This window comes from Tepidiphilus olei, from assembly GCF_006980705.1.
GTDB classification, from domain to species: Bacteria; Pseudomonadota; Gammaproteobacteria; order Burkholderiales; family Rhodocyclaceae; genus Tepidiphilus; species Tepidiphilus olei.
Map to the genome: position 1 here is coordinate 1 of NZ_SBHO01000003.1, position 56034 is coordinate 56034.

Sequence of the window (56034 nt, forward strand, 5' to 3'; positions counted from 1 at the left end):
AGAGGTGGTGGAGGTCGGCGTAGGCGGCGAGGTGGCGGTAGAGGTGGTAGAGGCGCTGGCGGCCGCCGCTCGTGGGGGGCCAGGCGGGGAAGGTGTTGAGGATGAGGCCGCGGGGGCGGCGGCGGGGGCGGGGGGGGAGGGGGGCGGTGAGGGGGGTGACGACGGCGGGCCAGTCGATGGGGCGGGCGCGTTCGAGGGCGGCCTGGCCCATGGCGGCGGTGCGTTCGGGGTCGGCGACGAGCCGGCGGATGGCGCGGGCGAGCGCCGGGACGGTGGGTTCGACGACGAGGCCGGTGTGGCCGTGCTCGATGAATTCGGTGGGGCCGCCGGCATCGGTGACGGTGAGGACGGGTTTGCCGGAGCGCATGGCTTCGAGGGTGATGAGGCCCATGTCTTCGTCTTCGGGAATGAAGGGGACGAAGAGGGCGCGGGCGTAGTGGGCGATGATGTCGTCGTCGGTGAGGCGGCCGAGGAAGCGGATGCGGGGGTCGTCGCCGGCGAGCCGGCGCAGGCGGTCTTCTTCGGGGCCGGTGCCGGCGATTTCGAGGGGGACGGGGACGTCGGCTTCGCGGTAGGCGGTGATGAGGAGGTCGAGCCGCTTGGCGCGCACGAGGCGGCTGACGGTGAAGATGGTCTCGCCGGGGCCGTGTTCGTAGCGGGGGAGGTCGGAGGGGTGGGGGAGGATGGTGATGGGCACGCCGGGGGGGAAGTAGTCGGGGCGTTGGGCGACGGTGCGGGAGATGGCGTGGTAGGCGCGGATTTCGCGCGGGGCGAGGGCGATGCGGTCGAGCGTGTGCACGATTTCGCGCAGGAAGGGGCCGGGGAGGGCGAGGAGTTCGGGTGGGAGGTCGAGGTGGCGCAGCTCGTCGAGCGCGCCGAAGAGGTCGGGGAGCGCGGCGCGGTCGAGCTGGGGGGCGCGCAGGAGCCGGAGGATGCGGCGCACGGGGGCGGGGGCGTCGGTTTTGGTAAGTTGGCGCGGGAGGGTGGCGGGGTAGGTGTCGTAGAGGCCGCGCAGGGTGTGCTGAAGGTAGAGGATGTGTTCGGGGTGGTGGACCATCCAGGCGGGGTATTTGGTGGTGATGATGCGGTCGAAGTGGGTTAGGTCGAGTTGGGCGAAGCGCCGGTAGCTGTCGAGGATTTCCCAGAAGTTGCGCTCGGGGCTGGGGAGCTTGATGAGTTCGCACAGGTGGGGGGTGAGGCGGTGGATGGCGTTTTGTAGTCCCCACCAGAGTTTTTCGGCGCCGCCGATGACGAAGGGGACGGGGGAGGGGGCGACGAGGGCGATGCGCATAATCGTGGATTCCGGAAGTGCAGGGTTAGACGGAGAGCAGTCGGTCGATGACGCGGGTCCAGCTGATGCCGAGGGTTTCCCAGTGGGCGCGGCCGGCGCGTCCCATGGCGGCGGCTTGGGGCCGGTGGGCGTAGAGCCAGTCGATGCGCTCGGCGAGCAGGGTGGGCTCGGGCGGGCAGATGAAGCCGGTGTCTTCGTGGCGTACGAATTCGAGGGGACCGCCGGAGTCGGTGCAGGTGAGTACGGGTTTGGCGGCGAGCATGGCTTCGAGCGTGACGTAGCCGAGGTCTTCGTCGAAGGGGACGAAGGCGACGGCGAGGGCGTGGGCGTAGAGGGTGCGCTTGAGGCGTTCGTCGATACGGCCGAGCAGGCGCACGCGGTGCTGCAGGCCGTGGCGTTCGATGAGGCGGCGGTAGGTGTCGGCCTGGCCGCCGTCGCCACTCAGGAGCAGGGCGATGGGGGAGCGGACGTGGCGCATGGCTTCGATGAGGAGGTCTTGGCGCTTGAGCCGCTCAAGGCGGCTGGGGGCGTAAAGGTATGCTTCGGCTGGGGCGGTGTAGAAGTGTTCTGCGCCAGGCGGGGGGTGGTAGAGGGGTTCGGCGTCGAGCCCGTTGTAGTGGCGCAGGCGTTCGGCGACGCGGCGGGAGTTGGCGAAGCGGGCATGGGCGCGGGCGAGGGCGGCGGTGTCGTAGGCGTGGATGGCGGTGCGCAGGCGCTGGAGCTCGGGAGGGGGATCGGCGGGGTAGAGTTCGTAGACGGCGCGGTGTTGGTGCATGAGCCAGACGACGTGGTGGGGGTGGGTGATGCCGTAGCCGGGGAATTGTAGGCTGATGAGGCGGTCGATGCGTTGGCCGTTGGGGGCGGTGAGGTCGAGCCCGGCGGTGAAGGCCATGAGGCGTTCGATGGCGGCGGGGGGGTCGAAGGTGAAGGGTAGGCGCAGGGCTTCGACCTGGTGGCCGCGGGCGCGCAGGGCGGCGAGGAGGCCGGCGAGATGGGCTTCGGCGCCGCCTTGGAGGAAGGGGGCGTGGTTGGCGGTGACGAGGAGGTTCATGCGTCGAGGGGGCGTTGGGCAATGAGGGCGTAGTCTTGGGGGCCGCAGAGGTGGCCGTTGACGCGCTCGGTGAGGGGGTCGTTGCCGGGGACCTTGGCGCTTTCGGGGTAGGGGTGCAGGCGTAGGATGTCGATGCGGGTGAAGCCGTGGTAGTGGGCGAGGAAGCGGAGGAAAGTGGGGGTGACGGGGTTGCGGTGGGTGGGGTCGTGGTAGAAGGTGTGGCTGCCGACGAGGAGGTTTTCGGGGTTGGGGGTCTCGGCGATGAGGAGCCCGCCGGGGGCGAGGGTGCGGGCGATTTCGGCGAAGAGGCGGTAGAGGGTGGGGAAGGGGAGGTGTTCGACGAGGTGGAAGGCGGTGACGGCGCCGAGGCTGGCGTCGGGCTGGGCGGCGAGGGCGGCCAGCGCATCCTGGCAGGCGACGTCGAGCCCTTGGGCGCGGGCGCGTTCGAGCATGAGGGGGTTGAGGTCGATGCCGCGGGCGGCGTAGCCGGCTTCGGTGAGAAGGGCGAGCCATTCGCCGCGGCCGCAGCCGAGGTCGAGCACGGGGAGCCCTTGGGCGGCGGGGCTGTGGGCGAGGTGTTCGAGGTAGAGGCGCTGGGTGGCGCGGATCTCGGCTTCGCTGCCGCGGCAGGCGTCTTCGAAGGCGAGGTAGAAGGCGTTGAGCTGGTCCTGCCCGGGCTCGGGAGGGGGCGGGGCGGTGGGGCGCTCGAGCAGGGGGGCGTGCTCCAGCCGGGCGAGACGGTGGCGCAGGGCGGCGGTGTGGCGCTCGAGCTGTTCGGTGTGGTGGATCGATTGGGCTTCGAGGTGCTGGAGCTGTTCGGTGTGGCGGATCGATTGGGCGTCGAGGTGCTGGAGCTGCTCGGTATGGCGGATCGATTGGGCTTCGAGATGGTCGAGCCGGGCACGGGTGCGGTCGAGATGGCCGTGCAGGAGTGCTTCGAGTCCGTCGGTGCGGTGCTTTTGGGCTTCGAGGAGCGATAAGAGGGAGGCGAGAGGTTCACTGCAGCGGGTTTCCCATCGACGTAGCCAGCGCGAGGGGAGGGCGGCGAGGTAAAAAGGGGCGAGCGCGGCGTGTTGCAGGGAGGAGGGAAGGCGGCGGTAGATCGCTCCGATCGCCCCGCCGCGGCCTGCCAAGAGCGCTGCACGGAGGCGGGAGGGGCGGTAGCGACGGGTGGCGAGGGACCAGCGGCACAGGAGGGCGCGCCAGCTGAGGCCGGGGAGGCGGGCGCCGCGAGCTCGGCCTTCGGGGGAGTGGGCGAGCGCATAGAGGATTTCGCTACGGGCGTGCCCTTGAGCGAGGAGGTTTTGGTAGGTGGCTTGGCCCGAGGAGTCAGGGTCGCGCCCGAGCAGTTGGCGGTAGGCAGCGGGGAGGAAATCGGCAGGGGGGAGGGCGAGCAGGGCGACTGGGGAGAGGGGGAGTGCGGGTACGGGCTCGGGGGGAGTGGTGTCGAGGGGGAGCGGGTCGGGGAGGTCGTCGGCAGGCAGCGCCGCGGCTTCGCGGCGCAGGCGCTCGAGCAGGGCGTCGAGATCCAGGGGGGCGGTCATGAGGAGCGGTATGATGAATCGTTTCTGGGGAAGGGGGTATGGTAGTGAAGGGGGTGGGGGTTGTCAATCGCGCCACGGAGGGGGGGGTTATAATACGGGATTTTGGATGCGGAGGCATGGGTGCCGATGTGGCGGGCTTTGTGGGCGTACCGGGGGTTCGTGTGGGGGAGTGTGCGGCGGGAGTTCGACGCGCGCTATCGGCATTCGTTGTTGGGAGCGAGCTGGGCGGTATTGCAGCCGCTGGCGATGATCGTAATCTATACAGTGGTGTTTTCGCGGGTGATGCACTCGCGGCTGCCGGGCGTGAGCGGGGACTTTGCCTATAGCATCTACTTGTGCGCGGGGGTGCTGACCTGGGGGTTGTTCGCGGAGATTACGGGGCGGGCGCAGAACGTGTTCCTAGAGCAGGCGAATCTGCTCAAGAAGGTGAGCTTTCCGCGCTTGTGCCTGCCGGTGATCGTGGTGGCGAGCGCGGTGGTGAATTTTGTCATCATCTTCGGGCTTTTTACGGCTTTCCTGATACTGGTGGGGGCATTCCCGGGGTGGGCTTTCGTGGCGCTGCTGCCGGTGCTGGCGGTGGAGGTACTGCTGGCGGTGGGTCTGGGAGTGACGCTGGGGGTGTTGAACGTGTTTTTCCGCGACGTGGGGCCTTTTTATGCGGTGGTGTTGCAGTTCTGGTTCTGGCTCACGCCGATCGTGTATCCGGCTTCCATTTTGCCGCAGTGGGTGCAGCCGTGGATGTGCTGGAATCCGATGGCGCAGCTGGTGGGGGCGTATCAGCGCATTCTGGTGGAGGGGGCTTGGCCAGAATGGAAAGGGGTGGGGGCGGTGGCCTTGCTGGCTATCGTGTTGTGCCTGCTGGGCTGGCGCTTGTTCCGGGTGCACGCGGGCGAAATGGTGGATGAGCTGTGATGGCGGCGATCGAGGTGGTGGGGCTTGGCAAGGCCTACAAGAAGTATCCGAACCCGTGGGCGCGCTTGGCGGAGTGGGTGGACCCCTGGAGCCGGCCACGGCATCGTTTGCATTGGGTGCTGGAGGAGGTGAGTTTCACCGTGCAGCCGGGTGAGGCGGTGGGGCTCGTGGGGCTGAATGGGGCGGGCAAGAGCACGCTCTTGAAGCTGATCGCGGGGGTGGCCGAGCCGACGCGGGGGGTGGTGCGTTTGCAGGGGCGGGTGGCGGCACTGCTGGAGCTGGGGCTGGGGTTCCATCCCGACTTCACGGGGCGGCAGAACGCGCTGCTGGCGGGGCAGCTGCTGGGGTTGTCGGCGGAGCAGGTGCGGGCGCTCTTGCCGCAGATCGAGGCGTTCGCGGAGATCGGAGAGTATTTCGACGAGCCGGTGCGGGTGTATTCGAGCGGGATGCAGGTGCGCTTGGCCTTTGCGGTGGCGACCGTCGTGCGGCCGGACGTGCTGATCGTGGATGAGGCGTTGTCGGTGGGGGATGCGTATTTTCAGCACAAGAGCTTCGACCGGATCCTGGAATTTCGTGCGCAAGGGACGACCTTGCTGTTCGTGAGTCACGACAAGGCTTCGATTTTGCGTTTGTGCGACCGGGCGATTCTGCTCGAAGGTGGGCGGGTGGCCATGGAGGGGGCGCCGGAGTCGGTGATGGATTTCTACAACGCGCGCATCGCGGATCGGGGAACCGGGGTGGTGCAGGAGCCTTTGGCCGATGGGCGGGTGCGCACGCGTTCGGGCTCGGGCGAGGCGAAGATCGAGGCGGTGCGTTTGCTCGACGAGGCGGGGCGGGCTCTGGCGGTGGTGCGGGTGGGGCAGGCGGTGCGGCTTGAGGTGGAGATCGCGTGCCAGGAGGCGGTTCCCGAGCTGGTAGCGGGGTTCATGATCCGGGATCGGATGGGGCTGCCGGTGTTTGGGACCAATACCTTTCATCTGGGGGCCGTGCGGCGCGATCTGGCGCCCGGAGCGCGGTTGCGGGTGTGCTTTGCGCTGGAGGCGAACGTGGGGGTGGGGAGCTATTCGGTGACGGTGGCCTTGCATCGGGGGGATACGCACGTGAGCGGGAATTATGATTGGTGGGACCATGCGGTGGTCTTCGAGGTGGTCAATGCCGATCGGCCGACTTTCGTGGGGACGGCGTGCTTGCCGGTGGCGGTGCGTTGGGAGGAGGGGTGAGCGGCGTGCGCATCGGCGTGGATGGCCGTTCGCTGCGCGCGCCGTTGGCGGGAATCGGGCGCTATACGCTCGGGCTGGTGCGGGCCTTGGCGGACGAGGGGGTGGAGCTGCGGGTGTATGTGCCGGGGCCGCAATGGGGGGCGGCGGCCGTGGCGAGGGCTGCGGTGGACATGGGGCAGGCGCGGAGGCGGGCGGGGCGCTTGGCCTGGTGGGCGTGGGAATTGCCGCGGCGGGCGGCGCGCGATGGAGTGGAGGTGTTTTGGGGGCCGGGGCATCGTTTGCCGCCGGGCTTGCCGGCGGGGATGGCGCGGGTGGTGACGGTGCATGATCTGGTGTGGCGCCATGCGCCGGAGACGATGGCGCGCGTGAACCGGTGGCTGGATTGGTGGGGGATGCCGGCGGCGGTGCGGGCGGCGGATCGGGTGGCGGTGGTGTCGGAGCATACGGCGCGGGACGTGGTGGCGGCTTTTCCGGAGGCGGCGGGGAAGGTTCGGGTGGTGTCTCCGGGGGTGGCGCCGGCGCCGGTGTGGCCGCTGCCGGCGGAACTGGCGGCGCAGGGGCTGCGTCCGGGGGGCTATGTGCTGTTCGTGGGGACCTTGGAGCCGCGCAAGAATCTGCGGCGGTTGCTCGAGGCGTATGCACGGCTGCCCGAAGCGCTGCGGGCGGAGTTTCCTTTGGTGATCGCGGGCGGGGCCGGTTGGGGCGGGGTGGCGGTGCAGCGCTGGGCCGAGGAGCTGGGCGTGGCGCCGGGGGTGCGGGTGCTGGGGTACGTGCCGGACGAGGCGCTGGAGGCGCTGCAGGCGCAGGCGGCGGTGTTGGCGATGCCCTCGCTCTACGAGGGTTTCGGGCTGCCGCTGCTGGAGGCGATGCGCTTCGGGGTGCCGGTGTTGACGGCGAACGTGGCTTCGATGCCGGAGGTGGCGGGCGAGGCGGGGGTGTTGGTCGATCCGCACGACGTGGGGTCGATCGCGGCGGGGTTGGGGCGATTACTGGGGGATGCGGGGCTGCGCGCGCGGCTGGGGGCGGCGGGGCGGGTGCGGGCGCAGGCGTTTACCTGGGAGGCGGCGGCGCGTGCGATGGTGCGGGTGTTCGAGGAGGCGCGGGCGGCGCGCCGGGGCTCGGGGGCGTGAGCGTGCGGGTGTTGCAGGTGTATCGCACCTATTATCCGGATACCCGCGGCGGGATCGAGGAGGTGATGCGCCAGATCGCGCTGGCGGTGCGCCCGCAGGGGGTGGAGACGACGCTCTTTACGCTCTCGCCGCGGCCGCGGCCGGCGGTGCTGGAGCGGCCCGAAGGGCGAGTGGTGCGGGCGCGCTCGTGGGCGGCGCCGGCCTCGTGCGATCTGGGGGGCGTGGCGGCGCTGCGGCAGTTCGCGCGGCTGGCGGCGCAGGCCGACTTGATCCATCTGCATTTCCCTTGGCCGTTTGCCGACGTGCTGCTGGCGGCGGTGCGCCCCAGGGCGCCGGTGGTGGTGACGTACCATTCGGATGTGGTGCGCCAGCAGTTGCTGGCGCGGTTTTATGCGCCTTTGATGTGGCGCACGTTTGCGCGGGCGCGAGCGGTGGTGGCGACGTCGCCGCCCTATGCGGCCACGAGCGCCGTGTTGCAGGACGAGCGCGTGCGGGACAAAGTGCGGGTGATTCCTTTGGGGATGGACGAGGCGAGCCTGGCGCAGGGGGATGAGGGGATCCTGGATCGCTTGGGTTTGCGGCCGGAGGAGCCTTTTGCGCTCTTCGTGGGCGGGCTGCGCTATTACAAGGGGCTGGAGACGCTGCTCGAGGCGGCGCGGGGCTTGCCGGGGCGAGTGGTGATCGCCGGGGAGGGGCCGGAGGGTGCGACCCTACGCGCGCGTGCGGAAGCGCTGGGGTTGGAGAACGTGGTGTTTGCGGGGCGGGTGAGCGATGCGGAAAAGGCGGCGCTGCTGCGGGCGTGCCGCCTGGTGGTGCTGCCCTCGCCGCTGCGCTCGGAGGCGTTCGGCATGGTGCTGGTGGAGGGGGCGATGTGCGGCAAGCCGTTGGTGAGCTGCGAGATCGGCACGGGGACGACGTTCGTGAATGTGGCCGGGGAGACGGGGCTGGTGGCGCCGCCCGGCAACGCGGCGGCGCTGCATGCGGCGCTCGCGCGGCTGCTCCGGGACGAGGGTTTGGCGCAACGCTTGGGGCAGGGGGCACGGCGGCGCTACGAGGAGATTTTCTCGGGTGAGGCGCTGGGGGCGGCGTATGCTGCCTTGTACGCCGAGGTCGTGCGCCCGCGACAGGATGTGGGGCGTGAAGGGAGACCGTGAGGGGAGGATTGACGGAGTCGATCGTTCGGGGGATAATTTCATATATGAAGATTTTAAACGTTCCGCTTTCGCTCTCCGCGCCCCAGGCGGCCTTCCTCACTGAGCTGCAGCGGGTGTTCGCCGAGGCGTGCAACCTGGTGGCGGCGATGGGGCGCGAGGCGGGGGTGACGGCGCGGGTGGCGCTGCATCATCTGTGCTATGCCACGGTGCGCGAGCGCTTTCCGGCGCTGGGTTCGCAGCTGGCGTGCAACGCGATCTACGCGGCGGCGCGGGCCTTTCGCAAGGCGCAGGAGGTGCAGGCGCGGCTCGCGCCGCAGGCGAAGGGGGTGCCGATCGTGCGCTTCGCGCCGACGGCGCCCGTTTTTTTCGACCGCCATACCTTGAGTTTGCGCGGGGAGCGGGTGTCGATGTTCACGCTCGACGGGCGCTTGCACTTCGATCTGTCGATTTCGCCCGAAGGGCTGGCGGCGCTGCGCGCGGCCACGGTGAAGGAGGCAGTGCTGCAGGGGCGGGAGGGGCGGTTCGTGCTCTCGTTCTATCTGGAGGAGAAGGCGCCGGAGCTGCCGGCGGAAATGGTGGCGCAGCGCTCGGGGGTGATGGTGGATTCTTTGGCGCCGGCCGATGTGGTGGCCGGGTGAGTGGTTTTCGTGCGTGGGATCGGTGATGGCAAATAGAAAAGGAAAGCCGCAGTTCGAGGAATTGCGGGCGTTGTTGGGCTCGATGAAGCAGTATTTCTGGGGGATCGGGGCGTTTTCCTTCGTGATCAACCTGCTGCAGCTCACGGCGCCGCTGTACATGCTGCAGGTCTACGATCGGGTGCTCAATAGCCGCAACGAGATGACCTTGCTGATGCTCACCCTGCTGGTGGTGGCGCTTTTCCTGGTGATGGCGGCGATCGAGTTCGTGCGCTCGCGCGTGCTGGTGCGCGTGGGGGCGGCGATGGAGGCGAAGCTGAACGACCGGGTGTTCGATTCGGCCTTCGAGGCGACGCTGCGCCGCGGGGGGAACGCGCGCCAGGCGCTCACGGATCTGACGCAGCTGCGCCAGTTCATGACGGGGAACGGCCCGTTCGTGTTCTTCGACGCGCCGTGGTTTCCGATCTATCTGGCGGTGTGTTTCATCTTGCATCCGGTGATCGGGTGGTTCTCGGTGGGGGCGGCGCTCATCCTGGTGGTGCTGACGGTGGTCACGGAAGTGGCGACGCAGAAGCCCCTGGCGGAGGCGAACAAGTACGCCAACGAGGCGACGAACTTCGCCCATAACAACCTCGCCAACGCCGAGGTGGTGGAGGCGTTGGGGATGCTGCCGGCGTTGCGCGATCGTTGGAAGAAGAAGCACGTGCAGCATCTGGTGCTGCAGGCGGTGGCGAGCGACCGGGCGGGTTTGATCTCTTCGGTGACGAAGTTCATCCGCATCACTTCACAATCCTTGATCCTGGGGTTGGGGGCGTGGCTGGCGATCCGTAACCAGCTCTCGCCCGGGGGGATGATCGTGGGTTCGATCCTGATGGGGCGGGCGCTCGCGCCGATCGATCAGCTGATCGCGAACTGGAAAGGGTTCGTGCAGGCGCGTCTGGCCTATGAGCGGCTGGGGCAGCTGCTGGCGGCTTTCCCGGCGCGGCCGCCGCGCATGTCGCTGCCCGCGCCCAAAGGCGAAGTGGTGGTGGAGGGGGTGGTGCTCACGCCGCCGGGCGGAACGGTGCCGGTGTTGCGGGGGGTGAGTTTCGCCATTCCCGCGGGCAGCATCGTGGGGGTGATCGGGCCCAGCGGCTCGGGGAAATCTTCGCTCGCGCGGGCGCTCGTGGGGGTGTGGACGCCGCAGGTGGGGAAAGTACGGCTCGACGGGGCGGACGTCTCCTCCTGGGACAAGGCGGAGCTGGGGCCGTATTTGGGGTATCTGCCGCAGGACATCGAGCTCTTCGATGGGACGATCGCAGAGAACATCGCGCGCTTCGGCGCGATCGAGGCGCCGCTGGTGGTAGCGGCGGCGCAGGCGGCCGGGGTGCACGAGATGATCCTGCGTTTTCCGCAGGGCTACGACACGCCCATTGGCCCTGGGGGGGCGGTGCTCTCGGGCGGGCAGCGCCAGCGGGTGGCGCTGGCGCGGGCTTTGTATGGCGACGTGCGCTTGATCGTGCTCGACGAGCCGAACTCGAACCTGGACGACGTGGGCGAGGCGGCGCTGGTGCAGGCGCTGCTGCGGCTCAAGGCGCAGGGCAAGACGGTGGTGGTGATCACGCACCGCACCAGCGTGCTCGCGGCGGTGGATCGGCTGCTGGTGATGCGCGATGGGGCGGTGCAGGCGTATGGGCCGCGCGACGAGGTGCTGGCGGCGCTGCAGCGCGCGGCGCAGCAGGCGCAGGCGGCGCAAGCCCAAGGCGGACAGGCGGTGGCCCCGGCGTAAAGTACGGGAATTTCTTCACGAATGGATGCAGGATCAGGGATGAGTGGTGATGAGTGACGAGAAGTTGTTGACGGGGCCGGCGGGCAGGGATCTGACGATCGACGGGGCGATCTCGCCGGTGGCAGTGGCCGAGGAGCATTTGCCGCACGAGGCGAAGCGCTTTTTGCGCGTGGGCGTGTGGATTCTGGTGCTCTTGGTGGGGGGGTTCTTCGCCTGGGCGGCTTTTGCGCCGCTCGATGCCGGGGTGCCGGCGCAGGGGGTGACCATCGTCGAATCCAAGCGCAAGACGGTGGCGCATCTCACCGGCGGGATCGTGAAGGAGATCCTGGTGCGCGACATGCAGCTTGTGCGGGCGGGAGAGCCTTTGGTGGTGCTCGATGAGACGACCGCCTCGGCCCAGTACGAGAGCGTGAACAAGGAGTATCTGTCGCTGCTGGCGATGAAGGCGCGGCTGGAGGCGGAGCGGGCCGACGCGCGCGAGATCCATTTTCCCCTGGAGCTGATCGAGGCGGCGAAGACGGAGCCGGAGGCGGCGCGGCAGATGGCCTTGCAACGCGATCTGTTCGCGGCGCGGCGCTCGGCCCTGGCGAGCGATTTGCGGGTGTTCGAGGAGCAGGTGCGCACCTATAGCCAGGATGCGGCCTCCAAGCGTGTCCAGCTCGCCTTGCTGCAGGAGCAGCTCGAGGGGATTCGGTCGCTCGCGGCCGAAGGCTATGCGCCGCAGGCGCAGCGCCTGGAGCTGGAGCGGCAGGCGCTGGATCTGCAGGCGCGGCTCGATCTTTCCTTGCGCCAGGCCGACGAGGCGCGTCTGCGGGCGGCGCAGCGGCGCGAGGAGTACCGCAAGGAGGTGGAATCCCAGCTGGCGGAGGTGGCCAAGCAGGTGGCGGTGCTCGACGAGAGGCGCCGGGCGCTGCGCGAGGATCTGTCGCGCACGGTAATACGGGCGCCGGTGGATGGCTACGTGAATGCGCTGGCGGTGCATACGGTGGGGGGCGTGGTACGCCCGGGTGAGCCGTTGATGGAGTTGATCCCGACCGACGAGCGGCTGGAGTTCGAAGTGCGCGTGCCGGCGCATCTGATCGAGCACGTGTATCCGGGTTTGAAGGCCGACGTGATGCTGCAGAATTTCAGCAAGGAGCTGCCGCACCCCTTGGAAGGGGAGGTGGTGTCGGTGTCGGCGGACCTCGTCATCGACAAGGATCCGAACGTGCCGCCGCATTATGTGGCGCGGGTGCGGCTCACGGAGCAGGGGCTCGGGGATCTGGGCCATCGGGTATTACAGCCGGGCATGCCGGTGAGCGTGGTGATCAAGACGGGGGAGCGGACTTTCCTGCATTATTTGGTCGATCCGCTGCTGCGCCGGGTGCATCAGTCTTTGACGGAGCAGTGAGCGATGCGTGTGCATTGGTTGGTGGCGGGTTTGCTGGGTGGGGCGTGCGTGATGCCGGCGTGGGCGCTGGATTTCGCCGAGGCTTTCCGCATGGCGAAAGACTACGACGCGCGGGTGAGGATCGCCGCTTCGCGCGCGGCCCAGGACGACGCGGGCGTGGATGTGGCCAAGTCGCGGCTGCTGCCGCAGGTGTCGGCGGCGGCGGCGCGCGGTAAGCAGTATACGCGCACGAAGTATTTGTCCGGGCCGTATCCATCGCGCTACGAGGAGCCGGATACGAAGAACTGGGCGCTGCAGGTGCGCCAGCCTTTGTATCGGCCAGCGGAGTGGCGCAGCTGGGAGCGGGCGCAGAGCCTGGCGGAGGCGAGCGCCCGGGCGTTGGACGCCGAGACCGCGACCCTGCTCTCGCGCGTGGCCAGGGCGTATCTGGCACTGCTGGAGGCGAAGACCCAGCTGAAAGTGGCCGAGCAGGACGTGGCGCGCTACACCGAGGTGCTACGCCAGGCGCAGCGGGCCTTCGAGACGGGGCAGGGAACGCGCATCGAGATCGAGGAGGCGCAGGCACGCCTGGATGCGGCGCAGGCGAGCGTGGTCGATTGGCAGGGGCAGATCGAAACGGGGCGCCAAGACTTGGCGGCTTTGATCGGGCAGGAAGTGAACCCGGAGGAGTTATCGCCCTTTGCCGAAGTGCGCGGCGTGGCGCGTGATGTGCTGCAGGAGCCGGTGGGGGCGTGGGTCGAACGGACCTTGCTGCAAAATGCGGAGCTGGCTTCGCTCAAGTCGCAACTTGATGCCGCGCTGAAGCGGGTGGGAGTGGAGAAGGCCGGGCATCTGCCGACGGTGGACGCGGTGGCGAGCCGGCGCTTTGCGCGTAGCGATTCGGAGACGACGATCGGCGAGGAGTATCTGTCGACCAACGTGGCGGTGCAGGTGTCGATTCCACTGTATTCGGGCGGCGGGGTGAACGCTTCGGTGCGGGCGGCGCTGGCGGCGCGTGACGAGGCGCAGGCGCGCTTCGATGGGCGCCGGCGAGAGTTGGTCACTGCCACGACGAATGCGTATTCTCGGGTGCGCTTCGGCCTGGAGCGAGTGACGGCGCTCGAACAGGCGACGCGCTCGGCGGAACAGGCGCTCGTGGCCACGCGCAAGGGAGTGCAGGCGGGCACGCGCAACAACGTGGATGTGCTGAATGCGGAGCAGGACGTGGCGCGGGCGCAGATGCAGTGGGTGAGCGCGGCGTTCGAGCTCTTGGGGGCGATCGTTGAGCTGTGGGCGGCCACCGGCGAGGTGGATCAGGCGCTGCAGCGGCTGGAAGCGGTGCAGCGGCAGGGGGCACGTAAGAACGAGTCGCCTAGCTGAGCGGCTGCGGGGCCGTGGTGGCGAAGGCGTGCGCCAGGATGCGGTAGAGGTCGGGGTCGAACCGGCGGGGGCGTTCGAGCGCGGCGGTGAGTTCTGCAGGCGTGGGTTCGTGGTCGAAGCGCGCGAGCAGGCACCAGCGGTCGGCGATGAGGGTCATGCGGCGTTCGCGCTCGGGGTCGTGTTCGGTAAGCCGTACCGGGCCGGCGTAGGGCCAGGGGGCCGGCGGGAGGGTGGCGAGCGCGGCGCGCAGGCGCGCGTCGTGCACTTCGGGCGGTTCCTTGCCGGCGCAGGCGCCGAGGCATTGCTTCATTTGATGGGCGAGGCAGGGGCCGCGGCGCAGGGGTTCCAGCCCCAGGCGCTGGGGGCAGAGGGCGTGGGCGCGGGCGATCTGGCGCAGGGCTTTTTCGGCCTGCTTGCGCTCGGGGAAAAGGCCGTGGGTATGGCCGAGCCAGTCGGCCGGATCGGTGCCGGCCAGGCTGCGATAGCCGACCACGGGGCCGCGCGGCTTGGGTTGGGGAAGCGGCTCGATCGCCCAGGCGCCGCGTTCGCGCAGTTGCCGGTTGTAGAGGGGTTTCAGCCGTTTGACGAGCTCGGCTTCGAGCAGTAGCGCTTCGAGCTCGCCGGCGGTCTCGAGCCAGTCGAGACGGCGGATCTGGCGGGCGATCTCGGCTTCCGTGCCGTGGTGGTGCGCCTGGGAGAAGTGGTCGAGCACGCGGCTGCGCAGGCGTTTGCTCTTGCCGAGGTAGAGCGGCAGGTCGTTTTCCCCGTACATGAGGTAGACGCCGGGCACGTCCGGCAGGGATTCGAGCACGCCGTCGGCGAGCCCCGGCGGGCGGCTGGGCCATTGCATGGCCTTGCGTTTGGCAAGCAGCAGGGTTTCTGGAGGAAACTCGCGCTGCACGAGGTCGAGGAATTGGGCGAGTACTTCGGCGTCGCCCATGGCGCGATGGCGGGCGTTGCAGCTGAGGCCGTGGCGCTCGATCAGGCTGTCGAGACCGTGTTTGTGGTATTGGGGGTAGAGGGCGCGCGAGAGTTTGACGGTGCAAAGCACGGGGGATTCGAAGGCGAGCCCACAGCGGCGGAAGGCTTGGCGCAGGAAGCCGTAGTCGAAGCGGGCGTTGTGGGCGACGAGTACGGCGTCGGCGAGCCGCGGCAGGAGCTCGGGGGCGAGCACCTCGAAGGGAGGCGCGTCGGCGACCATGGCGTTGGTGATGCCCACGAGCCGCTCGATGAGGGGCGGGATGGGGATGTCGGGGCGCACGAGGCTTTGCCAGCGCTCGACGAGACGGCCGCCCTCGAAGCGCAGCAGCGCGATTTCGGTGATGCGGTCGCGCTCGGGGTGCGCGCCGGTGGTTTCCAGGTCGAGGAGGACGTAGCGCTCGGCAAGCGGGGCGGCGGTCGCGACGTCTTCGGGCATGAATTCAGGCGTGATGGGCGGAGTCGGCGTCGTAGTAGTAAGGATACGTTGGAACCTCGGCGCGGCGGAATTGTTCCGTGAGCTCGGGATCCTGCGGTTTGTCCCACCACAGTGCCCGGCCTTTGCGGCGCTCTTCGATCTGCTCGGGGTGCTTGGCGAGCCAGTCGCGGATGAACTTGGTGTGTTCGGATTCGTACATGGGGGTGCTCCTCATAGATAGATAGAACGCGCTATGAAAGCGCACGGCGCCAGGTGGTGCCGCTCGCGGTGTCTTCGATCTGGATGCCGGCGCGCTTGAGCTCGTCGCGGATGGCGTCGGCCCGGGCGAAATCGCGGGCGCGGCGGGCGGCGGCGCGCTCGGCGATCAGCGCTTCGATGCGTTCTTCGCTGAGGGTTTCTTCCCCTTGGGCGGGCAGACGCCGACGCCAGGATTGCGGCGTATCGGTGAGCAGCCCCAGGAGCTCGGCGGCGGCGAGGAATTCCCGCTTGCGCTCGGGGCTCGGGTCTTTGCGCAGCAGCGCGGCGGTTTCGTGTAAAAGCGCCAGCGCTTGGGGGGTGTTGAGGTCGTCGGCGAGCGCGGCGACGAACTCGGGCGCGGCGCCGAGCCCGTGCGGCAGCGCATCAGCAGTGAGCGCGGCGCGCCGCTCGGGGGAGAGCTCCAGGCGCTCGGCCGCGGCCAGGGGATCGAGCGGGGCGGCGGGGACGGATTCGGTGAGCGCGAGGGAGGTGTAGAGCCGGTCGAGTGCGTGCAGCGATTGTTCCAGCAGCTCGGGGGTGAAGTCGAGCGGTTTGCGGTAGTGGCCGGAGAGCAGCGCATAGCGCAAGACTTCGCCGGGGGTGTGCGCCAGCAGCTCGCGCACGGTGCGGAAGTTGCCCAGCGACTTGGACATCTTCTCGCCGTGGATCGTAAGGTAGCCGTTGTGCACCCAGTAGCGGGCGTAGATGAGGCCGCCGTGGGCGCAGGTGCCTTGGGCGATCTCGTTTTCGTGGTGGGGGAAGATGAGGTCCTGCCCGCCGCCGTGAATGTCGATGGTCTCGCCCAGGTGGGTCTCGATCATGGCGGTGCATTCGATGTGCCAGCCGGGGCGGCCGCGCCCCCAAGGGCTGTCCCAGCCGGGGAGTTCGGGCGGGGAGGGTTTCCACAGCACGAAGTCGGCCGGGTCGCGCTTGTAGGGGGCGGGTTCGATGCGCGCGCCGGCGATGAGTTCCTCGCGTTTGCGCTTGGAGAGGATGCCGTAGTGGGGGTCGGAGGGGACGTGGAAGAGTACGTGCCCTTCGGCGACGTAGGCGTGGCCCCGCGCGATGAGCCGCTCGATGAGGGCGATGATCTGGGGGATGTGGTCGGTGGCGTAGGGCTCGACCGTGGGCGGCAGCGCATTGAGCCGGGCGACGTCTTCGTGGAAGGCGCGCGCGTAGCGCTCGGCCAGTTCCCGGATGGGCACGCCTTCGGCTTGGGCCGCGGCGTTGATCTTGTCGTCGATGTCGGTGATGTTGCGGGCGTAGACGACCTGGGGGTAGAAGAGCCGCAGCAGGCGGAAGAGGGTGTCGAAGACGACCACCGGCCGGGCGTTGCCGATGTGGATGTAGTTATAGACCGTGGGGCCGCAGACGTACATCGTCACCCGAGCGGGGTCGAGCGGCTCGAAGCGGCGTTTGTCTTGCGTGAGCGTGTCGTGCAGGAATAGCTCCAACGGTCTCTCCGGCGGGGGTCGGGAACGAAAGGAGGCGGTGGCTCAGCCGCCTTGCAGTTTTTCCAGGCGCTCGTGCCGTTCCTGCGCTTCGAGGCAGAGGGTGGCGGTGGGGCGGGCGAGCAGCCGCCGCAGGCCGATCGGCTCGCCGGTTTCTTCGCACCAGCCGTAGGTGCCTTTCTCGATGCGCTCGAGCGCTTCGTCGATCTTCTTCATGAGCTTGCGTTCACGGTCGCGCACGCGCAGCTCGAGCGCCTGCTCTTCCTCGATGGTGGCGCGGTCGGTCCAGTCGGGTGTGACTTCGTTCTCCTGCTGGAGCGCTTGCGTGGTCTCGGCGGCTTTCTCCAGCAGCTTGCGCTTTTCTTCGAGCAGGAGATGCTTGAAGAACTTGAGCTGGCGCGGCGACATGTATTCCTCTTCGGGCATGGCCAGCAGCTCCTCCACCGAGGGGATGTCGTCGTCTTCGAGGGTTTCTTGCGTCATGTTGGTCGTATTCATCGTTCCTCTCCGGTGTGCCTCGGGTGGTGTCGGGCGTGGGGATTGTAATGGGCTTGGCGCGGCTTGGGAAGAGTGATGTGTAAGCGCTGTGAGAGCAAAATGGGCAATGTTCGCTCTGGCCAAGGGGAAAACGTCCGCATCGGCTGGTTTTCGGCCTCGGGTGACGGGCTCCTTGATCTGCAACCGTGCGAGGCCGGTTACGCGTTGCGCGGCAGAGGGTACGGCCCGCAAGGCAAGAAAGAGCCGGTCGGTACCGCTCGCCTCGAATGGCGTCTTAGTCGAGCAGTTCCGGATCGAGCACGACGCGCAGCACCGTCTCGGCGTGGCCGTGACGCTGGCGGCGTTTGAACCACCACAGGGCGCCGCGTCGGATCGACCACGTGCTTTGCTGCCCGGCAAGGACGAGGGCGGCGATACCGCCGAGGGTGGGTTGATGGCCGACGATGAGTGTGGGGCGCTCGAGGTCGGGCCAGCCGATGGCGGCGAGCACGGCCAGCGGGGCGGCACCGGGGGCGGCGTCGGGGAGGAGTTCGTAGGACCGGGTCCAGGCTTCGAGCGTTTCACGGGCGCGGCGCGCGGGGCTGCAGCAGCGGCGCAGATTCTCGGGGGCGTGCCGCTCCAGCCAGCGGGCGATGCGTTTGGCCTGGCGGTGTCCGTGTTCGGTGAGGGGGCGGGCGAGATCGTCGTGCCCGTCGTGGGCTTCGGCGTGGCGCCACAACAGCAGGTCCATGTCGGTCATCCGGTGAGGTCGTCTTCGAGCCAGTCTTCGAGGTTGCCGAGGATCTCGGCAGAGTTACGGGCGATGCGCTCGTGGTGCCAGGCGAGCAGTACGGCGGCGGCGAGCCGCTCGTCGGGGTGGCGTTTTTGCCGCTGGGTGAGCATGTCTTGCGCCGCGTGCCAATCTTGGGCGTGGCCGAGCACGTCGAGGGCCCGTTTGAGCCGGACGAGCGCTCGGGCGGTGGTTTTGCCTCGCCACAGGGATTGAAAGAATTCTAGTCCATAGCGCAGCTTTTTGAGGGCGATGCGCAGCCGATGTTTTGTTTCGGGCAAAGGCTCGGCGAGGTGGGCGGCGAACCGCCGGCGGGCTTTCTTGCGTAGCGCTGCGACTCGGTCGCGGGCGAAGTGACGCAGGTCGCTGGCGCGGATGAGGGCGTTGCCGGGCAGCGCCTCGAGCGCGGCGAGGAAGTCGAGGAGCACCCGTCCGTGGCGGCCGGGGTCGAGCCGTCCGCTGCGGCGGCGCAGTTTGTCGCGCTCGCCGGAGAGCCGCGCCGCGAGTTCGGCGAGCGCTTCGCGTTCGACGGGGCAGCGTTCGAGGGCGGGGGCGAGCAGCTCGTCGAGGAGCACGTCGAGGTCGCGCGCCTGACCCAGCTCGGTGGCGAGCTCGCCGAGTCGGGTTCGCCACTCGTTGGCGAATTCAGGGCCGGTGACCGGCTCGAAGATCTGCAGCAGCGCCCTTAGCCGGCGCAGCGCGACGCGGATCTGGTGCAGGTATTCGGGGTCGTGGCGGTAGGGCAGCAGCGCCAGGTTACCGCTCCAGTGGGCGAGCACTTCGTCGGCGAGCGTGCGCAGCGCCGCGAGGGGGTCGTCCTTGGGGTCGAGCTCGACTTCCGTGGCTTTGACGGGGGCAGCCCAGGTGCCGGCGGCGAGCTGGCGTGCGCGTTCGGCTTTACTGAGGTTTTCGGGCCATAGCGAGAGGTCTTGGGCCAATGCGCGGGCGAGTGCGAGGAGTTCGGTGGCGGGGACGTCGTAGGCCTCGAGTTCGAGCTCGTGGAGGGGAAGATGAGCCGTTCCGGCTTCCAGCCGGCCGAGGTCGAGCGCGATCTCGATGTGTCCCTCGCCGTAGGGGAGTTCCCAGAGTTCGCGGCGAAACCGGGTGCGAAAGCGCGGTTCGAGGCGTTCCCTCGCTTTTTCCAGGCGCTCGCGCACGGCGTCGTCTTCGACGAAGGCGAAGTCGAACGCGCCCGGCCAGGGAACTTCCCATTCATTGCGCGAGGAGAGACCACCGCGGCTGGGGGCGGCGGTCTTGACCGTGAGTAGGGTGCGTCTGGCCATTCGGCGCAGGCGCAGGGCGATGCCGTGGCGCGCGAGGGTCTCGTCTTCGGTGTCGTAATAGGTGCTGTCGACGCGCACCGGGGGATGGTGGCGCGCCGTCGCGAGCAGGGGGTGGGCGCGCAGCTTCGGCAGATCGCCGCGGCGGATTCCGAGCTTGAGTTCGGTTTCGACGGCCATGTCTGCTCCTCGTGCATCAGGTGAAAATTTGCCGCCATAGGGCGATGATGGGCTCGCGCAGGGCCGCGGCTTCGCCTTCGGGGACGACGGCCGGAAGTTCGTCGAGGCGTTGGCGGTGCTGCAGCCGACGCAGTTCGCGATAGGCGTCGGCGACCTGCCGGGCGAGCGTGGCGTCGATGAGCCCCAAGTCTGCCGCACAGCGTAGCAGGGCGATGTTACCAGTGTTCGCGGTGAGTTCGGGGTGTTCGTGGGCGTGCGCGAGCACGAGGTATTGCACGAGAAATTCGACGTCGATGAGTCCGCCCGGGTCGTGTTTGAGGTGAAAGAGGCCGGGACGGGAGGGGTGGGCGTCGCGCATCTTTTGCCGCATGGCGAGCACTTCTTCCCTGAGCTTGGCTGGATCGCGCGGCAGGCAGAGGATTTCGCGGCGGATGGCTTCGAATCGCGCGCCGAGTTCGGGGTCGCCGGCGCAGAAGCGGGCTCGGGTGAGCGCTTGGTGTTCCCAGGTCCAGGCTTTCTCGCGTTGATAGCGGTGGAAGCCTTCGAGCGGCGTGACGGGGAGTCCGGCCTCGCCGTCGGGGCGCAGGCGCAGGTCGACTTCGTAGAGGATGCCGGCGGCGGTACGGGTGGAGAGCCAGGTGTTGATGCGCTGGGCGTAGCGGGTGTAGGTTTCGAGTGCGTCGGGGTGGGGGTCGTCGAAGAGGTAGACGAGGTCGAGATCGGAGACGTAACCCAGCTCCTTGCTGCCGAGTTTGCCATAGGCGATCACGGCGAAACGCGGGGTGTCGGTGTGACGGCGGCGCAGCTTGCGCCAGACGTAGCGCAGGGTGAGGTCGAGCAGCGTGTCGGCGAGCGCCGAGAGGTGGTCCGAGAGGCGCTCCACGGTGAGTCGCCCGGCGAGGTCGCGCATGAGCAGGCGAAAGGCTTGGGCGTGGTGGTGTTCGCGCATCAGGTCCATTTGGCGTTCGGCATCGGGTTCGAGGGCGTCGAGCAGGCGTTCGAGCTCGTGCGCGAAGGTGGGCCAGTCGGGTTCTTCGTCGAGGTGGCGCTCGTCGAGGATTTCGTCGAGCAGAATGGGGTGGCGCGTGAGGTAGGTGGCGGCCTGGCGCGCCGCGCCGACGAGCTCGGCCACGCGCCGCAGTGCCTGCGGGTATTCCTGCAGTAGCGAGAGGTAGGCGCTGCGCCGGCCGATGGCCTCGAAGAGTTCGAGGAGGCGCTCGAGCACCTCGTCGCGTTTGGGGTGCGTGGCGGCGATGTCGATGGCGCGCGGCAGCAGGGCGTCGAGCCGGTTGCGGTCGGCGGCGGTGAGCGCCCGGGTGCGCGGCGAAGTGCGGAAGGCGTCGATGCGTCGGGCGAGCTCCTGGGGCCGAGCGAAGCCGCGTTCTTGCAGACAGTGTTCGAGTTCGTCGACGGCGGCACTGAGTACCGGTACGGCTACGGTGGTGCTTCGCGCTTCTTGCCCGAATACGTGCGTGGATTCGGCGGCGACGCGCTCACGGTGGCGCCGTAATTCGCGCTCGAAGCTGGGCCAGTCGGGGTGGCCCATGGCTTGGGCGAGCAGCAGGCGCTGGGTATCGTCGCGCGGCAGACGGTGAGTCTGCGCGTCTTCCCAGTATTGCAGGCGGTGCTCGACGCGGCGCAGGAAAACGTAGGCTTCGTCGAGGGCCGCGGCGGTCTCGGCGGGCAGGATGTCGCGTTCGGCGAGCCGACGCAGGACCTGGCGCGTGGGGCGGATCTGGAGTGCGGGATCGCGGCCGCCGCGGATGAGCTGATGCACCTGGGCGATGAACTCGATCTCGCGGATGCCACCGGGGCCGAGCTTGACGTCGTCGAGCCGATCCTGCCGCATCACTTCGTGGCGGATCTGGGCATGCAGCGCCCGCATGGCTTCGATCGCGCCGTAGTCGAGATATTTGCGAAAGACGAAAGGGCGCACGAGGGATTCGAGTTCCTGCCAGCGCTCGCCGCGCAGCACCCGCCCCTTGATCCAGGCATAGCGCTCCCATTCCCGCCCCTGGGTGAGGAGGTAGTCTTCGAGCATGTCGAAGGAACACACGAGCGGTCCGGAGTCGCCGTGCGGACGCAGGCGCATGTCGACGCGGAAGACGAATCCGTCGGCGGTGGGGGCGCCGAGGAGGTGGATGATGCGCCGGCCGAGCCGCTCGAAGAATTCGAAATTGCTGAGGATTTTCGGGCCGGCAGTGTCGCCGTCTTCGGGGTAGAGGAAGACGAGGTCGATGTCGGAGGAGACGTTGAGTTCGCGCCCGCCGAGCTTGCCCATGCCGACGACGAGGAGTTCCTGTTCCCAGCCGGAGGGGGAGAGCGGACGGCCGTGGCGTTCGATGAGACGCTCGAAGGCATGGTCGTGGGCGGTCTCCAGGGCGACTTCGGCCAGCGTGGTCATGGTGCCGGTGACTTCGTCGAGGTCGGCGCGGCCGGCGAGATCGCGCAGGGCGACGTGCGCCAGAACTCGGGTGCGTAGCCGGCGCAGGGCGGCTTCCAACCGTTCGTCGGCGTCGAACGGCAGGGGGCCGGGCGGATCGGCAAGGAACGTCTGCATCGCCTCGCGGTCGATGGGGAGGTCGAGCGTGGCGGCGAGCCGTTCCGTGAGCCAGGGACGGGATTCGAGCAGACGCGCGAGGAAGGGGCTGTAACGGAGGGTTTCGGCGTAAGGAGCGGGCAGGGTCGGCATGACAGGCTCGGGGTGGGCGTCCGTTACAATGCGGGCTCGTCCATTGTAATGTAATGCGTCGTGGAGGGTTCGGGGGTTGATGAGCGCAACGGTGGGGCGCAGGCTGGGGATCGCGGCGGCGATGATCCTAGGCGTTGCGGCGGTGCTGATGGTGATGCTGCTCGCGGCGTTGCGGTTCTGGCTGTGGCCGGAGCTCGACCTGTGGCGCGAGGCGCTGGTGCGCGAACTCTCGGCGCGCAGCGGGATGGAGGTCTCGATCGGCCGCCTGGAAGGGCAGTGGGACGGCTGGTGGCCGGTGGCGGTGGCAAGCGACGTGCAGGTGCGCACCGGCGAAGCCGAGGCGTCGCTGCCGCTCGTGCGGGTGACCCTGGGCGGGGGATGGGCGGCCTGGCGCGCCGGCAAAGGGGTGGTCCAGGTGCTCGTACCCGCGGCTCGGGTGAGGGTGGACGATGCGGCGGCACTGGAGCAGCGGCTGCGTTCCGGCGGTTCCACGCCCTCGGCCGGTTTGCCGACCGGGGTGAGCATTGAAGTGGACGAGGCGCTGCTCACCTGGCGGCGCGATCGCAATGAGGCGCAGGCTCGAGGGGCGCTCACCCTGGCGATGGGGGTGTGGGGCTGGCAGGCGGGGTTCGAGGGCGAAGCGCCGGGCGCGGTGCGGCATGCGGTGGTGCTGCTCTCCGGTTCGCGCCTGGGGCGGGTGGAGGCGCATTTCGACCTGAAGGAGATCGGCGGTGAGTCGCTCGCGCTGTGGTGGCCGCAGGCGGCGAGTCTGCGGCCGCAGGGGTCGGTCTCCGGCGTGGTGGTCTCGAGTGGCAAGAGCCTGCATTCGCTCGACCTCACCTTGGACGAGGTGGGCTGGGCGGCAGTGGGCGATTCCTTCGGCGTGCGTGGGGTGAGCGGGCACATCGCCGGGGATCGTTCGGGTGGCGAGTTCGCGGTGTCGATCGCGCAGGGGGCGATGAGCTGGCCGGCGGTGTGGCCACAGCTCACGACGGTGGCGGTGCCCGAGGGCGTGCTCCGGGGGCGTTGGGCGTACGATGGCAACGGCTACGATCTGACGTTCGAAGAAGGGCGGCTGCGGACCGAGGATTTCACGGCACAGTTGTCTGGCCACTATCGGCTGGCGCGCACCGGCGACGTGGCCGATTTGCAAGGATCGCTCGACGAGGTGGCGCTCGACCGGCTGGTGCGCTATTTACCCGGGAGGGCGGTAGGGTCGCACGTGCAGGAGTGGCTACACGATGCCCTGGTGGCCGGCAAGCTCTCTGCCGTGGAGTTCCGCTTGCGCGGGCCGCTCGCCGACTTCCCGTTTCGCGATGACGGGGGGGAGTTCTGGCTGCGCCTACCGCTCGAAGGGGTGACGCTGCGTTTCGCGTCGCAGTGGCCGGAATTCGAGCAAGTGCAGGGGGTGGTGACGTTCGATCGCGGGCTGGTGGCGATCGAGGTGAGCCAGGCGCGGGCGCAGGGCGTGCAGTTCGGTCCGGTTCGCGCACGCATCCCGCTATTCGACGCGGAGATCCCGGTATTGACGGTGGAAGGTGAGGCCGAGGGACCGTGGCCGGCTTTCCTGCGCTATGCTGCAGCCAGTCCGTTGCGCGAAGAATTGCCACTCATGGCCCTGGAAACGGTGCAGCTGGAGGCGAAGACGGCGCTACGCTTGGCGCTGACCTTGCCGCTCGCCAGCGATCTGTTGCCCGGGGTGAGCGGGACGCTGACGTTTTCCGAGGGGCGGATCCCGGCGCAAGTAACCGGCTGGCCGATCGAGCAGATCCGTGGCGAGGTGGTGTTCGACGGGCATGGCGTGCGTTCGGCCCAGGCCGAGGGCAAGTGGTGGGACGCGCCGGTGACGGCGAAATGGCGTGGAGGCGATCCGCCGAAACTCGCCCTGCAAGGGTCGTTCTCGGCGGCTCAGCTCTCGGCCGTGTTCGGCAAACTGCCGCTGTCGGGGTCGACGGCGGTGAGCGGAACGATGACTTTTGCCAAGGATGGGCCGGAGCTGGTGCTCACTTCCGATCTCTCGGGCATGGGCTCGGAGCTGCCACCGCCGCTGGACAAGGCCGCGGGGGCGCGTTGGCCGAGCCGGGCGGAATTCGCGTTCTTGCCCTCGGGCATGGAGGCCAAGGTGCAGCTGGGAGAGCGCCTGCGTTTCGTGCGTGCCCGCGACGGCGCCTGGGCTGCAGTGGTGGGCACGGTGGATGCGCCGCCCGCTCCACGCAAGGGAGGACGCCTGCGGTTTGCTGCCCCCGAGCTCGATCTGGATCGCTGGCTGGCGGTGGTCGAGGGCATCGGCGATGGGGCTGAGGGAACGGCGTTCGTCGCGCTAGAGGTGGATACGGCACGGGCGCGTTTCCTTGCGCGGAATTGGCATCGGGTGCGTGTGCAGGGCGAGAACAAAGGACCGGTCTGGTCGCTGGCGGTGGCTGCGGACGAAGCACAGGGCAACGTGCGTGTGACCTTGGGTAAGGGGGGAGCGGAACGCCTCGAAGGGCGGTTTGCGAAGTTGATGATGCCGGAGGCGACCGAGGGACAGAGCCTGCCACAGGAAGGGCATTTGCCGGCGTTCGACCTCACCGTCGATCGATTCGGGGTGGGCGACCGTTGGTTGGGGGCACTGACCTTGCAGGCGAGCCTCGCGCCGGGCAGGTGGTCGCTCGATGCGCTCACGCTCGCCGTGCCCTCGGTATTTCGCATCGAGGCGAGTGGGATGTGGCGCGACGGTGCCCGATCCCTGACCGAGCTGAAGACCACGATGATCATCGACGATGCGGGCAAGACGGTGCGGCATTGGTTCGATACGGGGGGGCTCGTTGGCGGCAAAGGTCGGGTGACGGCGCAGTGGCGTTGGCCGGGGTTGCCCCTCGAATTCGATCTGTATCGACTCGGGGGCAGTGGAACGATCGAGATCACGAATGGCCGCTTCGAGGAGATCGAACCGGGCGTGGGGCGCCTGCTCGGCATCCTTAGCCTGCAGAGTTTGCCACGGCGCTTGTTGCTCGATTTTGGTGACGTCTTCGTGGAAGGCATGGCGTTCGACCGGCTCTTCGGTACTTTTGCCATGAACGAAGGGTACTTGACCACGGGAGATCTGCGTATTTCCGCGCCCAGTGCCACGGTGGAGATCGTCGGTCTGGTGGACTTGCGCCAGCAGACCCAAGAGCTGGAAGTCACGGTTCGCCCGCGTTTGTCGGATAGCGCGGCGGTGGCCGTGGGGATCGCCAACCCGATTGCCGGAGCGCTGGCTTTCATCGGCCAGAAAATCCTGGGGGATCCCTTCGGGCGGATCCTGGGGCGGCGCTTCCACGTGAGTGGGCCATGGACCGCGCCCGAAGTGAAACCGCTGGAGCCGCCGGTCTCCGTGAATGGAGAGGAGAGAACACCATGAAGATGGGCCGAAGCGATGCGTGTTTGATGGTGGCTGCCGTGCAGATGGTCTCGACGCCGCGCGTGGTGGACAATTTGGCGATGGCCGAGCGGCTGCTGGAACTGGCCGTCGACAGCGGGGCGAGGCTGGTGGTGTTGCCGGAGTATTTCGCGCTCATCTCGGCCGATGCGCGGGAGAAAGTGCGCCTGCGCGAGCGTTTCGGCGCCGGGCCGCTGCAGGAGTGGCTGGCGCGGCAGGCGGCGCGTCTGGGGATATGGCTGGTGGGCGGCACGGTGCCGCTGGAAGCGGACGTGCCCGACAAGGTGCGCAACGCCTGCCTCGTGCATGCCCCGGATGGGCGATGCGTGGCGCGCTACGACAAGATCCACCTCTTTGGCCTGCGCCACGGCGAGGAAGTCTACGATGAGGGAGAGACCATCGAGCCGGGCGAGGCGGTGGTGACCGTCGACATCGAAGGCTGGACGGTGGGGTTGTCCATCTGCTACGACTTGCGTTTCCCTGAACTCTACCGCGCCATGGGGCTCGTGGATCTCATCGTGCTGCCGGCGGCTTTCACCTGGACGACTGGGCGGGCGCACTGGGAAGTGTTGTTGCGCGCCCGGGCGATCGAGAATCAGTGCTACGTGCTCGCGGCGGCCCAAGGCGGACGGCACGAGGCGGGACGGCGCACGTGGGGGGATTCGCTGCTTGTCGACCCCTGGGGGGAGGTGCGCGTGCGGTTGGCCGAAGGCGAGGGCGTGGTGCGGGGAACGCTGCAGCGTGCGCGCATCGACGAGATCCGCGCCAGGCTGCCGGCGTGGCGGCATCGACGTGAAAAGGAATTCATCAGGAGCGTATGCGCATGAAGGCGATGGCAGAGAGGAAGGAAGAAAAGGTGGACGCACTGGCGCTGGCCGAAGAGCGGCTGCTCGCGGCCAACGGCTTGACGCTGGAGGACGTGTCTTCGACCTTGTCGCAGGTGCAGTCTCATGCGGTCGACGAGGCGGACGTGTATTTCCAGCTGCGCCACGTGGAGGGTTGGTCCCTCGAAGAGGGGATCGTGAAGTCGGGGTCTTTTTCCATCGAGCAGGGCGTGGGCGTGCGGGCGATCGCCGGGGAAAAACAGGCGCTCGCTTATACCGACGACCTGCGGCTGGCTTCGCTCCTGGAGGCGGCGCGCACCGTGCGCGCGGTCGCCGCGCTCGGGCAGGAGCGGCGGGTGGACCTATGCCGCGGCGCACTGCCGCCGGCGCGCTACCCGGCCGTCGATCCGGTGGGAACCTTGCCGGCGCCGGAAAAGGTGCGGCTGTTGGAGTGGCTGGAAGCGAAGGCGCGGGCCCTGGATCCCCGCGTCGAACAGGTGATGGCGGGGTTGGCGGCCTCGTGGGAGACGGTGCTCATCGCCCGCAGCGACGGAACGCTCGCCGCCGACTTGCGCCCGCTCGTGCGTTTGTCGCTCACCGTCATCATGTCGCAGGACGGTCGGCGCGAGAGCGGCTCGAGCGGCATGGGGGGGCGCTATGGTCTTACCGCGTTCGACGAGGCGGCGCTCGAGCGTCTTGCCCGCGAAGCGGTGCATCAGGCGCGGGTCAATCTGGAGGCGAGACCGGCTCCGGCCGGCGTCTTCACCGTGGTGCTCGGGCCCGGCTGGCCGGGGGTGTTGCTGCACGAGGCGGTCGGTCATGGCCTGGAGGGGGATTTCAACCGCAAGGGGACTTCGGCCTATAGCGGGCGCATCGGCGAGCGGGTGGCCGCGGCGGGCGTGACGGTGGTCGACGACGGGACTTTGCCCTTGCGCCGGGGCTCGCTCACCCTCGACGACGAGGGGACGCCCACCCAGCCGACCGTGCTCATCGAGGATGGTATCCTCGTCGGGTACATGCAGGACCGGCTCAATGCCCGCTTGATGGGCATGAAACCCACCGGCAACGGGCGGCGCGAGTCCTACGCCTACGGACCGATGCCCAGGATGACGAACACCTACATGTTGGCCGGGTCGCACGAGCCCGAAGAGATCCTCGCCTCGGTCGAGCGCGGCATCTACGCGGTCAATTTCGGCGGGGGACAGGTCGACATCACTTCCGGCAAATTCGTCTTTTCCATGTCGGAGGCCTACTGGGTCGAGGATGGGAAAGTGTGCTACCCCATCAAGGGGGCGACCTTGATCGGCAGTGGTCCCGAGGTGATGCAGCGTGTGTCGATGATCGGCACCGATCTCGCCCTCGATCCGGGCATCGGTACCTGCGGCAAGGACGGGCAGAGCGTGCCGGTGGGCGTGGGGCAACCGACGCTGCGCGTCGACGGCATCACCGTCGGAGGGACGCAGGGCTGAGCTCGGGCTGGCGGTACTTGCGCCAGTTCGCCAGTACCGCATTGGGGTACTCCGGTCGCCCCAGGCTGCCGTTGTAGCGCCCCAGCGCGCGGTAGAGGTCGCCTTTTTCGAGATCGAGATAGTGGCGCAGGATGGTGCAGCCGTAGCGCAGGTTGGTGCGCAGATGGAAGAGGTTGTGCTGCGGCGTGCCGATGAGCCCGACCCAGAAAGGCATCACCTGCATGTAGCCGCGTGCCCCGGCAGTGGAGACGGCGTATTTGCGAAAACCGCTCTCGACCTCGATGAGGCCGAGTACCAGCTCCGGGTCGAGGCCGGCGCGAGCGGATTCATAGTAGATCGTGGCGAGCAGCTCTTCGCGCTCGGCCGGGTCGGGGACGCGGCGGGTGAGCCGCTCGCTCTGCGCGTCGATCCAGCGGGCCGCAAGCGGGTCGCGGCGGATGCGCTCGGGGGCGACGGGTGCATCGGCGACGATGGCCGAGAGCGCCTCGCGCACGCTGTCGGCGAGCGGTTCGTAGATCTGCGCTCCGGCGCGCGCCGGAGCGGGGGCGAGCGCGGCGAGCAGGAGCGCCGCCGCAAGCAGGAATCGGGCGGCGGACTGGGGTAAAAAGCGCGGGCGGTACGACGGCTGCATCATGGATACCGGATTCTTGCCAAATACGTCCACCCAAGGGTGGGCAAGGGCGAGGACAGGGGCTTGGCGTGGCCCGTTCGGCGCTGCCCCGAAATCACCCCAGCGGTTTTTTCTCGGCGTTGATCGAGGCCGCGAGTTCGGCCACGACCTCGCCGATGGGGAGCGTGCGTGCCTCGCGTTCGCGGCGGTGCTGCACTTCGTAGCGACCCGCGGCGAGCCCCCGCTCGCTCACCACCACCCGCCAGGGCACGCCGACGAGTTCCCAGTCGGCGAACATGGCGCCGGGACGCTCGTTGCGATCGTCGAGCACGACGTCGAGGCCGGCGGCGAGACAGTCGCGGTAGATCGCTTCGGCCGCTTCCGCCACCATGGGGGATTTGGCCGCCCCGATCGGACAGATGACGACTTCGAAGGGGGCGATGGCCGCCGGCCAGAGGATGCCGCGCTCGTCGTGGTTCTGTTCGATTGCCGCGCCCAGGATGCGGGAGACGCCGATGCCGTAGCAGCCCATCTCCATCGGGCGCTCACGCCCCTCGGCGTCGAGGAAAGTACAGTGCATCGCCTCGGAGTACTTCGTGCGTAGCTGGAAGATGTGCCCCACTTCGATGCCGCGGCAGATCTCGAGCGTGCCTTTGCCGTCGGGCGAAGGGTCGCCGGCGACGACGTTGCGCAGATCGGCCACTTCCGGTTCGGGGAAGTCGCGGCCGAGGTTGGCGCCGGTGTAGTGGTGCTCGTCCTCGTTGGCCCCGATCACGAAGTCGGCCATCTTGGCCACGGTACGGTCGGCGATGATGCGGCCAGGGAACCCGATGGGCCCCAGCGAACCAGGTCCGGCGCCGAAGGTGGCGCGGATGGCGGCCTCGTCGGCGAAGGTGAGCGGGTTCTTGATGCCGGGGAGTTTCTGCGCCTTGATCTCGTTGAGTTCGTGATCGCCGCGCAAAAGCAGCAGCACCGGTGCACCGTCTTCGCCCTCGATGACGATCGCCTTGACGGTGCGCTCGATGGGGATGTGGAGAAAGTCGACCAGATCGGCGATGGTCTTCACCCCGGGGGTGTGCACCTTGGCGAGCGGCTCGCGCGGCTCGGGGCGCGGGCCGGGCGGGGGCAGTGCTTCGGCGAGTTCCACGTTGGCCGCGTAGCTCGAGGCGGGGCAATAGGCGATGTCGTCCTCGCCGGTGTCGGCGATGACGTGGAATTCGTGCGAGCCGGTGCCGCCGATCGAACCCGTGTCGGCCGCCACGGCACGGAACTTCAGCCCGAGCCGGGTGAAGATTCGCGTGTAGGTGTCGTACATGTTGCGGTATTCGCGCTCGAGATCGGCGAAATCGGCATGAAACGAGTAGCCGTCTTTCATGATGAACTCGCGCGCGCGCATCACGCCGAAGCGCGGGCGGATCTCGTCGCGGAACTTGGTCTGGATCTGGTAGAAATGCCGGGGCAGCTGGCGGTAACTCTTGATGTCGCGGCGCACGAGGTCGGTGATGACTTCTTCGTGCGTGGGACCGAGCACGAAGTCACGCTCGTGCCGGTCCTTGAATCGCAGCAATTCCGGGCCATAGTGTTCCCAACGCCCGGATTCTTGCCACAGCTCGGCCGGTTGCACCACCGGCAGGAGCACCTCGACGGCGCCGGCGCGGTTCATCTCTTCGCGCACGATGGCTTCGACCTTGCGCAGACTGCGCAAGCCCAAAGGAAGCCAAGAATAGATGCCGGCGGCGATGCGCCGGATCATGCCGGCGCGGATCATGAGTTTCTGGCTGACGATCTCGGCGTCGGCCGGGGCTTCCTTGAGCGTGACGAGGTGGGCGTGGCTGGCTTTCATCGGTTCGCATCGACGGCTGGAGGATTGGCGGCGATTGTAGCAGAGCCTTCCCGCCGCAGGACTTCCAGGGTATAGCGCGCGATCATCGCTTCTTCGTTGGTGGGCACCACGGCAAGGGCCACGCGGCTATCCGGGGCGTCGATGCGCCCGGCGGTGCCGGCGATGCGCTCGTTCGCCCGGGGATCGAGCACGGCACCGAGCCAGTCGAGCCGTTCGATCACGCGCGCGCGCACCGGCGCGGCATGCTCGCCGATGCCGGCAGTGAAGACGAGCGCGTCGAGCCCGCCGAGGGCGGCTGCGAGCGACCCGATCTCGCGCACCAGGCGGTAGCAGAAGAGCTCGACCGCTTCCTTGGCGTGCGGATCGTCGCTCGCGAGCAGCTCGCGCATGTCCTGGCTGATGCCGGATACGCCCAGCAGCCCCGATTCCTTGTAGAGCATGTGATCGACCTGGGCGAGGCTCATGCCGCCGTATTCGATGAGGTGCAGCACGAGGCCGGGATCGATGCTGCCGCTGCGCGTGCCCATCATCAGCCCGTCGATGGTGGTGAACCCCATGGTGGTGGCCACGCTCTTGCCTTCGCGCAGGGCGCACAGCGAGGCGCCGTTGCCCAGGTGGGCGATGATCACCCGTCCCTTGGCACGCTCGGGGCCCAGGACTTCGGGCAGGCGACGGCTGACGTAGTCGTAGGAGAGGCCGTGAAAGCCATAGCGCCGGATGCCCTCGTCGAAGAGCTTGCGCGGCAGGGGAAACATCTGGGCGAGTTTTGGCTGGGTGGTGTGGAAGGCCGTGTCGAAACAGCCGACCTGGACCCAATCGGTGCGTCGTTCGAGCATGCGTTTGATCGGGCGCAGGTTGTGCGGCTGGTGCAGGGGAGCGAGCGGCACGAATTGCTCCAGCTCCGCGACCATTTCGGGCGTGAGCCGCACGGGTTCGCGGAAACGCGCTCCGCCGTGGACGATGCGATGCCCCGTGGCGAGGATCTTCACGTCGTCGACGTGGGTGCTTAGCCAGTCGACGAGGTGGGTGAACGCGTCTTCATGTTGCCGGTCGAGCGAGCCTGTCAGGGAAAGCGCGACCGTTTCGCTGGGGTTTTTGCCGCGGCGCACCCGCCAGCGGGGATGGGCCGTGCCGATGCCGTCGATCTGACCCCATACGTGGGGCGTTTCGACGATGGTGTCATCCTCGACGAGAAAGAGGGAGAATTTGACGCTGCTCGAGCCGGCGTTGAGCGTGAGAAGGGCGGGGCGTCGCATGGGATACCTCGGAGTCGGTCAGGAGGGAAGGCCGGTGGTGCGCTTGGCGTGCGCGAGCACCTGGGCCACCGCGCAGGAAGCGGCGCGCGTCTCGGGCGTATCGGCGCGGCTGGTGAGCACGATGGGGACCTTGGCTCCCAGCACGATGCCAGCCATCAGGGCATTGGCGAGGTATTCGAGCTGCTTGGCCACCATGTTGCCGGCCTCCAGGTCGGGGACGACGAGGATGTCTGCATTGCCGGCCACCGCCGAGCGGATGCCCTTGATGCGGGCGGCAACCTGTGAGATGGCGTTGTCGAAGGCGAGCGGCCCGTCGAGCAGCCCGCCTTTGATTTGTCCCCGGTCGGCCATCTTGCACAGCGCCGCGGCGTCGATCGTCGAGCGGATCTTCGAGGTGACGGTCTCCACCGCCGAGAGGATGGCGACTTTCGGCTCGGCGATACCCAGCGCATGGGCGAGATCGATGGCGTTTTGCACGATGTCGACTTTTTCTTCCAGCGTGGGTTCGATGTTGACGGCGGCGTCGGTGATCATCAGCGGCCGGGGATAGGTGGGAACGTCGGCGAGGAAGACATGGCTGATGCGCCGCGCGGTACGCAGCCCCGTGTCACGCTGCACCACCGCCGCCATGAGCTCGTCGGTGTGCAGCGACCCTTTCATGAGGGCCTCGGCCTTGCCCTCGCGGCACAGCTGGACGGCGACCTCGGCCGAGGCGTGCGAATGCGGCGTGTCGATGATCTGTAGTTCCGAGAGGTCGGCGCCCAGTGCCTGCGCGGCAGCGAGGATTTTCGCTTTGGGGCCGACGAGGATGGGGCGGATGATGCCGGCTTGCATCGCTTCGAGCGCGCCCCCGAGCGAGGGTTCGTCGCACGGATGCGCCACGGCCACGGTGATGGGCTCGAGCCCCTTCACCCGCGACATGATCTGGCGGTAACGCAATTCCTTGTCGGTAAACGAGATCTCGGGCAGATGGAGTTTGGGGCAGCGGATCTTCTCCGTGGGGGCGATGACTTCGGCAATGCCGTCGATCACCTTGAGGCCGTCTTGGTTGACCGCCAGACACTCGAAGACGACGTGGTGATTCTCCGGATGCTTCTCCTTGACGGTGACGCTGGCGGTGAGCGTATCGCCCACGGCGATGGGGCGATGGAAACGCAGATCCTGGCGCACGTAGACGGTGCCGGGGCCGGGGAGCTGGTTGCCGAGGAGCGCGGAGAAGAGCGCTCCGCCCCACATGGAATGGCCGACGACTTCGTGCGTGGGCCCCTTTTTGGCGAACTCGGGATCGAGGTGGGTGGGGTTGACGTCGCCGGAGATGGCCGCGAAAAGCGGGATGTCCTGGGGGCGCAGCGTGCGCGTCATCTGTGCCGTCTGGCCGATCTGGATTTCGTCGAAGGGGTGATTCTCGATGGTTTCGCTGGCGAGGGTCGTCATGGGCAGAACTCCGTTTTTTGCTCTGCAGCATTATAGGCGGGAAGGGCGGGCGATGCAGGTTTTGTAAGCCCACAAAGGATCGGCGGGGGTCGGGCCCGGCGAACGCTGCCCTGCGGCCGCACCGGAGCTCATTCGAGTTGAACGAGGGTGTACGCGATAATTCCCTTTTCCCCGCCAAGGAAGGACGACGATGGAAGTGGTGATCCTGGCCGCCGGCAAGGGCACGCGCATGCGCTCGCGCCTGCCCAAGGTGCTGCAACCGCTCGCCGGCCGTCCCTTGCTCGCCCACGTGCTCGACACGGCCCGAAGCCTCGATCCGCGGCGTCTGCTCGTCGTCGTCGGGCACGAGGCGGGGCAGGTGCGCGAGGCGTTTGCGGCGCAGGGCGATCTCGTGTGGGTGGAACAGCACCCCCAATTGGGCACGGGGCACGCGCTGCGCACGGCGCTACCCTCCCTCGGCCTGGAAGACGTGGTGCTCGTGCTCTACGGCGACGTGCCGCTGTTGCGGCCGCAGACGCTCGCGCGGCTGCTGGAGGCGGCCGAAGGGGGCAAGGCGCTGGCGATCCTCACCGCGCGGCTGCCCGATCCCCGGGGCTACGGGCGCATCGTGCGCGACGCGAGCGGGCGCATTTGCGCCATCGTCGAGGAAAAGGATGCCGATGCGAAGGTGCGCGCGATCGATGAGATCAACACCGGCGTGATGGTCTTGCCCGCTGCCCGCCTCCCCGGTTGGCTCGAGGCGCTCACCAACGCCAACGCCCAGGGCGAATACTATCTGACCGACGTCGTCGCTGCCGCGGTGCGCGAGGCCGTGTCGGTGATCGGCGTAGAAGCGGAGGATGCGACGGAAGTGGCCGGCGTAAACGACAAGGCGCAGCTGGCCGAGCTCGAACGCCTCTATCAGCGGCGCGAGGCCGAGCGGCTCCTGCGCGCCGGGGTGACGCTGCTCGATCCGGCGCGGCTCGAGGTGCGCGGCACGCTCGAGTGCGGCCTGGACGTGACGATCGACGTCGGCTGCATCTTCTCCGGCCACGTGGTGCTCGCCGACGGGGTGCGCGTGGGGCCGTACTGCGTGCTTTCCGACTGCACGGTGCTCGAGGGGGCCGAGATCCGGGCCTTCTCCCATCTTGAAGGCGCCGAAATCGGGCCGCAGGCGGTGGTCGGCCCCTACGCGCGCCTGCGCCCCGGTACCCGGCTGGCGCAGGGCGTGCATGTAGGGAATTTCGTCGAAGTGAAGAATTCCTCCCTCGGGCCGGAGACGAAGGCGAATCATCTGGCCTATCTGGGGGATGCCGAGATCGGAGCGCGCGTCAACATCGGCGCGGGCACCATCACCTGCAACTACGACGGGGCGAACAAGCACCGCACGGTGATCGAAGACGACGCCTTCATCGGCAGCGACACCCAACTCGTCGCCCCCGTGCGGGTGGGGCGCGGCGCGACGCTCGGCGCGGGCACGACGCTCACGCGCGACGCGCCACCCGAGGCGCTCACCGTCTCCCGGGCGCCGCAGCGCACCCTTTCCGGCTGGCAACGGCCGACCAAGAAAAAGGAGTAGCACGATGTGTGGAATCGTCGCGGCCATCGGCCGCGCTTCGGTGGTGGACATCCTGCTCGAGGGCTTGGCACACCTGGAATATCGCGGCTACGACTCGGCGGGTCTGGCGCTGATCGACGGTGAAGGCCGAATCGCCCGCGCCCGGGTACAGGGGCGGGTGGCCCAGCTGCGCCGGCTGGTGGCCGAGGAGGGTCTGGACGGGCCGGTGGGCATCGCCCATACGCGCTGGGCCACGCACGGCGCGCCTTCCGAGCGCAATGCGCATCCGCACGTCTCGGGAACGGTGGCGGTGGTGCACAACGGCATCATCGAGAATTTCGCCACCCTGCGCGCGCGGCTCGAAGCCGAAGGCTACGTCTTCACTTCCGAGACCGACACCGAGGTGATCGCGCACCTCGTCGCGAGCAAGCGCCGGGCCGGCGCGCCGCTATTCGAGGCCGTTCAGGCGGCGATGCGCGAACTCGAAGGGGCGTTTGCCATCGCCGTGATCGACGAGGCCGCACCGGGCGAGGTGGTGGTGGCGCGCCGCGGCTCCCCGCTCGTGCTGGGCTTGGGCGAAGATGGTTTCTATGCCGCTTCCGACGTCTCGGCGCTGGTGGCGCAGACGCGCCGCGTGGTCTATCTGGAAGAGGGCGATTGCGCCCGGCTCACCTTGGAGGGCGTGCAGATCGTCGACGAATCGGGCGAAACGGTGGAGCGGCCGGTGCGGCTCACCCACGTCACGGCCGATGCGGTGCAGCTCGCCGGCTACCGGCACTACATGCAGAAAGAGATCTTCGAGCAGCCCGAAGCGGTGGCCGACACCCTGGAAGCCGTGGCCGGCGGCGCGCGGCTCACCCCGGCGCTCTTCGGCCCCGACGCCGAGGAGACGTTCGCCGCCATCGACCGGGTGCTGATCCTCGGCTGCGGCACGAGCTTCCACGCCGGCATGGTCGGGCGCTACTGGCTGGAAGAGTATGCGGGCCTGCCCTCCACGGTGGAGATCGCCAGCGAATATCGCTATCGCGTTTCGGTGCCGGAGGCGAAGACGCTGGTGGTGGCGATCTCGCAATCCGGCGAGACCGCCGACACGCTCGCCGCCCTGCGCCACGCCCAGGGCCAGGGAATGACGCAGACGCTGGCGATCTGCAACGTTCCCGAATCGGCCATCGTGCGCACGGCCAAGCTCGCTTTTCTCACCCGCGCCGGCCCCGAGATCGGCGTGGCCTCGACCAAGGCCTTCACGACCCAGCTCACGGCGCTCGCGCTCCTTGCGCTCACGCTCGCCAAACAGCGCGGGCGGCTGCCCGAGGCCGTGGAGGCGAACCGGCTGGATGCGCTACGGCGCCTGCCGGCGGCGCTCGGCCGGGTGCTGCAGCTCGAGCCCCAGATCGAGCAGTGGGCACAGCGCTTCGCCGACCGCCGGCATGCGCTCTTCCTCGGACGTGGCACGCACTGGCCCATCGCCCTCGAAGGCGCCCTCAAGCTCAAGGAGATCAGCTACATCCACGCCGAAGGCTACCCGGCCGGCGAGCTCAAGCACGGGCCGCTCGCGCTGGTGGATCGCGAGATGCCCGTGGTGGCGGTGGCCCCGCGCGACGATCTGCTGGAAAAACTCAAGTCCAACCTGCAGGAAGTGCGTGCCCGCGGCGCCGAGCTCTTTGTCTTTGCCGAGGATGGCAGCGGTGTGGATGGGGAAGAGGGCGTGCATGCCATCGTCGTGCCCTCGCACGACGCCATGCTCGCCCCCATCCTTCACGTGGTGCCGCTGCAGCTCTTGGCCTACCATGTGGCGCTCGTCAAGGGGACCGACGTAGACAAGCCGCGCAACCTCGCCAAGAGCGTGACGGTGGAGTGAGGGAAAAAGGCGGCTCTGGCCCTGCCATGTCGCTCCATGAAATGCACGAAAATAGGTATAATTTTTGGAGAAGAATACCGGAAACTCTTGCGTCATCTGCCGCGAGAGCCGGTGGCGAGCGCGCAGCGGGCTATTCGATGCGTCTTCGAGGCCCACGACACAGGAGGAACATCTCTATGACCAACAAGAAGATCGCAAATGGGCTCGGCCTGCTGCTGGGCATCTTCCTGGTTTCCGGCCAAGCCCTGGCATTCGAAGGGGATGCCAAGCGCGGTCGGGCGGTGGCAGCCACGTGCACGGCCTGCCACCAAGCCGATGGGAGCGGCATGAACATACCGGGCGGGGAGTCTTGGCCCCGCCTGGCAGGGCTCGATGCCGACTACCTCGCCAAGCAGCTGCACGACTTCAAGGCGGGGCGTCGCCAGAACGCCACCATGGCTCCCTTCGCCAAGATGCTCGATGACCAGCAGATCGCCGATGTGGCGGCCTACTACAGCCAGATGCCCGTAACCCCGGCTCAGGGCGGCGACGTCGATGCCGAGCTGCTCGCCCGCGGTGAGCAGCTCGCTCTGCACGGCGACTGGGACAAATACATCGTCCCCTGCAAGAGCTGCCATGGTCCTGGCAACCAGGGCGCGGGGAGTACTTTTCCGGGCATCGCCAGCCAGCACGCCGGCTATATCGAGAACCAGCTGCGCGCCTGGCAGGCCGATAAGCGTAGCAACGACCCGCAGAACCTCATGGGCGCCATCGCCAAGCGCATGAGCGACGAGGACATCCGCGCCGTTTCCGCCTGGCTGGCCAGCCAGACCGTGACGTCCAAGAAATGAGGGGGAGCAGAGCATGAAACGCAACAAGAAAACCCTAGCCGTGGCCGGCGCCGCCTTGGCTGCAGGTGTCAGCCTGGCTGCATTCGCCGATCCACTGCCTCCGGCGGTCGACACTCTGGTGAAGATGGGCTTTCCGGCACCCAAGGAGGGGGAGCTGGTCCATGTGCCGCCGACCATGGCCGACCTCGAAGCCGCCAACATTCATCCCAAACTGAAGGCCGTCATCCGTCGTGGCCACGACCTCTTTACTAACACCCAGCAGTTGCGCGGCAAAAACGTCTTCAACGACATGAACTGCTCCAGTTGTCACTTGGGCGAGGGGCGTATGCCCTTCAGTGGTCCGGTATGGCCGGCGGCGGTCACCCTGCCCGACTATCGCGACAAGAACGGCCACGTCAACAACCTCGAGGAACGCATCGCCGACTGCTTCGCCTACTCCATGAACGGCACCCCGCCGGAGTACGGCAGCGACGATATGCTGGCGCTGTCGGCCTACCACCAGTGGTTGGCCAAGGGGGTGCCCATGTACCCCGACCAGCCGATCTACGGCCGCGGATTCCCGGCGCCGCAGCGTCCAGCGAGCTTGAGCTATGCCAACGGCGAGGCGCTCTACATGGAGAAATGTGCGATCTGCCATGGCAAAGACGGCTCCGGCCTTTACCAGGGCGGAAAATACGTCTTTCCACCCCCCTGGGGCGACGGCTCCAACAACTGGGGAGCGGGCATCGTGCGCACCCACACCATGGCCGGGTTCATCAAAAACAACATGCCGCTGGGCCAGCCGCTATCACTCTCCGATCAGGAGGCGTGGGACATCGCCTACTACATAACCCAACAGGAGCGTCCTCAAGATCCGCGCTACAAGGGCAGCGTAGACGAGGTATTGGAGAAGTTCGGTCCTACTTTTCACAAGTTCAGCAGCTACGGCAAGGTGCGTGAGGTGGATGGCCATCGACTGGGCGATCACGCGAACTGGGGCGAGAAGGGGGAGAAGATCAAGCCCTGGAATGTCGGCAGACCGCGCTTCAAGGATCTCGAAGTCGAACAGTGAGGGCGGCTTCGTACCGAGCCTTCGGCGCCGAAACAGCCCTCGCCTGGCACGGTTTGGCTGAGGGCTGAGGCTTTCCCGAGGAAGACACCCCAAACACCCCACCAGAAGGGACACCCATTTTTCTCTGAAAGCTGGACATGGCTGAGCGATAAGTGGGTGTTCCTTCGTTTGTTCGTACGACTCACGCTCTGCCGTAACGCTCCAGCCAATGGGCGTAGGGCGCCGGCAGGACCCAGGACGGCCGCTCCTCGCCCAGTTCCAGCGCCGCCTTGTAGGGCCAGTGCGGATTGGCGAGATGGGCGCGCGCCACCATGACGAGGTCGAGCCGTTGGCGCGCCACCGCCTCGTTGGCCGTGGCCGGCACGTCGATGCCCCAGGAAGAAGCCACCGGTAGGCCCGTGGCCTCGCGCACCCGCGCCGCGATCGGCACCATGAAGGCCGGCGCCCAGGGGATCTTCGCCGCCGGCGTCGAAAAGCCGATGCTCACGTCGAGCAGGTCGAGCCCGAGCCGACGGAAGGCGCGCGCCAGTTCGATGGATTCGGCAAGCGTCTCCTCGTCGCGGCCGTCGAACTCGATCACGCCGAAACGCGCCGTGAGCGGCAGCCGCTCGGGCCAGACTTCGCGCACCGCCGCCAGCGTCTCGCGCAGGAAACGGCCGCGCCGCTCGGCGTCTCCGCCGTAGGCATCGGTGCGCCGGTTGGCATGCACTGAAAAGAAACTCTGCGCCAGATACCCGTGGGCGAAGTGCAGCTCCAACCATTCGAACCCGGCTTCCAGCGCCCGCCGGGCCGCGGCCACGAAGTCGCGCCGTACCCGGGAGATGTCTTCCAGCGTCATCTCGCGCGGCACGCGCGGCAGGTTCGCGCTGAAGGGAATGGCCGAAGGCGAGATCGGTGTCCAGGCGCGGGGATCGTCCTCGGGCAGGTGATCGTCCCCTTCCCAGGGGCGATTGGCGCTCGCCTTGCGGCCGGCGTGGCCGATTTGGATGCCGGGCACCGCGCCGGCTTTCTTGATGCCGGCGGCCACCTGCGCGAGCGCTTCGGCCTGGGCGTCGTTCCACAGCCCCAGGCAATGGGGCGTGATGCGCCCCTCGGGCGAGACGGCCGTCGCCTCGACCACCACCAAACCGGCCCCGCCCCGGGCGAGGCTCGCATAATGCACCGTGTGCCAATCGTTGGCCACGCCCTCCTCGGCGCTGTACTGGCACATCGGCGAGACGGCGATACGGTTGCGCAGCCGTACCTCCTTGAGCGTGAACGGGGAAAACAGAGCGGACATGGCGGAAGACTCCTTTTGGCAAAGCATGGTGATGGAACCGGATGGGATCCAGGCCCATGGCGTCCATGGACCGCGTTAAAGATCAACCCTCCCAAGGGTTGATCACGATTAGTCCTGCTGCTTCGAAAGGGGAGGTATTGCGCGTGGCAACGATCAATCCGTTGGCAACCGCCACGGCTGCGATGAGCCCGTCGGCTGTTCCGATCCCACTGCCTGAACGTCTGGCCGTCGCCAGCACATAGGCATAAGAATTCGTGCACGCCAGGTCGAACGCCAGCACGCGACCGGCAAACGGTGGCAGCACGCTCTTTTCCAGACAGTCATTCAGCTTGTCGCGCCGCTGCCCTGCCGGCATCAATGCCACGCCGGCGCGCAGCTCGGCCACGGTCATCGCGGACAGGTACAGCGTTTCCAGGGGTTGCGCATCGAGCCAGTCGATGACTCGGACGTTGGGCTCAGGGCGTAGCGGCTCCGAGACCACGTTGGTATCGAGCAGGATCATTCAAAGCTCGCTGCTCTGGCCGGGGTCTGTTCGCGCACGCTCTCCAGCAGGGCGAAATCCTCTTCGGTCAAACCGACCTCGCGGCCGGCGGCGGCCAGCATCGACCTGAGCTTCACCCGGTTCTGCGGGCGTACGGCCGCCTCCAGGATGGCGCGCAACTCGGCCTCGATGCTGCGGCCATGTCGAGCGGCCCGCGCTCGGATGGCACGATGCACCTCGTCAGGCAGGTTTCGGATGGTCACGGATGGCATGGTTCAAAAACTATCGATGAGGTTCTTGTTTTCATTATAGTTCGTGGTGGCGTTGAACGCCTTCACATCGAAGGGCAGCCTATGTTCGTCGGCAATGCGCAGCGTGTTATATTTTCGGAATTTCCCATGTTCCGAGGGCTCACTCCGTCACACCCAGCACCACGTGGCTGGCCTTGATGAGCGCGGTTGCGGGACGGCCTTCCTCGAGGCCCAGCTCACGCACGGCTTCGCTGGTAATCACGGCGTGCACCTGGCTGCCGCCGGGTAGAGTCAGCACCACTTCCGTGTTGATCGCACCCGGCACCAGTTTGCTCACCGTGCCGCGCAGGCGGTTGCGGGCGCTAGCTTTCATGATGACTCCTTTTTCAAGAGAATGGGTTGCGTAGCCGTTGTTTAGAGCAATGCGGCCAAGGCCGCCTCCGGCGCTGTGTCCAATAATATTATTTTGAGTGGCGCTTTGGCGGCCCCCATGGGGCTGCGCTTGCCTTGTTCCCTGTTGTGTAGGGTATCCAGGGGAACATTGCAAAGCAAGCCTCGCTTTTCACCTACCCCAAACCCGCCTGCAGCCACAAGTCGTTGAAGTTGTCGCCCACGCCCCAGCCGACGTTTTGGCCCAGCTGGCGCACTCGGTCGAGTCTGACCAAGAAAGGCGCCTGCTGCGGCTCGGGCAAGGCCAGCACGTACTTCAGCGCCTGCTCGAACATGTTCACGAGCGCGTCGTAAAAGCCTTCGTCCTCCATGCCGCAAACGGCCAGAAACGCAAATACTTCCTCGCAATAGAATACCGTCAGTTCGGCCAAGGCCTCCGGCTGGCCCAGTGCTTTTTTGTAATCGCTGATGGCTTTCTTGGCCTTGGCCACGGACTGCGGCTTGGGGGGGTCGGCAGGGTTGATCCATTGCGTGATCGTCGCTTTGTAAGGCTTGAGCGGGTCGTCACCCAATGCAAATCGAGTGTGCAAAAAAGCCTGGTTTTCCTTGCTGGCCGCGTACAGGTCATGCACCAGCCCGATCAACCCGGCGCGGTCGAGTTCGGCGAGTTTGGCCTTGACGTCGCTCCACGTTGGAGGTGTCTTTTTCACGTTCATACTCGATACTCGGTTTCTTCACCCCAGTTTTTCTTCGATCCACTCCCAGCGCTTGTCTGTGACCATCACGAAGCGGCAGCGGCCTTGCGACAGGCTGGCCCACAGGCCGCCGATCAGGCGGTCATCTTCGGCGGCGTTCCAGCGATCCGCGCCCTTGTATTCCACCGCCAGAATTGGCCCCGGCGCGTCTGCTGTGCCGGGCAATTGGCACAGGAAATCCGGGTAAAATCGGCCGTCGGCCTTCTGTAAGAAGAACGAACTGCCTTCTCGCCGAACGAGGTTGCGCACCCAGAACTGGATACGGCCCTGCTGCGCCCACATATCCAACTGGCAGGCGCATTCGAACTCTTCCTTGCTGTCGAAGTCGCCGATGCGGCCGTAGAAGTGCTTGCGAAAGTCGAAATGCCCGAAGCGGCCGTCGTAGTCGCGGCTGGGCGCGTAGGCCAAGGCGTGAAACTCGAAGGCGTACTGATCGGTCACGGTCACGCGCGAGGCCGCATCGTCACCAAAGAGCGTCTGCTGGTAGGCTTTGCGGACGGCCTGCCTGCGTAGTTCGCGAATGCGCGCCTCCAATAGATTGCGGATCAGGAACTTCTGCAGGTTGGCGCGTGCCAGCGTGAATCCTTCCCGGCGCAGCAAGGCCGTGAGCCACGCGGCGACGAACGCCTGCTTGTTCTCGTGGGTCAGCGACGGTTCGGGCAGGTTGCGGCACAACCAGGCGGCGAGGCGCACTTCGTTCCAGTGTTCGGGTGGATACACGAGACCCAGGTCGCGCTGCAATTCGGGCAGGAAACGCGACACCACGTGACCACCCGCGTCGACGTCGATTTCGCCGCCCTCGGCCACCTTGAGCGCCGCACCCAAGGCTGCGAGTTCGCCGGCCGTCGGTTCGGCGTCGTAGAGCGAGAGGTTCCACGGATATTCGAGCACTTCCGGATCGTCGAAGAGCTGCAACTTGCCCTGCACGCGCAAGGCCAGCTGCGGCACGCGAAAGCGCTCACCCTGTTCGGCCGGTGTCTGAAAAAACTCGATCGCCGTCGTGCGGCTCTTTTCGGCAGCTTCCTCAATGGCCGCGGCTGCCGTTGCGGAAGTGACCGATGCCTTGAGCGCTTCGGTTTCATCTTCCGAGAGCGGCGCGTGCAGGGTCAGGGTGTTGAGCGCACTGTCCCAGCTCAGTTTGTCGCGCACCGGTTTCGGCACGCTTTTGAGGTCGGGCTTTTCCGGCAGCGTCACCGCCACCGGCCGCACCACCACACGCCCGGCGTGAGCTTCCAGGTCGAGACGCGCCTGCTCCGGCAAAGCCGCAGCCACGAATTCGGCCACCTCGCGCCGCTCGAAGCCGGCCCCGGCCACCAGCCGGTCGCGCAGCGCGGCCGCTGTTTCGGCAAAGTTGCGCGACACCACGAATGCGTAGGATTGATTGAGGCGCTGGTCGGCAAAGTGGCGCGCGTTCGGCTGGCGCAGGATGCGCCCCAGCAGCTGTTCCACCGCCGTGGCCGATTTCAGCTCGGCCATGCTCACCAGAATGTAGGCAAACGGGCAATCCCAACCCTCGGCGAGCGCCTTCTGGGTGATGACGAATTTCACCGGACAGGCGGGGTCGGCAATCCCTTTGGGGTACGAGGTGTCGATGCTTTCCAACCCCTTTTCCTCACCCGTGGCCACGACGATCTCCTCGGGCGGAATGCCGTGGTTGGTGATCAGCTCGTTTTTTACGCGCGCCACATCGAGCGTTTCCACCCCGGCGCGGCGAGCTTCGGCCTGAATCAGCACCACCGGGCGCAGGTAGGGCGCGCCAGCGCGGCGGGCTTCCTCCGCCAGCCGGTGCAGCGTCTCGCGCCGGGTGAGCGCATCGGCGAGGCACTGCTGCCAGTTCGGCTCGGTTTCGAGCAACACCGGCAACTTGATCATTTCCTCCGCTTTCAATTCCGCCGCCGAGACGCTGTGCAACACGTTGCTCGGCGTGCGCGTGAGATCGGGCGTGGCGGTGAGCTCCATCACGCCGCTCGGGCGAAAGCGCGCCAGCATGTCGAAGGCGAGCTCCGTGCGGCTGTTGTGCGCCTCGTCCACGATCACGAACGGCCGGCGCAGGCGCAGCACGTTGGCGAGCGAATAGGGCACGGTGCGCTCGCTGCCCTCGCCCTCGGAGAGCAGGGCATCGCGCTGGCTGGGCACAAGATTGTCGAAGTGGTGCATCAGCGCGCCGCTTGACTGATACACCTTGCGGCATTCCTCGTCCTCCACCTGAAAGGCTTGGCGCGTGGCGACGATCACCGTGGTGGACGTGTCCAGCGTGGCGCGCGTCACGCTCTTGGCTTCTTCCAGATCGAGCACCGTCACCGGCCCCGCCTCGCGCAGCGCGGCGTGATAGGGATGCGCACGATCCTTCAGCGCCTTGAGGGTCTGCTCGCGGATGGGTTTGCTCGGTACCAGCCAAAGAATCACGCTGTACTGGGAGCGCAAGAGATGGGTATTGACGAGTTGCACGCTTTTTGCTGCGAGCCAGGTCTTGCCGCCGCCGGTCGGCACGCGCAGGCAGAAATACGGCATGTCCGCCGGAAAGCCCACGAGCGCATGGTACGGATTACCGCGCCCCCACAGGCGTTCGGTGGTGGCGGTGAAGGCGAGCGAAGGCGAAGGCAGCTCATGGCACGCCGTGAAGTAGGCCTGCACGCTGTCCAGCACCTGCTGCTGGTAGGTTTTGGGGGTGAAGGGGGTCATGGCTTTCCCGTGTCTGGCGCGTGCAGTGTCTGCTGCAGCTGCGGCGGTTCGAGCTCTTGGGGCCGTACCGCCTCGATCGCGCCGGCACGGCGGATGATGATGGCCGTACCGGTCCGCGCTGCGATTTCCCAGGCACGTAGGGCGGCGCGTTGCATGGCCTGACGTGATAGGCGCAAGTCCTCATCCTGCGCGGTTTCGATCGGTCGTGGATTCATGGCTTCTCGCTCCAGTCCAGCAATACCGGCGTGGCGCCGGCGTTGTCATACAGCGCCCAAGCGTCCACCAGCGGGGCATACAGGCGTTGGAAATTTTCCAGGCCGGCCGCAAAGCGGCGGCGGATCGTCGCTTCAGGAATGGCGTGTCCGCCTTGACGGACGCGCTGCGCGACACGGGCTATGGCTTCCTCGGGGCTGTCGAGCTGCAGAAAAATCAGCTTGACCCGGTAGCCAGCCGCCTGCCAGTCGCGGATGTGGTGTACGTAGCCGCGCCCGGCAAGCGTGGTCTCGAACGCGAAACTCTCGCGAGCCGCGAAGTGCCGCGAGAGTTCTTGCAACATCAGGCGACCAGCCTGTACGGCCGCCTTCTCCGGCGCAAATGGTGCTAGCCCCGCGGCGATCAGGTCGGCGTTCACAAACACCGGGCAACCGGCCTCGTTGGGCAAAAATTCGCGCGCAAACGTGGTTTTGCCCGCGCCGTTTGGCCCGGCAATGATGATGACCTTGCGCGCCTGCATGGCTCACATCTCCAGCGCGTAGGGCGTTTGCTTGAAGATGATGCCCTCGCGCGCCAGCCGTGCGTTGCCCAGGCGGCAGGCGGCGGCGTAGATCACTTTTGGGCCGGCGAAGGGCGGCAGCGCCTCGAACACGGCGCTGGTGAGCACGTTGCCGCCGTCCGCCGATTTGTCCTTGAGAATGCCGTTGTAGAGGAGATAAATGGCCCGGCCCTCAAAGATGCCCAGGAGCGGCGAGTCGGCTGTGCCGCTAAAGCCCGTGCCGGTTTCCACGAACCAGACGAATTCGGCGAGCTGGGCAAAGGTCACGTCGCCGCGGATTTGGCCGTCGGCGTCGAACAAGGGCTCGGGGCAGAGGCGGCAGAACTGGAATCCGCCGCCCAACCCTGCCACCGCCTGCCCCTTGGCATTGGTGTAGCCCTGCGCCACCCGGCGCACGCGCTCGGCGGTGACGTTTTGCGCGATGCCCGGGTCCATCTCGACCAGGATGAAACGGCGCTTACCGCCGTCCTCGGCGTTTTGTTTCAGAACCGCGTGGGCCGTGGTGCCGGAGCCGGCGAAACTATCCAACACAAGTGAATTGCGATCCGTAAATGCTTGAAGAAATCTCGCTATAAGCGCGGATGGCTTTGGAAAATCGAATGTCTTTCCATCACCGAACATCGCCTTCAGTTCGTTTGTGCCCTGTTGTGTGTATATCGACTCAATAATCGAATAGAGCTTTGATCCGCGTTCTTCGCCATCTGCATCACGAAGATACTGCTTGTAGTTCACAGACCATTTTCCACGTACCTTCTTGATGACTAGTTCATTGGATTCCAATGCGGCAAGTGTTCGCTCTCTGGACCACTGCCATTGCTTTTCCGGCCAAATTTCTTCGCCTTCGAAAGGAATCGGATACCGGAGGTTTGGGCGCGAATCCATGCTGTTCGTGGCAAGCGGCTGTAATCGGTATGGTCCTCTGGATTCGAACTTCTCGTCCTGAAACTTGTAATAACGCTTTATGTTGTCGCTCGGGGGAAGTTCGATTTCCCCTATAAGCCTCTTGTTCCGCGCAAAGCAGAGGATGTACTCGTGCAGGTTGACAACTTGCTTCGACTTCGCGCCGCCGCCGTAGCTCTTTTTCCAGATAAAGGTCTCTATTCGATTCGAGGCTCCGAAGATCTCATCGAGCAACAACTCCGCATAGCGGTGCTCATTGCTGTCAAGAGACATGAGGAGTACGCCATCCTCGCGCAGGAACTGCCTCAAGAGCACCAGCCGCGGGTACATCATGCACAGCCAGCGGTCGTGGCGGTCGAGGGTCTCGCCTTCCTTGCCGACCACCTCGCCCAGCCACTTGCGAATCTCCGGGCTGTTGACGTTGTCGTTGTACACCCAGCCCTCGTTGCCGGTGTTGTAGGGCGGGTCGATGTAGATGCATTTCACCTGGCCGGCGTAGCGCGGCAGCAGCGCCTTCAAGGCGTGCAGGTTGTCGCCCTGCACGATGAGGTTGCCCGAATCCGCCGGGCCGCAGGAAAGATCCGCGACCGGCTCCAGCAGTCGGAACGGGACGTCCTTGTGATGCTTGACGACGGCGTCTTTGCCGATCCAGTTCAGTGTTGGCATGGGCGCTCATTTCTTGGAAAGGGAAACCCGGCAGGCGCCGCGTTTCCGTTATTGCGTGGGAATGAAGTGTAGCGGTTCGCGCCGGCTCCGGCAACGGCATGGAATGATCCGGTGCAGCGTCGCTGCAGCGCCCGAAATATTTCGACCTGTGCCGCTCTCGGGCAGGCGCAGCGATTCCGGCCCGCGGATGCGGTGGACGCGGCGGCCGCGCAAAGATTCGACTAGATTTTTGTGTCGGTTTTGGTGTCGGGAGAGAGATTTTTTCGGCGAACTGCGCTTCGACGTCCATGGCCCCGTGCAGCACCCGCACGATCCGCACCAGGCCAGGCTCTTCAAAAAACAGCACGAGGTAGTTGCCGTATCCGCTTCGGCCTGCGGCAGAAAGATAAGCCGTACCAATCAGGTTCTTTCGGCCGCTTCAGCCATGGCGAGATACTTCGCCTCCAGCCGGTCGAACACTTCTTCCTCCGAAAGATCCGGTCCGCTGGCCAGACCCACCGCCACGGCTTCGCGCAGGGCTTGCAGCTTGGCCGCCTGTTCGGCTTCATGCTCTTCGAGCAGGCGCAGTCCGGCGCGCACCACTTCGCTGGCGTTGTTGAAACGGCCCGACTCCACCAGCTGGCGGATGAAGGCTTCGAAATGGGGGCTGAGTGCCACACTGGTCGGCATTGCAGTATCTCCTGATGACTAACAACAGTTATTAAAATCGGCCCACAGTCCCTTGTCAAGGTTCGTCTTGCCGCAAGCGCTCAGGAAACGAGGAAATCTTCCGGTCCGTGCCGCTCGGGCAGGCGCAGCGATTCCGGTCCGCGGATGCGGTTGACGCGGCGGCCGCGCTGGACGGCGGGGCGCTCGGCGAGTTCGTTGGCCCAGCGCACCACGTTCTTGTAGCTGTGGACCTGCAGGAACTCGGCGGCGTCGTAGAGGTTTTCCAGGATGAGGCCGCCGTACCAGGGCCAGATGGCCATGTCGGCGATGGTGTATTCGTCGCCGATCATGAAGCGGCGTTGGGCGAGGTTGCGGTCGAGCACGTCGAGCTGGCGCTTGACTTCCATGGCGAAGCGGTCGATGGGGTATTGCAGCTTGATGGGCGCGTAGGCGTAGAAGTGCCCGAAGCCTCCGCCCAGGTAGGGGGCGGAACCCACTTGCCAGAAGAGCCAGGAGAGGCACTCGGCCCGCGGAGCACCCGAGGCGGGGAGGAATTGGCCGAATTTTTCCGCCAGATAGACCAGGATGGCGCCGGATTCGAACACCCGCGTCGGAGGATTGGTGCTGCGGTCGAGCAGGGCCGGAATCTTGGAGTTGGGGTTGATGGCGACGAACCCGGTCGAGAATTGCTCGCCTTTCATGATGTCGATGGGCCAGGCGTCGTATTCGGCATCGGCGTGGCCGGCTTCGAGCAGCTCTTCGAAGAGGATGGTGACTTTTTGGCCGTTGGGCGTGCCGAGCGAGTAGAGCTGGTGGGGGTGCTTGCCCACGGGCAGCTCGGCTTCGTGCGTGGGCCCGGCCACGGGGCGGTTGATGCTGGCGAATCGTCCGCCGCTGGGTTGTTCCCACTTCCAGACGCGCGGCGGGGTATAGGCTTGATCGGTCATGGGGGGCTCCAGTGTCGGGGGTAGTAGGAGACGAGGGCAAACGTTCACGGATTCTGCGACCTGGTGCTTCGTTTCAGCCATGAATCAGGGCAGTCCGCGAACCGAATTCACCTTGTAACACGGCGGGAAGAAAGAGATCGACATCGCGTCGTGGCCAATGCAGCCCCAGTCCGGATGGGCTGATTTCGATGGCGGCAAGCTCTTCTGCCGTGGCATCGCCCAATCCGGGAACGCGGTCAGGAGGAAAAGAAATTTCCATGCCCGTATTGAGACCAATGACGATGCGGTTTTTTGCGGGGTCATAGTGTGCGCAGATCGCATGACCGCGTTGCCGCAATTCCTCCATCCTTTGCTGGGCCTGAATGAAAGATTCTTCAGTAATCTCCATGAATTTGCCTCCATTGGTGGCAGAGTGTAGCCAGCCGGTCGGCCAGCATTTTCCGGATTCGGTTGAGTGACTGTCGATCGAATCCGAAGGTGAGCCGAAGTTCTGGCGGACCGTCGGGGCAGTGCAGGTCGAAAGTCGCTTCTCGCCCGCTGTCAATTATATGGACATGAGCTGGACGGTGATCGTTCGTATAGATGACGATCCTCAAAGAGCCTTGGCGCAATACGGTCGGCATCCGGGCACCGTCATTCTGAAAAAATCACCACATGCACCCGTCTCGGTCCATGCGCGCCGAGCTGGATCGTCTGTTCGACGTCGCCCGTGCGGGAGGGGCCGGCGACGAAGTTGATGGTGCGCGGCAGCCGCTCGCGCCAGTCGCCGCCAGCGGGAGCGAGGTGGTGGCGCAGGCGCTGCCAGAGGTCTTCGAAGTGGCGCACGATGGTGGCAGCGTCGAGTAGGATGAAGTGGTTGTCGGGCACGAAGAGGTGGGTGACGGGGCTTTCCGGGCCGGAGAGGAAGGCGAGGTTGCCGACTTCGGCAATGCCGGCAAACGCGAGGCTCACGGCGCTCTGGGTGTCGATGCCGGCGGGGCCGGGGTCGAGGGACCAGTCGGCGGGCCAGGGGAGTTCGAGCAGGGGCCGGGCGGCGTGGGTGGGGGGAGGGAGGTCGTGTTCGCGGCACCAAGCGACGAGGTGCTCGACCGCGGATGCTTTCGTGGGCACGAGGGCGCTGGTGCCGCCGCGGGCTTCCCAGCGCCGGCGCCAGCGTTCGACCAGATCTTCGTCGGGCACGGCAATGCGCGGGTGCACCGGGGGCAAGGGGAATTCGGGCGCGGGCGGGGCGGCGTCACGGCCGAGGTTGCGGCGAATCGCGCCGAGCACGGTGTCGCGGCGTCGGGCGGCGAGGGCGGGGTCGAGGGGATCGGGTTCGTTCATTCGTCGCGGCCTTTGGCGTGCCAGAGTTCGAGGAAGGTACGGCCAGCGGGGGCGGGGAGGTCGCGCGCGTCCGTCCATGCGTGGAGTCCTGTCAGGCGGCGGATGCGTCCTTTTCGGCCGAGGGTGGCAAGCAGCCGCACGGCGAGGCGCTCGAGCCCGTGGTAGAGGGCGGGGCGTTCGGCGGCGCGCTGCCACAGGGCCTTGACGCGCTGCTCCGCCGGGGGGTGCAGGCCGTCGCGCTGCTGGGCGTGGCGTACTTCGCGGATGAGATCGGGCAGGGGGATTTTCACCGGGCAGACTTCGCCGCAGCGGCCGTTGAGGGTGCAGGCGTTGGGGAGGTCGTAGGCGGTGTCGAGCCCGACGAAGAGCGGCGTGAGCACCGAACCCATGGGGCCGGGGTAGACCCAGCCGTAGGCGTGCCCGCCGATGGCCCCATAGACGGGGCAATGGTTCATGCAGGCGCCGCAGCGGATGCAGCGCAGCATGGGGCGCCAGGGGCCGCCGAGCATGCGGCTGCGGCCGTTGTCGACGAGCACGACGTGGTATTCCTGCGGACCGTCGGGATCGTCGGCGCGGCGCGGGCCCATGGAGTAGGTGGTGTAGGTTTCGCTGTCCTGCCCGGTGGCGCTGCGCGCGAGCAGCCGCAGGAAGAGGGTGGCGTCTTCCAGGGTGGGGACGATTTTCTCGATGCCGGCGGTGACGATGTGCACGCGGGCGAGCGACTGCGTGAGGTCGCCGTTGCCCTCGTTGGTGACGATGACGGAGGCGCCGGTCTCGGCGATGAGGAAGTTCGCGCCGGTGATGCCGACGTCGGTGCGGAAGAACTTGCGCCGTAGCTGCAGCCGCGCCTCGGTGACGAGCTCGGGGACGGTGGTCTTCGGCGGGCCGCCGTGGTGTTCGGCGAAGAGTTCGGCGATCTGTTCCCTGGTTTTGTGTACGGCCGGAGCGATGATGTGCGAGGGGGGCTCCTTGGCGAGCTGCACGATGTATTCGCCCAGATCGGTTTCGATCACTTCGAGCCCGTCGGCGGCGAGCGCTTCGTTGAGTCCGATCTCTTCGGAGACCATGGATTTGCCCTTGGCCACCGTCTTGGCACCAGCGCGCCGGCATAGGGCGAGCACAATGGCGCGGGCTTCTTCGGTGTCGCGCGCCCAGTGGACCTGACCGCCCAAGGCGTGTACGCGCGCTTCGAAGCGTTCGAGCCAGAGGTCGAGCTCGGAGAGGATCTCGTCCTTGCGGGCGCTGGCGGCTTCGCGCAGGGCCTCGAACTCGGGGACTTCGGCGATGGCCTTGGCGCGCTTGCCGATGAACCCGTCGGCGGCTTTGGCGAGCGCGCGCTGCAGGTTGGGGTCGTGCAGCGCGAAAGTGGCACGGGGGACGAACTCACGGGTACGGATCTGCATGGGATCGCTCCGTTCAGGCCTGGCCGATGCCGGGGCCGTCGGCGAGGCCAGCGAGCACTTCGACCGTGTGATAGACGCGCACCGGGGCGCAGATGCGGGAAAGCCGACCGGCGAGGTGCAGGAGGCAGCCGAGGTCGCCGCCGAGCACGACCTCCGCGCGCGTGGCAAGGAGCCGTTGTACCTTGTTCTCGGCCAGGCGCTCGGAGAGGGCGGGGTATTTGACGCTGAAGGTACCGCCGAATCCGCAGCAGACTTCGCGCTCTTCGGCTTCGACAAGTTGCAGCCCTTCGACGCGGGCAAGGAGCGCGCGTGGCGCTTCGCGGATGCCGAGCTGGCGCAGCCCCGAGCAGCTGTCGTGGTAGGTGACGCGATGGGGGAAGCGGCTGCGGATGTGCTCAGCACCAACCCGTTCGTGGAGAAAGGTGAGGAGTTCCCAGGATTTGTCGGCAAGCGCCTGGGCGCGGCCGGCCCAGAGCGGGTCGTCGCGTAGCAGCCGGGGGTAGTCGTACTTGAGGGTGGCAAGGCACGAGCCGGAGGGAGCCACGAGGGCGTCGAACGCCTCGAATTGCGCGATGGTGCGCCGTGCGAGCGCCCGGGCGGCGTCTTCGTCGCCGCCGTTGTAGGCGGGCTGACCGCAGCAGGTCTGCTCGCGCGGAACTTCGACCCGCCAGCCGGCGTCTTCGAGGAGCCGCGCGGCGGCGAAGCCGATGTTGGGCCGCATCGCGTTCATCAGGCAGGTGGCGAAGAGACCGACGGTACCGGCACGACAAAGGGGCATGGGCAGTTCGCTCCAGGAACGTTCCTTGTGTAGGATAATGGGAATCGATGGACCCGGCAAGGCGGGCGAAGGATGAGGAACGATGCGGCAGACGGAAGTTTGGAACGGAGAGACGATCATCGCGCCGGCGAGCGCCCGGGCGCCGGTGCCGTTCTTCCCGATGACGCGCGCGGAGATGGAGCGGCTGGGGTGGGACGCGTGCGACGTGATCCTGGTGACGGGGGACGCGTACATCGACCATCCGAGTTTCGGCATGGCGCTGCTCGCGCGTCTCCTGGAGGCGCACGGCTACCGCGTGGGTATCCTCAGCCAGCCAGATTGGCACAGCGCCGAGCCGTTCAAGGCGTTGGGGCGCCCGCGCCTTTATTTCGGCATCACCGCCGGTAACATGGATTCCATGGTCAACCGCTATACCTCCGAGCGGCGCATCCGTTCGGACGATGCCTATACGCCGGGCGGGGTGGCGGGCAAGCGCCCGGACCGGGCGGTGATCGTCTACGCGCAGCGGGTGCGCGAGGCGTTTCCCGGCGTGCCGGTGGTGCTGGGGGGAATCGAGGCGAGCCTGCGGCGGCTGGCGCACTACGATTACTGGTCGGAGAAAGTGCGCCGCTCGGTGCTGCTCGACGCGAAGGCCGATATTTTGCTCTACGGCAACGCGGAGCGGGCTCTGCTCGCGCTCACGCGTCGGCTGGATGCGGGCGAGCCGATCGGTTCGATCCGCGATCTGCGCGGCACGGTGTTCGCGGTGCCGCCGGGCTGGAAACCGCAGGCGGACTGGCGCGAGATCGACGCGAGCGAGATCGAGGCGCCCGGACGTCCCATGCCGCCGCCCGACCCCTATGCCGTGCGCCCCCTGTCGCCCGTGCCGCAGCCTTCCGATGCGCCAGAGCCCGTGGGCGCGAAACGCGACCGTAGCCGCGAGGTGGTGCGTCTGCCTTCGTTCGAGTCGGTGCGCGATGATCCCCTCCATTATGCGCACGCCTCGCGGGTGATGCACCTGGAGTCGAACCCGGGCAACGCCCGCGCCCTGGTGCAGCGCCACGGCGAAGGGCCGGGGGCGCGCGAGGTGTGGGTCAATCCGCCGCCGCTGCCGCTATCCACCGCCGAGATGGATTTCATCTACGGTCTGCCCTATGCGCGACGACCCCACCCGAGCTATGGGCAAGCGCACATCCCTGCCTGGGAGATGATCAAGTTCTCGGTGAGCATCATGCGCGGCTGTTTCGGCGGCTGCACGTTCTGTTCCATCACCGAGCACGAGGGGCGCATCATCCAGAGCCGTTCGGAAGACTCCATCCTGCGCGAGATCGAGGCGATCCGCGACCGCACGCCGGGCTTTGCCGGGCACGTGACCGACCTGGGCGGCCCGACGGCGAACATGTACCGGATGCGCTGCAAGGACCCCGCGATCGAACGCCATTGCCGGCGCCTGTCCTGCGTCTATCCCGGCATCTGTCCGAACCTGGATACCGACCATGCGCCGCTCGTGCAGCTCTATCGCCGCGCGCGGCAGGTGCCGGGGGTGAAGCGCATCACCATCGGCTCGGGCGTGCGCTACGATCTGGCGGTGCGCTCGCCCGAGTACGTGCGCGAGCTCGTCACCCACCACGTGAGCGGGCGGCTGAAGATCGCACCGGAGCACACCGAGCCGGGGCCGCTCTCCAAGATGATGAAGCCGGGGGTGGAGACGTTCGAGCAGTTCCGCGCTCTCTTCGAGCGGTTCTCACGCGAGGCGGGCAAGAACCAGCAGCTGATCCCGTACTTCATCGCCGCGCATCCGGGGACCACCGACGAGGATATGGTGGCCCTGGCGCTGTGGCTGAAGAAGAACGGTTTTCGCCCCGATCAGGTGCAGACTTTTTTGCCCACGCCGATGGCGCTCGCCACGGCGATGTACCACAGCGGGCGCAATCCGCTGCGGCCGCTCGCGCGCGGCGAGACGGTGGAGGTGGTGCGCGAGGGGCGGCGTCGGCGGCTGCACAAGGCGCTGCTGCGCTGGCACGATCCGGCCAACTGGCCCCTCATTCGTGAGGCGCTGCTGAAGATGGGGCGGCGCGACCTGATCGGCAATCGGCCGGATCAGCTGGTGCCGTGGCAGGATGCACCGGGGGGGCGGGTTGGCTCCGGTGGGCGGCGTTCGCCGGGCACCTCGAGGAGAGGGTGATGTCCACGCTCCGAATGGGTCTGCGCGAAGGGGGCCGTGAAATTCTGGCCTTTTCCCTCGGGCTGGTGCCTTGGGCGATCGCCACGGGCATCGCCATGCGCGCCAGCGGCCTCTCGATCGGCGAATCCTTGGCGATGAACGTGCTCGTTTTCGCGGCGACCGCCCAGCTGGGCACTTTGCCGCTGCTCGTGAGCGAGGCTCCGGTGTGGCTGATCCTGGCCACCGCGGCGATCTTGAACCTGCGTTTCGTCATCTACAGCGCGGCGATGGCCCCGGCGTTCCACGATCAACCTTGGGCGCGCCGCGCCTTGGGTAGTTATCTGCTCGTGGATGTGGTCTTCCTCGTCCAGGGACCCGGTCTGCTCCAGGAACAGGACGCCCAGCGACGTTGGGGGCGTTTCCTCGGCGCCGGCCTGTGGTGCTGGGGGACGTGGCAGATCGCTTCGCTCGTCGGGATCGTGGGGGCGAGTTGGGTGCCGGAGCACTGGTCGCTGGGATTCATGGGAACCATTGCCCTGTTGGTGCTGCTCGTCCCCATGTGCCGGGAACGGGTGATGCTGGTCACGGCTTTGGCTGCCGGTGCGTCGGCTTTGCTGCTGCGGGATTTGCCGCTGCGTACCGGGGTGATCGCCGCCGTGATCGTCGGCTTGGTGGCGGGCTATCTTTTCGAACGGCGACAGCAAGGCGTTGCTCGGGAGCGATGATGGGTGAGTGGCGACTCTATGGGATCTTCGCATTGATGTTCTTTGCCACCTGGCTCACCCGGGGGGCGTTCCTGCTCGCGGGCGAGCGGGTGCGTCTGCCGGCGGGCATGCAGCGCTTCCTGCGCTTCGCGCCAGCGGCGGCGCTGGGTGCGCTGATCGCGCCGGAACTGGTGGGGGGGACGGGACAGCCATTGGATTTTCTCTCGCCGCGCCTCGTTGCCGCCGCGGCGGTGGTGCTCGTGGTGCTTCGCTGGCGCAATCCGTGGGTGCCTTTCCTCGCGGGGATGGGCGTGTTGCTCGCCCTGCAGCATCTGGGGGGGTGAGATGCCTGAACTGCCCGAAGTGGAGGCGGTGCGCCGCGGCGTGGAGGAGCGCCTCGTCGGGAAAATCCTGACGGAAGTGCGGGTGCGCGAGCCGCGCCTGCGCCGGCCGGTTCCTTCGCTCGCCTCCTGGGTCGGGCGGCGGCTGCTGCGGGTGGAGCGGCGGGGAAAGTATCTGCTGTGGCGCTTCGACGAGGGGACGCTGCTCGTGCATCTGGGCATGAGCGGGCGGATCGCGTTTGTGGCGCCGGACGTGCCGCCGGGGCGGCACGATCACCTGGATTTTCTGTTTGCAGAAACTTTGCTGCGCTATACCGACCCGCGGCGTTTCGGCCTCGTCGAGCCACTCGATGCAGCCGCCGAACGGACCCTGGAGGCGCGCCTGGGGCTCGAGCCGTGGGACGAGCGGCTCACCCCGGCTTGGGCCCGCGCCAAGGTGCAGGGACGGCGGCGGGCGGTCAAGGAAGTGCTGCTCGCGGGCGACGTGGTGGTGGGGGCGGGCAACATCTACGCCTGCGAAGCGCTCTTTCTTGCCGGTATCCCGCCGGGTCGGCCGGCGGAGTCGCTCGACGAGGGCGATTGGGCGCGGCTGATCGCGGCGCTGCGCGCGGTGTTCGAGGCGGCGATCGCCGCCGGCGGCACGACCCTGCGCGATCACCGCACGGTGGAGGGCAAGGGAGGCGAATATCGCGGCCGGCTCGCGGTGTATGGGCGCGAAGGGGAGCCGTGTCCGCGCTGCGCTACGCCGGTGCGCCGGGTGACACAAGGAGGACGGGGTACCTTTTTCTGTCCCTCGTGCCAACGCAGTGGATGAGGGGCATGGTAAGCTTATATGGTGTTTCCATGCCTGGGGATCGGCGGTGAGTCTCGAACGGTATTTCACGGCCTATGACGAATGGCGTCGAGAGGCGCTCGAGGCGCTGGAATCTCTTGCCCGCACGCTGGAATCCCTGGGCGTGGCGGACGAAGCGTTCGCTGGCAGGCTCGAGGCGGCCCGTGAGCGCCTGCGCGAGGAGTGTCTGCGCCTGGCGTTCGTGGCGGAATTTTCTCGGGGCAAGTCGGAACTGATCAACGCACTCGTCTTTTCTTCGCTCGGTGCACGGGCCTTGCCCTCTCGCAGCGGCCGTACGACGATGTGCCCCACCGAGATCGAATGGTACGAGGGAGCGCGTCCCGAAGTCTTGTTGCTACCGATCGACACGCGCCGCGAGATCGTTTCACTGCACGAGGCGCGACGTCGCCGCGAGTGCTGGAGCGTGCAGTCCTACACTCCAGAAGACCTCGCCTCCGTCCAACGGGCGCTCGAACGCGTGGGCGAGACCCGGCGTATCCCGGTCGACGAGGCAGAATTCTTGGGTTTTCACATCGACCCCAGCGGCGAGGCCGGCTTGGTGCCGGGTGAAGACGGCCTCGTGGAAGTGCCCGCCTGGCGCCATGCCATCGTGCGCTATCCGCATCCGCTGCTCGCCCGCGGGCTGGTG

At 67.2% G+C, this 56034-nt stretch carries 50 protein-coding genes (1 of these 50 only partly in view); 20 read left to right on the plus strand and 30 right to left on the minus strand.

All coding sequences use genetic code 11. The features are described 5' to 3' along the window. The 3 genes from EPD80_RS04770 to EPD80_RS04780 form a co-directional block, all read right to left on the minus strand. Positions 1-1291 (minus strand): glycosyltransferase family 4 protein (locus tag EPD80_RS04770; RefSeq protein WP_142809892.1); only part of this gene is annotated, 1291 nt, incomplete at its 3' end. 25 nt (positions 1292-1316) lie between these two features. Beyond that, the gene (locus EPD80_RS04775) at positions 1317-2342 is read right to left on the minus strand and encodes a glycosyltransferase (RefSeq protein WP_142809894.1); all 1026 of its coding nucleotides are present in this window, start codon (positions 2340-2342) and stop codon (positions 1317-1319) included. Beyond that, entirely contained in the window at positions 2339-3886 is a 1548-nt protein-coding gene (locus EPD80_RS04780) for a methyltransferase domain-containing protein (RefSeq protein WP_142809896.1), read from the minus strand. Before EPD80_RS04780 ends, EPD80_RS04775 begins: the two co-directional genes overlap by 4 nt. A gap of 126 nt (positions 3887-4012) precedes the next feature. Here EPD80_RS04780 and EPD80_RS04785 point away from each other — a divergent pair, with 126 nt between their 5' ends. Genes EPD80_RS04785 through EPD80_RS04820 form a run of 8 tightly spaced genes read left to right on the plus strand, consistent with a single transcriptional unit; the run spans position 4013 to position 13454 of the window. Continuing rightward, entirely contained in the window at positions 4013-4798 is a 786-nt protein-coding gene (locus EPD80_RS04785; RefSeq protein WP_142810152.1) for an ABC transporter permease, read from the plus strand. Beyond that, positions 4798-6018 (plus strand): ABC transporter ATP-binding protein, encoded by a 1221-nt coding sequence (locus tag EPD80_RS04790; RefSeq protein ID WP_142809898.1) that lies wholly within the window; start codon positions 4798-4800, stop codon positions 6016-6018. The genes EPD80_RS04785 and EPD80_RS04790 overlap by 1 nt, the downstream gene beginning before the upstream one ends. Continuing rightward, on the plus strand, positions 6015-7148 hold the full coding sequence (locus EPD80_RS04795; RefSeq protein ID WP_142809900.1) for a glycosyltransferase family 4 protein: 1134 nt from the start codon (positions 6015-6017) through the stop codon (positions 7146-7148). The genes EPD80_RS04790 and EPD80_RS04795 overlap by 4 nt, the downstream gene beginning before the upstream one ends. Further along, positions 7145-8302 carry a glycosyltransferase gene (locus tag EPD80_RS04800; RefSeq protein ID WP_221928849.1) on the plus strand — a complete coding sequence of 386 codons (1158 nt, stop codon included), beginning with the start codon at positions 7145-7147 and terminating at the stop codon, positions 8300-8302. Before EPD80_RS04795 ends, EPD80_RS04800 begins: the two co-directional genes overlap by 4 nt. A 44-nt stretch (positions 8303-8346) precedes the next feature. After that, a complete protein-coding gene (locus tag EPD80_RS04805) occupies positions 8347-8940 on the plus strand; it encodes a hypothetical protein (protein WP_142809902.1) in 594 nt (197 codons plus the stop codon). 25 nt (positions 8941-8965) lie between these two features. Then, a complete protein-coding gene (locus EPD80_RS04810) occupies positions 8966-10705 on the plus strand; it encodes a type I secretion system permease/ATPase (protein ID WP_142809904.1) in 1740 nt (579 codons plus the stop codon). Positions 10706-10754: 49 nt separating this feature from the next. Continuing rightward, on the plus strand, positions 10755-12095 hold the full coding sequence (locus tag EPD80_RS04815) for an HlyD family type I secretion periplasmic adaptor subunit (protein ID WP_142809906.1): 1341 nt from the start codon (positions 10755-10757) through the stop codon (positions 12093-12095). Between the two features lie 3 nt (positions 12096-12098). Continuing rightward, on the plus strand, positions 12099-13454 hold the full coding sequence (locus EPD80_RS04820; protein WP_142809908.1) for a TolC family outer membrane protein: 1356 nt from the start codon (positions 12099-12101) through the stop codon (positions 13452-13454). On the opposite strand, the gene EPD80_RS04825 is transcribed toward EPD80_RS04820, so the two are convergent. The 7 genes from EPD80_RS04825 to glnE form a co-directional block, all read right to left on the minus strand. Further along, positions 13447-14871, minus strand: coding sequence for an exonuclease domain-containing protein (locus EPD80_RS04825; protein WP_142809910.1), 1425 nt, complete (start codon positions 14869-14871; stop codon positions 13447-13449). The two genes, EPD80_RS04820 and EPD80_RS04825, sit on opposite strands and share 8 nt — an antisense overlap. Before the next feature lie 4 nt (positions 14872-14875). Then, positions 14876-15070, minus strand: coding sequence for a DUF3460 family protein (locus tag EPD80_RS04830; protein WP_142803741.1), 195 nt, complete (start codon positions 15068-15070; stop codon positions 14876-14878). A 31-nt stretch (positions 15071-15101) separates the two neighbouring features. Then, positions 15102-16562: a cysteine--tRNA ligase gene (gene cysS, locus EPD80_RS04835; protein WP_142809912.1), complete on the minus strand. Its 1461-nt coding sequence runs from the start codon at positions 16560-16562 to the stop codon at positions 15102-15104. A gap of 42 nt (positions 16563-16604) precedes the next feature. Further along, the gene (gene dksA / locus EPD80_RS04840; protein ID WP_142809914.1) at positions 16605-17057 is read right to left on the minus strand and encodes an RNA polymerase-binding protein DksA; all 453 of its coding nucleotides are present in this window, start codon (positions 17055-17057) and stop codon (positions 16605-16607) included. 274 nt (positions 17058-17331) lie between these two features. Continuing rightward, on the minus strand, positions 17332-17796 hold the full coding sequence (locus tag EPD80_RS04845; protein ID WP_221928850.1) for a SixA phosphatase family protein: 465 nt from the start codon (positions 17794-17796) through the stop codon (positions 17332-17334). Next, positions 17793-19286 (minus strand): CYTH and CHAD domain-containing protein, encoded by a 1494-nt coding sequence (locus tag EPD80_RS04850; RefSeq protein ID WP_142809916.1) that lies wholly within the window; start codon positions 19284-19286, stop codon positions 17793-17795. The genes EPD80_RS04845 and EPD80_RS04850 overlap by 4 nt, the downstream gene beginning before the upstream one ends. A gap of 16 nt (positions 19287-19302) precedes the next feature. Then, positions 19303-21978, minus strand: coding sequence for a bifunctional [glutamate--ammonia ligase]-adenylyl-L-tyrosine phosphorylase/[glutamate--ammonia-ligase] adenylyltransferase (gene glnE, locus EPD80_RS04855; RefSeq protein WP_142809918.1), 2676 nt, complete (start codon positions 21976-21978; stop codon positions 19303-19305). Positions 21979-22057: 79 nt separating this feature from the next. On the opposite strand from glnE, the gene EPD80_RS04860 reads away from it, so the two are divergent. From EPD80_RS04860 to tldD, 3 genes are read left to right on the plus strand one after another with little or no spacing between them, the layout of a single operon-like run. Then, positions 22058-25360 (plus strand): YhdP family phospholipid transporter, encoded by a 3303-nt coding sequence (locus EPD80_RS04860; protein ID WP_142809920.1) that lies wholly within the window; start codon positions 22058-22060, stop codon positions 25358-25360. Next, positions 25357-26205 carry a carbon-nitrogen hydrolase family protein gene (locus EPD80_RS04865; protein WP_221928851.1) on the plus strand — a complete coding sequence of 283 codons (849 nt, stop codon included), beginning with the start codon at positions 25357-25359 and terminating at the stop codon, positions 26203-26205. Before EPD80_RS04860 ends, EPD80_RS04865 begins: the two co-directional genes overlap by 4 nt. Before the next feature lie 5 nt (positions 26206-26210). Next, the gene (tldD, locus tag EPD80_RS04870) at positions 26211-27671 is read left to right on the plus strand and encodes a metalloprotease TldD (protein ID WP_142810163.1); all 1461 of its coding nucleotides are present in this window, start codon (positions 26211-26213) and stop codon (positions 27669-27671) included. Here tldD and EPD80_RS04875 read toward each other — a convergent pair. From EPD80_RS04875 to EPD80_RS04890, 4 genes are all read right to left on the minus strand, one after another. Next, positions 27646-28302, minus strand: a complete 657-nt coding sequence (locus tag EPD80_RS04875) for a lytic transglycosylase domain-containing protein (protein WP_142810165.1) — start codon at positions 28300-28302, stop codon at positions 27646-27648. The two genes, tldD and EPD80_RS04875, sit on opposite strands and share 26 nt — an antisense overlap. Before the next feature lie 94 nt (positions 28303-28396). Continuing rightward, positions 28397-30124 carry a proline--tRNA ligase gene (locus EPD80_RS04880; protein ID WP_142809922.1) on the minus strand — a complete coding sequence of 576 codons (1728 nt, stop codon included), beginning with the start codon at positions 30122-30124 and terminating at the stop codon, positions 28397-28399. Continuing rightward, a complete protein-coding gene (locus tag EPD80_RS04885; protein WP_142809924.1) occupies positions 30121-31380 on the minus strand; it encodes an acetate/propionate family kinase in 1260 nt (419 codons plus the stop codon). The genes EPD80_RS04880 and EPD80_RS04885 overlap by 4 nt, the downstream gene beginning before the upstream one ends. 18 nt (positions 31381-31398) lie before the next feature. Further along, positions 31399-32814 (minus strand): bifunctional enoyl-CoA hydratase/phosphate acetyltransferase, encoded by a 1416-nt coding sequence (locus EPD80_RS04890; protein WP_142809927.1) that lies wholly within the window; start codon positions 32812-32814, stop codon positions 31399-31401. Between the two features lie 190 nt (positions 32815-33004). Between EPD80_RS04890 and glmU the strand changes: the two genes are divergently transcribed. The 4 genes from glmU to EPD80_RS04910 all read left to right on the plus strand — a co-directional run bounded on the left by glmU (position 33005) and on the right by EPD80_RS04910 (position 38090). Then, positions 33005-34372, plus strand: coding sequence for a bifunctional UDP-N-acetylglucosamine diphosphorylase/glucosamine-1-phosphate N-acetyltransferase GlmU (glmU, locus tag EPD80_RS04895; RefSeq protein ID WP_142809929.1), 1368 nt, complete (start codon positions 33005-33007; stop codon positions 34370-34372). Between the two features lie 4 nt (positions 34373-34376). Next, a complete protein-coding gene (gene glmS, locus EPD80_RS04900) occupies positions 34377-36209 on the plus strand; it encodes a glutamine--fructose-6-phosphate transaminase (isomerizing) (protein WP_142809931.1) in 1833 nt (610 codons plus the stop codon). Between the two features lie 176 nt (positions 36210-36385). Then, a complete protein-coding gene (locus EPD80_RS04905; protein WP_142803644.1) occupies positions 36386-37039 on the plus strand; it encodes a c-type cytochrome in 654 nt (217 codons plus the stop codon). 13 nt (positions 37040-37052) lie between these two features. Further along, on the plus strand, positions 37053-38090 hold the full coding sequence (locus EPD80_RS04910) for a c-type cytochrome (RefSeq protein WP_142809933.1): 1038 nt from the start codon (positions 37053-37055) through the stop codon (positions 38088-38090). 181 nt (positions 38091-38271) lie between these two features. Here the strand turns inward: EPD80_RS04910 and EPD80_RS04915 are convergent, their stop codons facing one another. The 16 genes from EPD80_RS04915 to EPD80_RS04995 form a co-directional block, all read right to left on the minus strand. Then, the gene (locus EPD80_RS04915; protein ID WP_142809935.1) at positions 38272-39369 is read right to left on the minus strand and encodes an NADH:flavin oxidoreductase/NADH oxidase; all 1098 of its coding nucleotides are present in this window, start codon (positions 39367-39369) and stop codon (positions 38272-38274) included. Between the two features lie 82 nt (positions 39370-39451). Beyond that, complete coding sequence (locus EPD80_RS04920; RefSeq protein WP_142809937.1) at positions 39452-39871, minus strand: type II toxin-antitoxin system VapC family toxin; 420 nt, start codon at positions 39869-39871, stop codon at positions 39452-39454. Then, complete coding sequence (locus EPD80_RS04925; RefSeq protein ID WP_142809939.1) at positions 39868-40122, minus strand: FitA-like ribbon-helix-helix domain-containing protein; 255 nt, start codon at positions 40120-40122, stop codon at positions 39868-39870. The genes EPD80_RS04920 and EPD80_RS04925 overlap by 4 nt, the downstream gene beginning before the upstream one ends. 139 nt (positions 40123-40261) lie before the next feature. Continuing rightward, positions 40262-40474 (minus strand): TOBE domain-containing protein, encoded by a 213-nt coding sequence (locus EPD80_RS04930; RefSeq protein WP_142809941.1) that lies wholly within the window; start codon positions 40472-40474, stop codon positions 40262-40264. A 193-nt stretch (positions 40475-40667) separates the two neighbouring features. Then, a complete protein-coding gene (locus EPD80_RS11325) occupies positions 40668-41207 on the minus strand; it encodes a hypothetical protein (protein WP_185957713.1) in 540 nt (179 codons plus the stop codon). An 18-nt stretch (positions 41208-41225) separates the two neighbouring features. Further along, entirely contained in the window at positions 41226-43928 is a 2703-nt protein-coding gene (locus tag EPD80_RS04945; protein ID WP_142809943.1) for a DEAD/DEAH box helicase, read from the minus strand. Then, entirely contained in the window at positions 43925-44143 is a 219-nt protein-coding gene (locus EPD80_RS04950; protein ID WP_055422493.1) for a hypothetical protein, read from the minus strand. The genes EPD80_RS04945 and EPD80_RS04950 overlap by 4 nt, the downstream gene beginning before the upstream one ends. Next, a complete protein-coding gene (locus EPD80_RS04955; RefSeq protein ID WP_142809945.1) occupies positions 44140-44661 on the minus strand; it encodes a zeta toxin family protein in 522 nt (173 codons plus the stop codon). Before EPD80_RS04955 ends, EPD80_RS04950 begins: the two co-directional genes overlap by 4 nt. A 3-nt stretch (positions 44662-44664) precedes the next feature. After that, complete coding sequence (locus EPD80_RS04960; protein WP_142809947.1) at positions 44665-46266, minus strand: site-specific DNA-methyltransferase; 1602 nt, start codon at positions 46264-46266, stop codon at positions 44665-44667. A gap of 399 nt (positions 46267-46665) precedes the next feature. Further along, positions 46666-46935, minus strand: coding sequence for a type II toxin-antitoxin system ParD family antitoxin (locus tag EPD80_RS04965; RefSeq protein WP_055422496.1), 270 nt, complete (start codon positions 46933-46935; stop codon positions 46666-46668). Positions 46936-47015: 80 nt separating this feature from the next. Next, a complete protein-coding gene (yghU, locus tag EPD80_RS04970; protein ID WP_142809949.1) occupies positions 47016-47861 on the minus strand; it encodes a glutathione-dependent disulfide-bond oxidoreductase in 846 nt (281 codons plus the stop codon). 73 nt (positions 47862-47934) lie between these two features. Continuing rightward, entirely contained in the window at positions 47935-48249 is a 315-nt protein-coding gene (locus EPD80_RS04975) for a DUF2442 domain-containing protein (RefSeq protein WP_142809951.1), read from the minus strand. Continuing rightward, the gene (locus EPD80_RS11570; protein ID WP_142809953.1) at positions 48236-48484 is read right to left on the minus strand and encodes a DUF4160 domain-containing protein; all 249 of its coding nucleotides are present in this window, start codon (positions 48482-48484) and stop codon (positions 48236-48238) included. Before EPD80_RS11570 ends, EPD80_RS04975 begins: the two co-directional genes overlap by 14 nt. 10 nt (positions 48485-48494) lie before the next feature. After that, positions 48495-49184: a LutC/YkgG family protein gene (locus tag EPD80_RS04985; protein WP_169114679.1), complete on the minus strand. Its 690-nt coding sequence runs from the start codon at positions 49182-49184 to the stop codon at positions 48495-48497. Continuing rightward, positions 49181-50587, minus strand: coding sequence for a LutB/LldF family L-lactate oxidation iron-sulfur protein (locus tag EPD80_RS04990; protein ID WP_142809957.1), 1407 nt, complete (start codon positions 50585-50587; stop codon positions 49181-49183). The genes EPD80_RS04985 and EPD80_RS04990 overlap by 4 nt, the downstream gene beginning before the upstream one ends. Positions 50588-50600: 13 nt before the next feature. Further along, positions 50601-51365 (minus strand): (Fe-S)-binding protein, encoded by a 765-nt coding sequence (locus EPD80_RS04995; RefSeq protein ID WP_142809959.1) that lies wholly within the window; start codon positions 51363-51365, stop codon positions 50601-50603. A gap of 160 nt (positions 51366-51525) precedes the next feature. Between EPD80_RS04995 and EPD80_RS05000 the strand changes: the two genes are divergently transcribed. The 5 genes in view from EPD80_RS05000 to EPD80_RS05020 are tightly spaced (at most 46 nt apart) and all read left to right on the plus strand, a layout consistent with a single transcriptional unit that may run on beyond the window. Continuing rightward, complete coding sequence (locus EPD80_RS05000; protein ID WP_142810169.1) at positions 51526-53529, plus strand: YgiQ family radical SAM protein; 2004 nt, start codon at positions 51526-51528, stop codon at positions 53527-53529. Beyond that, on the plus strand, positions 53529-54233 hold the full coding sequence (locus EPD80_RS05005) for an AzlC family ABC transporter permease (RefSeq protein ID WP_221928856.1): 705 nt from the start codon (positions 53529-53531) through the stop codon (positions 54231-54233). Before EPD80_RS05000 ends, EPD80_RS05005 begins: the two co-directional genes overlap by 1 nt. Beyond that, positions 54230-54556, plus strand: a complete 327-nt coding sequence (locus EPD80_RS05010; RefSeq protein ID WP_142804851.1) for an AzlD domain-containing protein — start codon at positions 54230-54232, stop codon at positions 54554-54556. Before EPD80_RS05005 ends, EPD80_RS05010 begins: the two co-directional genes overlap by 4 nt. 1 nt (position 54557) lies before the next feature. Beyond that, complete coding sequence (gene mutM / locus EPD80_RS05015) at positions 54558-55367, plus strand: bifunctional DNA-formamidopyrimidine glycosylase/DNA-(apurinic or apyrimidinic site) lyase (protein WP_142809961.1); 810 nt, start codon at positions 54558-54560, stop codon at positions 55365-55367. Between the two features lie 46 nt (positions 55368-55413). Then, positions 55414-56034 carry the start of a dynamin family protein gene (locus tag EPD80_RS05020; RefSeq protein ID WP_185957714.1) on the plus strand. Its footprint extends 1338 nt past the window's final position, so the window shows 621 of its 1959 coding nt (coding positions 1-621); its start codon is at positions 55414-55416; its stop codon lies off the right edge, out of view.

Coding starts and splice junctions, on each gene's coding strand:
- glmU (WP_142809929.1), top strand. CDS start 33,005: ATGGAAGTGGTGATCCTGGCCGCCGGCAAGGGCACGCGCATGCGCTCG.
- mutM (WP_142809961.1), top strand. CDS start 54,558: ATGCCTGAACTGCCCGAAGTGGAGGCGGTGCGCCGCGGCGTGGAGGAG.
- EPD80_RS04965 (WP_055422496.1), bottom strand. CDS start 46,935: ATGCCGACCAGTGTGGCACTCAGCCCCCATTTCGAAGCCTTCATCCGC.
- EPD80_RS04985 (WP_169114679.1), bottom strand. CDS start 49,184: ATGAACGAACCCGATCCCCTCGACCCCGCCCTCGCCGCCCGACGCCGC.
- EPD80_RS04885 (WP_142809924.1), bottom strand. CDS start 31,380: ATGCGACGCCCCGCCCTTCTCACGCTCAACGCCGGCTCGAGCAGCGTC.
- EPD80_RS04785 (WP_142810152.1), top strand. CDS start 4,013: ATGTGGCGGGCTTTGTGGGCGTACCGGGGGTTCGTGTGGGGGAGTGTG.
- EPD80_RS04780 (WP_142809896.1), bottom strand. CDS start 3,886: ATGACCGCCCCCCTGGATCTCGACGCCCTGCTCGAGCGCCTGCGCCGC.
- EPD80_RS04930 (WP_142809941.1), bottom strand. CDS start 40,474: ATGAAAGCTAGCGCCCGCAACCGCCTGCGCGGCACGGTGAGCAAACTG.
- EPD80_RS04830 (WP_142803741.1), bottom strand. CDS start 15,070: ATGTACGAATCCGAACACACCAAGTTCATCCGCGACTGGCTCGCCAAG.
- EPD80_RS04955 (WP_142809945.1), bottom strand. CDS start 44,661: ATGCAGGCGCGCAAGGTCATCATCATTGCCGGGCCAAACGGCGCGGGC.
- EPD80_RS04850 (WP_142809916.1), bottom strand. CDS start 19,286: ATGGCCGTCGAAACCGAACTCAAGCTCGGAATCCGCCGCGGCGATCTG.
- EPD80_RS04945 (WP_142809943.1), bottom strand. CDS start 43,928: ATGACCCCCTTCACCCCCAAAACCTACCAGCAGCAGGTGCTGGACAGC.
- glmS (WP_142809931.1), top strand. CDS start 34,377: ATGTGTGGAATCGTCGCGGCCATCGGCCGCGCTTCGGTGGTGGACATC.
- EPD80_RS04925 (WP_142809939.1), bottom strand. CDS start 40,122: ATGCCATCCGTGACCATCCGAAACCTGCCTGACGAGGTGCATCGTGCC.
- EPD80_RS04905 (WP_142803644.1), top strand. CDS start 36,386: ATGACCAACAAGAAGATCGCAAATGGGCTCGGCCTGCTGCTGGGCATC.
- EPD80_RS05010 (WP_142804851.1), top strand. CDS start 54,230: ATGATGGGTGAGTGGCGACTCTATGGGATCTTCGCATTGATGTTCTTT.
- EPD80_RS04875 (WP_142810165.1), bottom strand. CDS start 28,302: ATGCAGCCGTCGTACCGCCCGCGCTTTTTACCCCAGTCCGCCGCCCGA.
- EPD80_RS04950 (WP_055422493.1), bottom strand. CDS start 44,143: ATGAATCCACGACCGATCGAAACCGCGCAGGATGAGGACTTGCGCCTA.
- EPD80_RS04910 (WP_142809933.1), top strand. CDS start 37,053: ATGAAACGCAACAAGAAAACCCTAGCCGTGGCCGGCGCCGCCTTGGCT.
- EPD80_RS04815 (WP_142809906.1), top strand. CDS start 10,755: ATGAGTGACGAGAAGTTGTTGACGGGGCCGGCGGGCAGGGATCTGACG.
- glnE (WP_142809918.1), bottom strand. CDS start 21,978: ATGCCGACCCTGCCCGCTCCTTACGCCGAAACCCTCCGTTACAGCCCC.
- dksA (WP_142809914.1), bottom strand. CDS start 17,057: ATGAATACGACCAACATGACGCAAGAAACCCTCGAAGACGACGACATC.
- EPD80_RS05000 (WP_142810169.1), top strand. CDS start 51,526: ATGACGCGCGCGGAGATGGAGCGGCTGGGGTGGGACGCGTGCGACGTG.
- EPD80_RS04845 (WP_221928850.1), bottom strand. CDS start 17,796: ATGACCGACATGGACCTGCTGTTGTGGCGCCACGCCGAAGCCCACGAC.
- yghU (WP_142809949.1), bottom strand. CDS start 47,861: ATGACCGATCAAGCCTATACCCCGCCGCGCGTCTGGAAGTGGGAACAA.
- EPD80_RS04820 (WP_142809908.1), top strand. CDS start 12,099: ATGCGTGTGCATTGGTTGGTGGCGGGTTTGCTGGGTGGGGCGTGCGTG.
- EPD80_RS04860 (WP_142809920.1), top strand. CDS start 22,058: ATGAGCGCAACGGTGGGGCGCAGGCTGGGGATCGCGGCGGCGATGATC.
- EPD80_RS04990 (WP_142809957.1), bottom strand. CDS start 50,587: ATGCAGATCCGTACCCGTGAGTTCGTCCCCCGTGCCACTTTCGCGCTG.
- EPD80_RS04880 (WP_142809922.1), bottom strand. CDS start 30,124: ATGAAAGCCAGCCACGCCCACCTCGTCACGCTCAAGGAAGCCCCGGCC.
- EPD80_RS04975 (WP_142809951.1), bottom strand. CDS start 48,249: ATGGAGATTACTGAAGAATCTTTCATTCAGGCCCAGCAAAGGATGGAG.
- EPD80_RS04915 (WP_142809935.1), bottom strand. CDS start 39,369: ATGTCCGCTCTGTTTTCCCCGTTCACGCTCAAGGAGGTACGGCTGCGC.
- EPD80_RS04890 (WP_142809927.1), bottom strand. CDS start 32,814: ATGACGACCCTCGCCAGCGAAACCATCGAGAATCACCCCTTCGACGAA.
- EPD80_RS04995 (WP_142809959.1), bottom strand. CDS start 51,365: ATGCCCCTTTGTCGTGCCGGTACCGTCGGTCTCTTCGCCACCTGCCTG.
- EPD80_RS11325 (WP_185957713.1), bottom strand. CDS start 41,207: ATGAACGTGAAAAAGACACCTCCAACGTGGAGCGACGTCAAGGCCAAA.
- EPD80_RS04865 (WP_221928851.1), top strand. CDS start 25,357: ATGAAGATGGGCCGAAGCGATGCGTGTTTGATGGTGGCTGCCGTGCAG.
- EPD80_RS11570 (WP_142809953.1), bottom strand. CDS start 48,484: ATGCCGACCGTATTGCGCCAAGGCTCTTTGAGGATCGTCATCTATACG.
- EPD80_RS04775 (WP_142809894.1), bottom strand. CDS start 2,342: ATGAACCTCCTCGTCACCGCCAACCACGCCCCCTTCCTCCAAGGCGGC.
- EPD80_RS04810 (WP_142809904.1), top strand. CDS start 8,966: ATGGCAAATAGAAAAGGAAAGCCGCAGTTCGAGGAATTGCGGGCGTTG.
- EPD80_RS04920 (WP_142809937.1), bottom strand. CDS start 39,871: ATGATCCTGCTCGATACCAACGTGGTCTCGGAGCCGCTACGCCCTGAG.
- tldD (WP_142810163.1), top strand. CDS start 26,211: ATGGCAGAGAGGAAGGAAGAAAAGGTGGACGCACTGGCGCTGGCCGAA.
- EPD80_RS05005 (WP_221928856.1), top strand. CDS start 53,529: ATGTCCACGCTCCGAATGGGTCTGCGCGAAGGGGGCCGTGAAATTCTG.
- EPD80_RS04805 (WP_142809902.1), top strand. CDS start 8,347: ATGAAGATTTTAAACGTTCCGCTTTCGCTCTCCGCGCCCCAGGCGGCC.
- EPD80_RS04790 (WP_142809898.1), top strand. CDS start 4,798: ATGGCGGCGATCGAGGTGGTGGGGCTTGGCAAGGCCTACAAGAAGTAT.
- EPD80_RS04960 (WP_142809947.1), bottom strand. CDS start 46,266: ATGCCAACACTGAACTGGATCGGCAAAGACGCCGTCGTCAAGCATCAC.
- EPD80_RS04825 (WP_142809910.1), bottom strand. CDS start 14,871: ATGCCCGAAGACGTCGCGACCGCCGCCCCGCTTGCCGAGCGCTACGTC.